This is a genomic window from Bacillus sp. WC2507, assembly GCF_052656125.1.
Map to the genome: position 1 here is coordinate 346,030 of NZ_JBQXPN010000003.1, position 57,671 is coordinate 403,700.

At 33.1% G+C, this 57,671-nt stretch carries 49 protein-coding genes and 3 pseudogenes (2 of these 52 only partly in view); 16 read left to right on the forward strand and 36 right to left on the reverse strand.

The genetic code is table 11. The features are described from left to right. On the reverse strand, window positions 1-132 hold the 5' end (the start) of the coding sequence (locus ACUN28_RS29560) for a hypothetical protein (protein ID WP_445423474.1). 771 nt of this gene lie to the left of the window's left edge; only the first 132 of its 903 coding nucleotides appear in the window; its start codon is at window positions 130-132; its stop codon lies beyond the left edge, outside the window. 628 nt (window positions 133-760) lie between these two features. Between ACUN28_RS29560 and ACUN28_RS29565 the strand changes: the two genes are divergently transcribed. Both ACUN28_RS29565 and ACUN28_RS29570 read left to right on the forward strand, forming a co-directional pair. Then, a complete protein-coding gene (locus tag ACUN28_RS29565; RefSeq protein WP_098404971.1) occupies window positions 761-2,662 on the forward strand; it encodes an S-layer homology domain-containing protein in 1,902 nt (633 codons plus the stop codon). A gap of 578 nt (window positions 2,663-3,240) precedes the next feature. Further along, on the forward strand, window positions 3,241-3,645 hold the full coding sequence (locus tag ACUN28_RS29570) for a DUF3221 domain-containing protein (protein ID WP_016089996.1): 405 nt from the start codon (window positions 3,241-3,243) through the stop codon (window positions 3,643-3,645). Between the two features lie 331 nt (window positions 3,646-3,976). On the opposite strand, the gene ACUN28_RS29575 is transcribed toward ACUN28_RS29570, so the two are convergent. Next, window positions 3,977-4,708: a M15 family metallopeptidase gene (locus ACUN28_RS29575; protein WP_016089995.1), complete on the reverse strand. Its 732-nt coding sequence runs from the start codon at window positions 4,706-4,708 to the stop codon at window positions 3,977-3,979. A 754-nt stretch (window positions 4,709-5,462) separates the two neighbouring features. Between ACUN28_RS29575 and ACUN28_RS29580 the strand changes: the two genes are divergently transcribed. Both ACUN28_RS29580 and ACUN28_RS29585 read left to right on the forward strand, forming a co-directional pair. Continuing rightward, entirely contained in the window at window positions 5,463-6,563 is a 1,101-nt protein-coding gene (locus ACUN28_RS29580; protein WP_016089994.1) for a response regulator aspartate phosphatase, read from the forward strand. After that, window positions 6,563-6,721 (forward strand): Phr family secreted Rap phosphatase inhibitor, encoded by a 159-nt coding sequence (locus ACUN28_RS29585; RefSeq protein ID WP_016089993.1) that lies wholly within the window; start codon window positions 6,563-6,565, stop codon window positions 6,719-6,721. The genes ACUN28_RS29580 and ACUN28_RS29585 overlap by 1 nt, the downstream gene beginning before the upstream one ends. A gap of 194 nt (window positions 6,722-6,915) precedes the next feature. Here ACUN28_RS29585 and ACUN28_RS29590 read toward each other — a convergent pair. Then, window positions 6,916-7,266 (reverse strand): annotated as a pseudogene (locus ACUN28_RS29590) (metallophosphoesterase); the annotation flags it as partial. A gap of 240 nt (window positions 7,267-7,506) precedes the next feature. Then, window positions 7,507-8,318: pseudogene (locus ACUN28_RS29595) on the reverse strand (Rpn family recombination-promoting nuclease/putative transposase); the annotation flags it as partial. A gap of 246 nt (window positions 8,319-8,564) precedes the next feature. Here ACUN28_RS29595 and ACUN28_RS29600 point away from each other — a divergent pair. Next, the gene (locus ACUN28_RS29600) at window positions 8,565-10,526 is read left to right on the forward strand and encodes a M6 family metalloprotease domain-containing protein (protein WP_445423475.1); all 1,962 of its coding nucleotides are present in this window, start codon (window positions 8,565-8,567) and stop codon (window positions 10,524-10,526) included. 191 nt (window positions 10,527-10,717) lie between these two features. On the opposite strand, the gene ACUN28_RS29605 is transcribed toward ACUN28_RS29600, so the two are convergent. The 7 genes from ACUN28_RS29605 to iolG form a co-directional block, all read right to left on the reverse strand. After that, window positions 10,718-11,509, reverse strand: coding sequence for a 5-deoxy-glucuronate isomerase (locus ACUN28_RS29605; protein WP_016089988.1), 792 nt, complete (start codon window positions 11,507-11,509; stop codon window positions 10,718-10,720). 105 nt (window positions 11,510-11,614) lie between these two features. After that, on the reverse strand, window positions 11,615-12,460 hold the full coding sequence (locus ACUN28_RS29610; RefSeq protein ID WP_016089987.1) for a class II fructose-bisphosphate aldolase: 846 nt from the start codon (window positions 12,458-12,460) through the stop codon (window positions 11,615-11,617). A 128-nt stretch (window positions 12,461-12,588) separates the two neighbouring features. Next, complete coding sequence (iolE, locus tag ACUN28_RS29615; RefSeq protein WP_016089986.1) at window positions 12,589-13,485, reverse strand: myo-inosose-2 dehydratase; 897 nt, start codon at window positions 13,483-13,485, stop codon at window positions 12,589-12,591. A gap of 122 nt (window positions 13,486-13,607) precedes the next feature. Further along, entirely contained in the window at window positions 13,608-15,542 is a 1,935-nt protein-coding gene (iolD, locus tag ACUN28_RS29620) for a 3D-(3,5/4)-trihydroxycyclohexane-1,2-dione acylhydrolase (decyclizing) (protein WP_016089985.1), read from the reverse strand. A gap of 154 nt (window positions 15,543-15,696) precedes the next feature. After that, a complete protein-coding gene (locus ACUN28_RS29625; RefSeq protein WP_016089984.1) occupies window positions 15,697-17,160 on the reverse strand; it encodes a CoA-acylating methylmalonate-semialdehyde dehydrogenase in 1,464 nt (487 codons plus the stop codon). Between the two features lie 78 nt (window positions 17,161-17,238). Then, window positions 17,239-18,237, reverse strand: a complete 999-nt coding sequence (gene iolC, locus ACUN28_RS29630; protein WP_016089983.1) for a 5-dehydro-2-deoxygluconokinase — start codon at window positions 18,235-18,237, stop codon at window positions 17,239-17,241. Window positions 18,238-18,335: 98 nt separating this feature from the next. Further along, on the reverse strand, window positions 18,336-19,361 hold the full coding sequence (gene iolG, locus ACUN28_RS29635; RefSeq protein ID WP_016089982.1) for an inositol 2-dehydrogenase: 1,026 nt from the start codon (window positions 19,359-19,361) through the stop codon (window positions 18,336-18,338). A 492-nt stretch (window positions 19,362-19,853) separates the two neighbouring features. On the opposite strand from iolG, the gene ACUN28_RS29640 reads away from it, so the two are divergent. Next, on the forward strand, window positions 19,854-21,134 hold the full coding sequence (locus ACUN28_RS29640) for an MFS transporter (protein WP_016089981.1): 1,281 nt from the start codon (window positions 19,854-19,856) through the stop codon (window positions 21,132-21,134). 88 nt (window positions 21,135-21,222) lie between these two features. Here the strand turns inward: ACUN28_RS29640 and ACUN28_RS29645 are convergent, their stop codons facing one another. The 4 genes from ACUN28_RS29645 to ACUN28_RS29660 all read right to left on the reverse strand — a co-directional run bounded on the left by ACUN28_RS29645 (window position 21,223) and on the right by ACUN28_RS29660 (window position 25,775). Then, window positions 21,223-22,224, reverse strand: a complete 1,002-nt coding sequence (locus ACUN28_RS29645) for a LacI family DNA-binding transcriptional regulator (RefSeq protein WP_000805151.1) — start codon at window positions 22,222-22,224, stop codon at window positions 21,223-21,225. Window positions 22,225-22,819: 595 nt separating this feature from the next. Continuing rightward, the gene (locus ACUN28_RS29650; protein ID WP_016089980.1) at window positions 22,820-23,449 is read right to left on the reverse strand and encodes a Type 1 glutamine amidotransferase-like domain-containing protein; all 630 of its coding nucleotides are present in this window, start codon (window positions 23,447-23,449) and stop codon (window positions 22,820-22,822) included. A gap of 358 nt (window positions 23,450-23,807) precedes the next feature. Continuing rightward, complete coding sequence (locus ACUN28_RS29655; protein ID WP_016089979.1) at window positions 23,808-25,358, reverse strand: serine hydrolase domain-containing protein; 1,551 nt, start codon at window positions 25,356-25,358, stop codon at window positions 23,808-23,810. 24 nt (window positions 25,359-25,382) lie between these two features. Next, window positions 25,383-25,775, reverse strand: a complete 393-nt coding sequence (locus ACUN28_RS29660; protein WP_016089978.1) for a condensation domain-containing protein — start codon at window positions 25,773-25,775, stop codon at window positions 25,383-25,385. Here ACUN28_RS29660 and ACUN28_RS29665 point away from each other — a divergent pair. Together ACUN28_RS29665 and ACUN28_RS29670 are read left to right on the forward strand one after the other, a co-directional pair. Beyond that, window positions 25,743-25,856 (forward strand): annotated as a pseudogene (locus tag ACUN28_RS29665) (zinc ribbon domain-containing protein); the annotation flags it as partial. The gene ACUN28_RS29660 and the pseudogene ACUN28_RS29665 overlap by 33 nt on opposite strands. A 385-nt stretch (window positions 25,857-26,241) precedes the next feature. Then, a complete protein-coding gene (locus ACUN28_RS29670) occupies window positions 26,242-26,538 on the forward strand; it encodes a hypothetical protein (RefSeq protein ID WP_000219733.1) in 297 nt (98 codons plus the stop codon). A gap of 331 nt (window positions 26,539-26,869) precedes the next feature. Here the strand turns inward: ACUN28_RS29670 and ACUN28_RS29675 are convergent, their stop codons facing one another. The 3 genes from ACUN28_RS29675 to ACUN28_RS29685 form a co-directional block, all read right to left on the reverse strand. Beyond that, a complete protein-coding gene (locus tag ACUN28_RS29675; RefSeq protein WP_098506046.1) occupies window positions 26,870-27,949 on the reverse strand; it encodes an RNA-guided endonuclease TnpB family protein in 1,080 nt (359 codons plus the stop codon). A gap of 5 nt (window positions 27,950-27,954) precedes the next feature. After that, window positions 27,955-28,356 carry an IS200/IS605 family transposase gene (tnpA, locus tag ACUN28_RS29680; RefSeq protein ID WP_080118243.1) on the reverse strand — a complete coding sequence of 134 codons (402 nt, stop codon included), beginning with the start codon at window positions 28,354-28,356 and terminating at the stop codon, window positions 27,955-27,957. A gap of 246 nt (window positions 28,357-28,602) precedes the next feature. Further along, window positions 28,603-28,773: a hypothetical protein gene (locus tag ACUN28_RS29685; RefSeq protein WP_016089975.1), complete on the reverse strand. Its 171-nt coding sequence runs from the start codon at window positions 28,771-28,773 to the stop codon at window positions 28,603-28,605. 467 nt (window positions 28,774-29,240) lie between these two features. Here ACUN28_RS29685 and ACUN28_RS29690 point away from each other — a divergent pair, with 467 nt between their 5' ends. Further along, window positions 29,241-29,915 (forward strand): hypothetical protein, encoded by a 675-nt coding sequence (locus tag ACUN28_RS29690; protein ID WP_016089974.1) that lies wholly within the window; start codon window positions 29,241-29,243, stop codon window positions 29,913-29,915. 173 nt (window positions 29,916-30,088) lie between these two features. Here ACUN28_RS29690 and tnpB read toward each other — a convergent pair whose 3' ends face one another. From tnpB to ACUN28_RS29710, 4 genes are all read right to left on the reverse strand, one after another. After that, window positions 30,089-31,210, reverse strand: coding sequence for an IS200/IS605 family element RNA-guided endonuclease TnpB (gene tnpB, locus ACUN28_RS29695; protein WP_445423476.1), 1,122 nt, complete (start codon window positions 31,208-31,210; stop codon window positions 30,089-30,091). 306 nt (window positions 31,211-31,516) lie between these two features. Beyond that, complete coding sequence (locus tag ACUN28_RS29700; RefSeq protein ID WP_445423477.1) at window positions 31,517-31,906, reverse strand: hypothetical protein; 390 nt, start codon at window positions 31,904-31,906, stop codon at window positions 31,517-31,519. 251 nt (window positions 31,907-32,157) lie between these two features. Then, window positions 32,158-32,571 carry a CDI toxin immunity protein gene (locus ACUN28_RS29705; RefSeq protein ID WP_445423478.1) on the reverse strand — a complete coding sequence of 138 codons (414 nt, stop codon included), beginning with the start codon at window positions 32,569-32,571 and terminating at the stop codon, window positions 32,158-32,160. 9 nt (window positions 32,572-32,580) lie between these two features. Continuing rightward, window positions 32,581-35,436, reverse strand: a complete 2,856-nt coding sequence (locus tag ACUN28_RS29710) for an S-layer protein (RefSeq protein ID WP_445423479.1) — start codon at window positions 35,434-35,436, stop codon at window positions 32,581-32,583. Window positions 35,437-35,744: 308 nt separating this feature from the next. On the opposite strand from ACUN28_RS29710, the gene ACUN28_RS29715 reads away from it, so the two are divergent. The 3 genes from ACUN28_RS29715 to ACUN28_RS29725 all read left to right on the forward strand — a co-directional run bounded on the left by ACUN28_RS29715 (window position 35,745) and on the right by ACUN28_RS29725 (window position 39,557). Next, window positions 35,745-36,671 carry an aldo/keto reductase gene (locus ACUN28_RS29715; RefSeq protein ID WP_445423480.1) on the forward strand — a complete coding sequence of 309 codons (927 nt, stop codon included), beginning with the start codon at window positions 35,745-35,747 and terminating at the stop codon, window positions 36,669-36,671. 484 nt (window positions 36,672-37,155) lie between these two features. Beyond that, window positions 37,156-38,808 carry a pyridoxal phosphate-dependent decarboxylase family protein gene (locus tag ACUN28_RS29720; protein WP_445423481.1) on the forward strand — a complete coding sequence of 551 codons (1,653 nt, stop codon included), beginning with the start codon at window positions 37,156-37,158 and terminating at the stop codon, window positions 38,806-38,808. Window positions 38,809-38,912: 104 nt separating this feature from the next. After that, on the forward strand, window positions 38,913-39,557 hold the full coding sequence (locus ACUN28_RS29725; RefSeq protein WP_445423482.1) for a hypothetical protein: 645 nt from the start codon (window positions 38,913-38,915) through the stop codon (window positions 39,555-39,557). Window positions 39,558-40,401: 844 nt separating this feature from the next. Here ACUN28_RS29725 and ACUN28_RS29730 read toward each other — a convergent pair. Together ACUN28_RS29730 and ACUN28_RS29735 are read right to left on the reverse strand one after the other, a co-directional pair. Continuing rightward, a complete protein-coding gene (locus tag ACUN28_RS29730; RefSeq protein ID WP_445423483.1) occupies window positions 40,402-40,812 on the reverse strand; it encodes a hypothetical protein in 411 nt (136 codons plus the stop codon). Window positions 40,813-40,939: 127 nt separating this feature from the next. Beyond that, window positions 40,940-41,158, reverse strand: a complete 219-nt coding sequence (locus ACUN28_RS29735) for a helix-turn-helix transcriptional regulator (protein WP_088083675.1) — start codon at window positions 41,156-41,158, stop codon at window positions 40,940-40,942. Window positions 41,159-41,304: 146 nt separating this feature from the next. Here ACUN28_RS29735 and ACUN28_RS29740 point away from each other — a divergent pair, with 146 nt between their 5' ends. Beyond that, on the forward strand, window positions 41,305-41,631 hold the full coding sequence (locus ACUN28_RS29740; protein ID WP_445423484.1) for a helix-turn-helix domain-containing protein: 327 nt from the start codon (window positions 41,305-41,307) through the stop codon (window positions 41,629-41,631). 1,119 nt (window positions 41,632-42,750) lie between these two features. Here ACUN28_RS29740 and ACUN28_RS29745 read toward each other — a convergent pair. The 5 genes from ACUN28_RS29745 to ACUN28_RS29765 all read right to left on the reverse strand — a co-directional run bounded on the left by ACUN28_RS29745 (window position 42,751) and on the right by ACUN28_RS29765 (window position 49,993). Beyond that, window positions 42,751-43,701, reverse strand: a complete 951-nt coding sequence (locus ACUN28_RS29745) for a DUF4435 domain-containing protein (RefSeq protein ID WP_445423485.1) — start codon at window positions 43,699-43,701, stop codon at window positions 42,751-42,753. Beyond that, window positions 43,679-45,085: an AAA family ATPase gene (locus tag ACUN28_RS29750; protein WP_445423486.1), complete on the reverse strand. Its 1,407-nt coding sequence runs from the start codon at window positions 45,083-45,085 to the stop codon at window positions 43,679-43,681. Before ACUN28_RS29750 ends, ACUN28_RS29745 begins: the two co-directional genes overlap by 23 nt. Before the next feature lie 1,418 nt (window positions 45,086-46,503). After that, window positions 46,504-47,907, reverse strand: coding sequence for an RES family NAD+ phosphorylase (locus ACUN28_RS29755; protein ID WP_445423487.1), 1,404 nt, complete (start codon window positions 47,905-47,907; stop codon window positions 46,504-46,506). Between the two features lie 453 nt (window positions 47,908-48,360). Continuing rightward, the gene (locus ACUN28_RS29760) at window positions 48,361-49,608 is read right to left on the reverse strand and encodes a hypothetical protein (protein ID WP_445423488.1); all 1,248 of its coding nucleotides are present in this window, start codon (window positions 49,606-49,608) and stop codon (window positions 48,361-48,363) included. Continuing rightward, a complete protein-coding gene (locus ACUN28_RS29765; protein WP_445423489.1) occupies window positions 49,598-49,993 on the reverse strand; it encodes a Pepco domain-containing protein in 396 nt (131 codons plus the stop codon). Before ACUN28_RS29765 ends, ACUN28_RS29760 begins: the two co-directional genes overlap by 11 nt. Before the next feature lie 708 nt (window positions 49,994-50,701). Between ACUN28_RS29765 and ACUN28_RS29770 the strand changes: the two genes are divergently transcribed. Together ACUN28_RS29770 and ACUN28_RS29775 are read left to right on the forward strand one after the other, a co-directional pair. After that, window positions 50,702-51,784 (forward strand): tyrosine-type recombinase/integrase, encoded by a 1,083-nt coding sequence (locus ACUN28_RS29770; RefSeq protein WP_445423490.1) that lies wholly within the window; start codon window positions 50,702-50,704, stop codon window positions 51,782-51,784. A 149-nt stretch (window positions 51,785-51,933) separates the two neighbouring features. Then, on the forward strand, window positions 51,934-52,839 hold the full coding sequence (locus ACUN28_RS29775) for a hypothetical protein (protein WP_445423491.1): 906 nt from the start codon (window positions 51,934-51,936) through the stop codon (window positions 52,837-52,839). Window positions 52,840-52,890: 51 nt separating this feature from the next. Here ACUN28_RS29775 and ACUN28_RS29780 read toward each other — a convergent pair whose 3' ends face one another. Both ACUN28_RS29780 and ACUN28_RS29785 read right to left on the reverse strand, forming a co-directional pair. After that, window positions 52,891-54,576 carry an HK97 family phage prohead protease gene (locus tag ACUN28_RS29780; protein ID WP_445423492.1) on the reverse strand — a complete coding sequence of 562 codons (1,686 nt, stop codon included), beginning with the start codon at window positions 54,574-54,576 and terminating at the stop codon, window positions 52,891-52,893. Window positions 54,577-54,767: 191 nt separating this feature from the next. After that, a complete protein-coding gene (locus ACUN28_RS29785) occupies window positions 54,768-54,974 on the reverse strand; it encodes a hypothetical protein (protein ID WP_445423493.1) in 207 nt (68 codons plus the stop codon). Between the two features lie 211 nt (window positions 54,975-55,185). On the opposite strand from ACUN28_RS29785, the gene ACUN28_RS29790 reads away from it, so the two are divergent. Continuing rightward, window positions 55,186-55,911: a UPF0489 family protein gene (locus tag ACUN28_RS29790; RefSeq protein WP_445423494.1), complete on the forward strand. Its 726-nt coding sequence runs from the start codon at window positions 55,186-55,188 to the stop codon at window positions 55,909-55,911. A 207-nt stretch (window positions 55,912-56,118) separates the two neighbouring features. Here the strand turns inward: ACUN28_RS29790 and ACUN28_RS29795 are convergent, their stop codons facing one another. The 5 genes in view from ACUN28_RS29795 to ACUN28_RS29815 are tightly spaced (at most 50 nt apart) and all read right to left on the reverse strand, a layout consistent with a single transcriptional unit that may run on beyond the window. After that, window positions 56,119-56,502: an HNH endonuclease gene (locus tag ACUN28_RS29795; protein ID WP_445423495.1), complete on the reverse strand. Its 384-nt coding sequence runs from the start codon at window positions 56,500-56,502 to the stop codon at window positions 56,119-56,121. Continuing rightward, the gene (locus tag ACUN28_RS29800) at window positions 56,499-56,858 is read right to left on the reverse strand and encodes a hypothetical protein (RefSeq protein ID WP_445423496.1); all 360 of its coding nucleotides are present in this window, start codon (window positions 56,856-56,858) and stop codon (window positions 56,499-56,501) included. Before ACUN28_RS29800 ends, ACUN28_RS29795 begins: the two co-directional genes overlap by 4 nt. After that, window positions 56,858-57,289: a hypothetical protein gene (locus tag ACUN28_RS29805; protein WP_445423497.1), complete on the reverse strand. Its 432-nt coding sequence runs from the start codon at window positions 57,287-57,289 to the stop codon at window positions 56,858-56,860. The genes ACUN28_RS29800 and ACUN28_RS29805 overlap by 1 nt, the downstream gene beginning before the upstream one ends. 50 nt (window positions 57,290-57,339) lie before the next feature. Continuing rightward, window positions 57,340-57,591, reverse strand: a complete 252-nt coding sequence (locus tag ACUN28_RS29810) for a hypothetical protein (protein ID WP_445423498.1) — start codon at window positions 57,589-57,591, stop codon at window positions 57,340-57,342. Then, on the reverse strand, window positions 57,572-57,671 hold the 3' portion of the coding sequence (locus ACUN28_RS29815) for a hypothetical protein (RefSeq protein WP_445423499.1). 83 nt of this gene lie beyond the right edge of the window; 100 of the gene's 183 nt are visible here — the last part of the coding sequence; the start codon falls outside the window, past its right edge; it ends in the stop codon at window positions 57,572-57,574. Before ACUN28_RS29815 ends, ACUN28_RS29810 begins: the two co-directional genes overlap by 20 nt.

Genomic DNA, 57,671 nt, shown 5'->3' on the forward strand with positions numbered 1-57,671 from the left:
TATTACTTTCCCCTCAACTGTAGTGTTGAACTCTTGTACAGCTGCACTTGCTGTTATTGAATCTAATCCTGGTATGTTGCTTCCTGTAAATGCTGCAATTCCTAATGCACCAGCTAAAATGACTTTCTTCATATGCTAAAACATCTCCAATCATATCTATTCACTAAATGATTTTAATTATCAATTAGCATGTAATCATTATAGTTACAACTTTTAAGGAACGTCAATAAAAATATCCTTACACTTTTGTAAGTTAATAAGATTAATAATATAGAAAGGAAATTTTTCACGAAGTAAATTTTTTATGTTTATTATTGAATAAAAATAAATTACTAGTAAATAATGCTAAATATCCCTCTTTTATTTAATCTAGACAGCCCTCTCATTACATAGGATTTAAAACAAATTTATTCATCCTTATAGTTATTATAATGAGTAATTATTCACCTTATATAATAATTACTAACTTCATTATTAACATGGTTATCTTACAAAAATGTAATTCTTTTTCAATTGACACTCGTACATACGAGTAACTATACTAGTTACACACGCTTGGTGAATATATCAAATAGTCCCTTACTACAAGTGTATGTCTGTGAATTCTTTTCGAAATAATATTTTGAATCAACCATATATTATTTATCTGTAATATGGTGATAATACCAACCCAATCTATTAAACTAGGTCATATCACTTATGAGTTTAACTATAAATGATAGATTTACCAAGCTGTAATAATTTTTAGGAGTGTTACATTTTGAAATACAAATTAATTGCTACAGGAATTCTTGCTGGAAGTCTACTTTCCTACTCAACTAGTGCATTTGCAAATACTCACAAATTCCCAGATGTTCCTGCATGGGCTGACAAATCTGTTAATTATTTAGTTGATAAAAAAGTATTAAGTGGATATCCAGATGGCACTTTTGGTTCAAGTGATTCATTAGATCGAGCTGCTGCTGCAACCATTATGACAAAAGCTCTAGATATACAAGTTGACTTTGATGCAAAACCATCCTTTATAGATTCTCAAAATCATTGGGCAACCCCTTATATTGCTGCTGCTGAAAAGGCAGGAATCATTAAAGGTGAAGGAAATGGAATATTCAATCCCTCTGGAAAAGTTACTCGTGCCGCTATGGCAGCAATGCTAGTAAATGCATATAAGTTACAAGATATTACAAATAATAATGGACAAATTACGTTTCATGATTTAAAAGGACATTGGGGTGAAAAACATGCAAACATTTTAATACAAACGGAAATTTCTAAGGGTACTGAAGATGGAAATAACTGGTCCCCTAATAGACCGATTACTCGTGCAGAGGCTGCACAATTTCTTGCAAAATCTGATCAAATCCACCACCAAACAAAACAAGTAGAAAATACTGTAGTTGGAGTAATAAATGATGCAGACCCTTATTATGTGACTGTTACATATAAAGATGCTAATGGAAATAATCAAGAAGTTACTATAGACTTCCCGAATGGTAGCAACTCTAACTTTAAAAACGGGGACAAAGTTAAAGTTGCTAACAAAGATCAATGGAAACATCAAATAATCTATGGACAAACTGTATTTTACACTGATGTAAGTTCTATTTCTAAAGTAAATGAAGAATCTAACAAACAACAACAAAACCATGTAGTTGGGGTAATCAATGATGCAGATCCTTATTATGTGACTGTTGCATATAAAGATGCTAATGGAAATAATCAAGAAGTTACTATAGACTTCCCGAATGGTAGTAACTCTAACTTTAAAAACGGGGACAAAGTTAAAGTCGCTAACAAAAATCAATGGAAACATCAAATAATCTATGGACAAACTGTATTTTACACTGATGTAAGTTCTATTTCTAAAATAAATGAAGAATCTAACAAACAACAAGAAAACCATGTAGTTGGGGTAATCAATGATTCAGATTCTTATTATGTGACTGTTGCATATAAAGATGCTAATGGCAATAGTCAAGAAGTTACTATAGACTTCCCGAATGGTAGCAACTCTAACTTTAAAAACGGGGACAAAGTTAAAGTAACTAACAAAAATCAATGGAAACATCAAAAAATCTATGGACAAACTGTATTTTACACTGATGTAAGTTCTATTTCTAAAATAAATGAAGAATCTAACAAACAACAAGAAAACCATGTAATGACTAAAGACAAAGAACAAAGTCTCTTAGGACAACTAAAAAAACGTTCTGGTACAGTGACAAAAAAATCCGAAGATAGCCTAGACATTTCAAGTGAAAATCAAACCATTCGTGCCCATGTTAATCCCAAAGTACTACCAAACATTCAGATAGGTGATACAGTAAATGTTTATGCTCAAGCATTTGAAATGGCCCCTATTCTTCTAAAGGACTTACCTTTCGAGGCAAGAAACGCGATTATTCAAAAAGGAAATGAACAAAATATTTTAGAGAATCAATACAAAAAAATCACAGGAAATGTTACAGGAAAATCTGATAATTCAATCTTAGTTTCAAGTAACAACATAACTTATGAAGTTGATACTTCAACCGAAGTATTACAAGATATTGTAATCGGTGATACGGTGAACGTTTATGCTGCATCTTTTGAGTTTAGCCCTATTTTACTTGCTGGTGTTCCTGTGAAAGCTATTTCTCCTATTGTTGAAAAAACAAACTAATGTTCAACATTCTATAAATTTGTTGGCTTCATTTGAAAAGAACTCCTAAGTAACATAGGAGTTCTTTTTATGAAGTTATATATTTTATCATGCTCGGAAGACCTAGTATATTAATCGTAATTTACTATCTATCCAACAGTAACTATCTTATTTTTATTTCTATAAGTTTTTATCAAGAAACAGAGCTTTATTTCCCCATCTTTCTTTGAACTCCCCCATTCTCACTTCTAAATAAAGTGAACGCGTGTAATTCAACTGTTTTAAAAAAATCAAATTTCACTCCTCAAGGCACCTTCTAATTTTACAAAAGACGAAAAAAGAAGAGGGGTTTCCCCTCTTCACCAATAAAATCAAACATATTTACAATTAAGGAAGGGTATACATTCATCAGGGGATGAATGTACTAATAATATTTCACCTAGTGAATTATAACACGAATCCATTTCCATTAATAGATAATTTTAACATTTATGGATTATGTGTGACAGAACTGTTAAACATCTTAATATTAAAAGGTTTTATATGATAGAACTAGAAAATGGCAAGTGTAGGGATAAAATATAAGGGGGATATGTATTATGTTTACAAAAAAACAAAAATTAGTAACAACCGTAACAGCTTTAACATTAGGATGTGGATTTACTTTCGGATTAACACCGGCATTTGCAGATTCTAATAAGGCGTCTGTAAGCACTACACCTATTCATTCTACTCATAAACAAGAACAAGATCCTTTTACTGGATATGTCATTTCAGTAGAAAACAATTATTTAGTGGTTGCTTCTACATCTACAAAAGATGAAGCTCTCGCTTACCAAAATGATTGGTGGGAGTTAGTAAATCAAAATAAGATTTTAAGGGTTCCTATTTCAGATGGTGAAAATTACACTATAGGTGAACAGTTAAATGTTTATTCTGCTGCATGGACCAAATCTTTACCACCAATTGCTGTAATGCCTAAAATTGAAAGAGTAATTCAATAGATTGTGCTAAAAATAACAGGGCATTATTCTAATTAGAATGATGCCCTGTTATTTAGTAAAAAACCTAATACGTAATATTTTTATCCTTTTTCATTGCTCTCTGATTTCCATCATATATTAACCTAATACTTATCATTCTGCACCTGACGCAAGATCCTACATCTCACATTACTGTAAAGATATTACTCGCCATCTTTCATCTCTAAAATAGTAGTCTCGTTTACAATTCCATGGCATACCCTTTAAAAGCATTATGAACTACCTTATTTTATACCCCTATCTTTTACAATCTTACTGCTATCGCTAGCCAATTTAATTCTCCAGTTCGATTTTACAGATTCATATATTCTTCTAAAGTCAATTTTTTCTTATATATACTTTCAGCAATATCCCCTACATAGCGAATATGCCACGGTTCATAAGCGTATCCAGTAATACTCTCTTTACCTTTTGGATAACGGATGATAAATCCTGCACGATGCGCATTTTCTTTCAGCCATTTTCCTTCTTTCGTATTCGCAAAGGTTAGCTCTAGTTCATTATTTGCACTTTTAGAAGAAACATCCATCGTTAATCCAGTTTGATGTTCACTATGTCCGGGTTTTGCCGAGAAGCGATCCGTATGCTCTTGTCCTTTTCTATTCACGTTGTTTGCATACAGGTTTTTTTGATAATCATAGGAGCGAAACCCCGAAACAGCATTTAACTTGATTCCTTCTTTCTTTGCTAAATCAAATAACTTTTCTAGTGCTTCTGCTGCCTCTTTACGAAGGTAACTCTTTTCTAACGTCCCACTGAATGAGAATGGTACATTTGGTACAACTAAATCCTCCGGTTTATAGTCTTCGGGCAATCCATATTCCTTATTAACTACAGCCTGTATACTAGCAAAAGAGCTTGCTATGTTGTTTGAAGTTCCATTTTGTTCTTTATTTATGGAGTTTTCACGAGTTTCATAGTTTGTCTTTTTTGGTTCTTTACCAATAGATTGATTGGTGTAAAGGATAAAGATACCTAGTATCACAATCATACAAGTAAAAATCCCTACTAATTTAATTCTCATTATTCATTTCCTTCCTGCCACTCTTAATGTTTCTCATTCATAATACTACAACCATATCAAATTCATATTAATTCGAAGTGAACTTTTGTTCTTAACATATTACTTAACAGGAAGACAGCATATCCTCCTATTCGTTTGACACACTATAGATGCTAACACGTAGAAAGCAATTCTATTCCTACACACGGAAAAATATTCTAAAAATTTGTATAATAAGATTAGAAGTGTAGCATTCTATTATAGAAAGGTCTTGGTATGATGCTAGGTATTCATGTAAAAAAAACAAAAGAAGAGTTAATTATTTCATGGCAATTGGCGAAGATTACGATTCTATAATCACGTATTTCATTTTTTCATATGTATTAATCATTCGTAAATAGACACTATATAATCCTTTTCCCACTAATTCTATTATTGTAATTCACTTTATTAATTTTGAATTCAACTTCATCTTTTTTATAAAGTAGAAGTTTCGTTTGATACATCTGTATACTCTCATTATGATAATTACTTAGCGGAAGTATAAACCTACGCTCCCTCTCATAAGAAGTATTTAATAGAAAGCAGTTAAAAAAACAAAAAATACATTAACGAAACTTATCCTATCTTACCTATACTTTTTCAAATATAAAAGCATGGACAATAAATAAAATCAGAATATTCTGTATATTAATGAAAAAAATCGAGATTAAATTTAATTTATCGAATTCCTGTTATTATCAGAATAAGCCTTTACAGAGAAATGGGGGATATTATGACTGTTCAAGAAAAAAGTAATAAACAATTGATTGAATTATTACAAGAATGGTATGAAGAAATTCGTTTATATCATGTAGTAGAAGCAAAACAAACATATCTAAAAGTAAAAGAAAGTTTAAAAGAAATAGAAACAGACCAATATGTATCATTCTATTATTCCCTACTGAATTTTAGATATAAAGTTTTGGTAGATGGAATGAATATTACAAGAGATTCTTTTAATCAAATAGAAAAACTACCAAATATTAAAGATGAATTTTCATTTTTAGCTTACTATTATTATTTCTTTAAGGCAATCCACTCTACAATTATAGCAAATTATACTGAGGCAAAAACACACTATGAAAAGGCGGAAGAACTTTTAAAAGATATACCTGATGAAATAGAAAAAGCTGAGTTTGAGTATAGATTTTCAACATACTGTTATCAATCTTATCAACCATTTGAAGCGATTCAACATGCAGTTAAAGCCAAAGAAATATACTTGAATCATGTAGGCTATAAAATTAATATTGCTTTATGCGACAATGTATATGGACTGGCTTGTATAGATCTAAGAGAATTTGAAAGAGCGGAAGAATGTCTCAATATGGTTATTGATGTTTTTAAGAAGTATGATGAAGAACAATTATTATTACGAGTACGATACAATTTAGGCTGGTTATATAATATTCAAGATTTATATCCATTGGCGATTAGACAGAGTTCTGAAATTATAAATACCATACCGAACCATTTTAAAGCATTATTTGTCTTAGCAAGAGCATATTATAAGTTAGAAGGCGTTGAAACAGCAAGATCATATATCGAGCAAGGAATGAAATATACAAGTGAATCAGGAAATGAGGAATATAAACATCGTTTCGCAGTTTTAAATGAACTAATCACAGAAATGCCTAGAATTAAACTAGAAAAAGTAGTTACTGATGCCATTTCTTATTTTGAAAAAGAGGAAATGTGGGATTGTGTAAAAGAATATGCAGAGATTTTAGCACTGCAATTTTACGAGGCAAATAATCATGTTAAAGCGAGTAAGTATTTCTATATTAGCAATAATGCTGATAAGAAACATTTAAGAAAAGGAGCGTTAAAGTAATGAAAAAAATAAAAAAATTGTTATTCAGTACGATAATAGTAAGTACATTAGCATGTAGCATGATTAGTTTAAATGTATCACAACACTCTTCTTTTAATGGTGGAGATACGCCAGCACCAACAAAACTGAGTGTCTCTGGTGGAGCATCTATTAATTAACGTAATCCAGTTTTCTCACTTAAAAAAACAGAAAATTCATACTATAAATGCAAAAAAGTTGAATAAAATGGATAAAATATTGCACTCCCAGTCCGGAACAGATTTGTTTCGGACTATTCACGTTACTATAATTGTGCGTAGGGTGATAGACTAAAAGTAGACAAGATTTTCTATACATAAAAAAAAGCATCCTATCCCATTGCAGTCATCGCTACCATCATTGGCGATTGTGGCTGATCATTGAATAACTCTACTGAGTTTCCTTGAATTGTATCCCCAGCATCTACTAATATGGTATTGGGATTTTCCTGACGCACCTTCTTTATAACCGTATAAAGCTGCGTTAAACTTCCACTCGTATTTGCACCATCAAACGCATAATCCCAGGGCATAAATCTACCATGAATATCGGCAGTACCTAACAGTGTAATATTAACATCAGATTCCTCAGCTTTTGAGATAGATGGTTTGACTGTGACTGCTGTTCCAAGAAGTATAAGAATAACAAAATAACATAAATAGTTCTTCCATTTCATTTTTTGCATAATAATAATATTTCTCCCCTTTTTGTACTGTCATAAAGTTGCTTGAGCTTTAAAAATGTAACTTATTATTCGGAAAATTTTAACTACAAAAAGTAATTTTTGAGGTGGTTCTGCATAAAAAACAAAAAATGATATAGAAAAAGCACTGCCGAATTGTTCAGCAATGCTTTTCTATTAAACGTACTATATCAATGAGTGTCTATTTTCTTTTATTCATGAGTACTATAGGTTCATATATGTTCACTTTAATTTCAAGATACGTTCTATTTCCTCTACACTCAACTTACTTGCTTTTGCAATAGTTTCAAGCGGTACATCTATTTCATGCATCCCTCGAATTATTTGTTTCTTCCCTTGCTCAATGCCTTTTTCCATGCCTTCTTGTTCAGCATGCGCTAGCTTAGCTTGTTCATCTAAAAGCAATTTTTCTCGGGCTTCATAAGCTGTTCGGAAAGAAGAATCATGGCTCATATTTTCCCATTTATTAATTGCTTTTTGTAAAATTGGATCTTGTTTCATCGCAATCTCCTCCAATGCAATGTTTGAGTTAAATGTTCATCTTCATGCGCTGGTAGTAATAACATCCAACGAACAAACGTATTTTCCCAAGGGTTTACTTTTTCTTCAAGCCATTGTTTTACCAATTTTGGTATCTCTACAAAATGGATTTTAATGTCGTCACTTAATAGTTTTTGCATTTTTGTATTCCATAATTGTCCAATGGTATGAAATGCATCATCCTGAGAAAATAAAATAAAGTCTAGTAAGTTAATGGTAATTGTTTTCCGAAGGGAACGATATGGCATCCCTTCTTGCATTTGGGATGTATAAAGTTTACTCCAATAATATAAAGATCGCTTCACCATATCATGTGTATTTCGAAGCTGAATTTCGATATTTACCTGCGTCCCATTATCTAAAGTTGCTAATAGGTCTAAAATTGATAACTTATCATCTTCATAAGATTTATGGAGATGTGGGTCATCTAGTTGTAGCGATGTAATAGGTGCCTCTAAAGATTCCTCTAAAATTGCATTTAAGAAACCAGTTAAATATATTCTAAAAAGCACACTTTTTGACAGAACTCCACATGTAACTTTCATCAATCCTGTTTTATTGAATAATCTTGAGAAAACATTAATCTCATAAAAAATTAACATTTTTTCAATTTCCTGTAATTATAATTAAAGGTATTCTGTTAGTGTTATACAGGTGTATCTATCGATCTATTCCATGTATGAATCTAGTCTGGCTATTAACAGAATACTCCATATATCAATAGAAAAGGGGGAAGGTTTATGCAAAGAATTTTTAAATTCCTGTTCATATCCGTTTTTTCTTTAATTTGTGTTTTGTATGTTGAAACGAACGCTTTTGCGGCACCAGCATACGATGGAGTTGTCAACATGAAGCAGCCGTCAGGCGAATCTTTTGAGGGCACGTTACATGGTGATGAATGGTTCCATTGGGTAAGTACAAAGGATGGTGACGTACTTTTACAAGATCAGAAGGGATATTGGAATTACGCTGAGCTTACATCAGATGAACTGAAATCGACGGGGAAAAAATTTAAAATTGATAAGAAGCCTTCGATGGCGGTAAATGAGAACAATTTGAACAAATGGATAAAGAAATACAACCCTCAAGCTAAGAAAAAACAGGAGTACATGAATAAATTACAAAAAGAAGCACCAAAAAATATTGATGGAACTGTCACTCCACTTTTAGGAACTAAAAAATTGCTTGTTTTGTTAATTGGGTTTACAGATGTTGATATTGCATATAACGATAACGATTGGAGTAATAAATTCTTTTCTACAAATCAAAAATCAGTAAAGAATTACTATAATGAAGTAAGTAATGGAAAAGTACAAATCACTCCAGCTTCCGAAACATATGGTACGCAAAATGATGGGGTAGTTAAAATAAAATTAGACTACGCTCATCCGAGTACATCGGGAAAAAGCATGGGAACGGTTATAACAGATGCATTGACTAAAGCTGATTCCCAAGTGAATTTTGCTAGTCTTGATACTAATAATGATCAAATCATTGACTCCAAAGATGGTTTCTACATTGTAACTGTTATTGCTGGTAATGAACAGGCTAGTGGTGGTCCACTTCCAAATATTTGGGCACATCAGTCATATGCTCCTAATACAAATCACGATGGTGTTACAGTATCAGGCATGTATACAGCGCAGGGTGAAAAACAATATGGTCATATGGCGACAATTGGTATACCTGCTCATGAGTTAGGTCATTCTTTTGGTCTTCCGGATCTATATGGCGACAATAACCGTGTGGGTAGTTTAAGTATAATGGGGAATGGAGCTTGGAATAGTCTTCCTGGGGAAGAGTATGGAACTACGCCAGATCATATGGATGCTTGGTCCAAGGTAAAACTAGGCTTTGTAACGCCAAATGTAGTAAATACCAGCAACAATTTTACTCTAAATGCAATCCCAAATAACTATAATGTGTTAAAGATTCCTTTAAAGGATAATACGTATTTTTTAGTTGAGAATCGTGCAAAGGTTGGGTATGATGCGAGCTTACCAACTAATTCTGGTGGTATTGCGGTTTGGCATATTGATGAATCCATGAATAATAATTCTAGTGATCCTCATCCTTTCATTGATATAGAACAATCCATCAGTGAATACCAAGATCCTTTCTATTACACGAATCAAAATCATGCTGCTACCTTTGGTCCAGACACCAATCCGAATAGTAATACCTACACGGGAGAAAAATCAGGCGTAACAATTACAACTACAAGTACAAGTAATTCTGCAATGAATGTAGCAGTCACAACAAAAGAAACTAGTTTAATTCCGCAAACAAACTGGACACTAAAATATGTAGATAGCTATAATTGGTACAATTTAGGTACGTATGCCTTCGATGGAAACAAAGACACACTTTGGCATACAAACTGGAGCCCCATAGCTCCTATGCCGCACGAGATTCAAATTGATTTAGGTGCAAACTATAATCTCTCCAAATTCAGCTACTTGCCAAGGCAAGACGGCCAAATAAATGGAACGATTAAGGACTATGAGTTTTACGTCAGTAGTGATGGAGTGAACTGGGGAACAGCTGTATCCATAGGTGCTTTTGCAAATAATACTAATTTGAAAGAAGTCAACTTTGCGAACAAGACAGGTCGTTATATTAGACTACGTGCATTAAGCGAGGTAAACAATAATCCATGGACAAGTGCGGCTGAAATCAATGTATTTGGAGTGGCTCAATAATATATTTTGTAAGTGTATAACGCTACTTAAAAAGGTTATCATCCGCTGAGAGTTTCGCTCGGCATTTGATAACCTTTTTATTCTATATATTTAAAACTGAAACCTGTTAGGGATTATTGCGTATACAAATCTTTCAATCACCTACGATTCAGCTTTTCAAAATTTTTTTGCACCAGAACCTCTATTTTCATCTATTCTTTTTCTGGCCAAATTTTCGCATTTGGTTCTAATAACCACTTGTGGTCTTCCTCCATGATACGATCATTCCATGGATTATTCTCAAGATGTCGAATCATCCAACAAAAATACATGGCATATCCAGGCGCCGTTGCTTGTGGATGGTCTAGTTCACCTGGAATTGTAATAAAACTATTATGTACAACGCGATAAGCATCCTCACCAACCATTGCACATCCAAATCCCTGTGGCTTGTTAAAGCGATAATAATATACCTCCGGTTGATTATGGTGATGAGGTGGATAACTGGACCATCGCCCTGGATAAGAAATAACTTCTCCTACTACCATATTAGAATATACTGCATTATTATAGTCAAAAATCGTACGAATGACACGCTGCGCCGTTCCCTCCCATACTCCTTCTCCAGCTACAACACTTTGACACTCATTTGGAGTATATAACTTAGAAGCAAATTCTTGATCATTATCCGTTTTTTGAACAAGCACTTCACTATCTGAAAGAGCAGTAATTGTAACCTTCACATTTTTAGATACATGTAAGCACCAAGGGTTTTCTTCAAACACAGACTGTCTTTGAATAACTTGTTCCATTCCTTCCCACTCTAAACGTATTGCCCCTTCCAGTAAAAGAACCGCTGTTTCATTCTTATTATCAAATAGCAACTCTTCTTTCCCATTAGACATCTTATATATGCCTATATCCATTAACATATCACTGCCTTGACCGTTCATTTCTGTTAATATATTATATCCTTCATTTAATTCACCCAATTTTCCTAACATGGCTTTCTCCCCCTTTTATTTAATGGTTACTCAATCATTCTCTACTTTTGTCAGCTAACTACATTCCAAGTTTCATCTAACTATTACTGAAGAAAGCTTTTCTATTTATACTCTGTTTTCACTTCCGAATATTTGCATATGACTTTTAACATTTTCGTATGCAGCCTCAATAACGTCCTGGTGATACATAAAGTAATCTGAATACGGATTATTTAGGACTGTATTGTTAACAGCAGTAATTACATTCTGAAATGTGGCTGTTGCTACATTAATTTTTCGAACACCATGTTGAATACATTGCTTGAAATCCTCTGGACTAATGCCAGAACCGCCATGTAAAACGAGTGGGATATGGACTACTTTTTTAATCTCTTGTAGGCGGTCTAATCGTAAATTAGGATCTCCATTGTACATACCATGCGCATTTCCAATTGCAACAGCTAACGCATCTACGTCTGTTTCTTCTGCAAATCGTTTTGCTTCTGTAGTGCTTGTCAGCAACATTTCAATATCTTCTGATCCGTCCTCACTACCACCAACTCTGCCAATCTCAGCTTCTACCGTCGCACCGTACTGTTTCGCAAGTTCTACAATTTCTTTTGTCTTTTGGATATTCTCTTCTAACGGATAGTGAGAGCCATCAAACATAACCGAGCTAAAACCAATCTCTAACGTCTCTTTAATCTTTTCAAACGTCATCCCGTGATCAAAGTGAACTGCTACTGGAACAGTTGCTTTTTTCGCTGCAGCTACCATCAACGGACCAATCATATGAATTGGAGAATGATTCAAACGAACTTCTGCAATTTGTAGAATAAGCGGCGAACTTAACTCTTCAGCTGCTTTGATAGCTCCCATGACCATTTCCATATTAGCGACGCTAAAAGCCCCAACCCCATAATTCTCTTGATTTGCTTTTGTTAAAATATCTTTCATTTGAACTAATGGCATTACATATTCACCTATTTCAAAATTATTTATTAACTGCAGAACCAACCATCTCGTCTTTTTACTCCTTTTGTAAGAAGACCTGTTGATTGTCCAATCATTAACTTAAAGATAGTCTCGAAATGTGAAAATTACAGACCTGCTTTTTCTTGTATAAATTTTCGGGCTTTTAATGCGTATTCAAAAGGATTCGCTAAAGCTGGGTCTTGCTCTGCTTCTACCACAAACCACCCTTGATAATCAGAGTTTGCAAGGATAGTAAACACTTCATCAAATCCAATTACGCCATCCCCAGGGACTGTAAATGCCCCATTCTTCACTGCCTGTAAGAAGCTTAATCCGTTTTCCTTTACAGCTTCTACTACTTCTTGACGAATATCTTTTAAATGTACGTGTTTAATCCGAGGTAAATATTTCTTCAAAATATAAAGAGGCTCTTCTCCTGAAAAAACAAGATGACCTGTATCAAAAAGCAGAGATACAAGCGCTGGATCAGTCATGTCCATTAACTTTTCAATTTCTGCCGTTGTTTGAACACCCGTACCCATATGATGATGGTATACAATATGGAGTCCCTTTTCCTGAGCTAATTTACCGAGGTGATGTAATCCATCCGCAAGCTTATCCCACTCTTCTTCTGTAAAAACAGGCTTATTTTTAAATAGTGGTACATTCATTAAACCTTGAATACTATGCCCTTGCTCTGAAACAACGATGACTTTTGCACCCATGTCATGCAAGAAATCCCTATGCTTAATAAATTCTTCTACCGTCTCTTCAAGCGGCTTCGTTGTTAAAAGCGTACTAAACCATGCACTAGCAATCTCCAAGTTTCGTAATTCCAAAGATTTTTTTAATACAACTGTATTTCTCGGATATTTATTCCCTACTTCACTTCCATTAAATCCAGCTAGTGCCATCTCACTAATACATTGTTCAAACGTATTTTCTGCCCCTAGCTCCGGCATATCATCATTTGTCCAAGCAATTGGTGCAATTCCAAGCTTAATTGTATTCTCTTTAAACATCCCCTTGTCTCTCCTCTTTACAAAATGTGATAGAATTTCGTCATATTCTCTTATCTGTTCATTAAAAGGAGAGCTTCTTAAACAATATGCATGTAGATAAAAAGCTCTCTTTGTGCCCTAATCTAATAAGATCTTGCCTGTTGCAAGTTACTTACTTTACTCTCATACGCAGCTTGTATACTTTGACTTTTAGATACTTCCGCAACACCTACATGCCACCATGACTCGTATCCATTTGTCATTGTTTTTGGTAATACTTTAATATCAATTAATGTAGAAACTGTTTGTTTTTTCGCATCTATAAGCGCTTCTCGTAATTGTTCTAGTGATGTAACATGATATGTTTTCACACCATATCCAGCTGCGCTAGCTGCAAAATCAATTTTCATAATTGCCCCGTCTAATTTACGAGTTTCCTGGTTTCGGTAGCGAAACTCTGTTCCAAAGCTCCCCATTCCATTGCCCATTTGTAAGTTATTAATGCAGCCAAATCCGGAGTTATCAAACAATAAGACGTTAATTTTTTTGTTTTCTTGAAGACTTGTGACAAGCTCAGAATGAAGCATCTGGTAACTACCATCCCCTACCATTGCATATACTTCTTTCGATGGTTCAGCTAGCTTTGCACCAAGTGCGCCCGCAACCTCATAACCCATGCAAGAGTATCCATACTCCATGTGATATGTATTCGGTTTTCTTGATGTCCACATTCTTTGTAAATCACCTGGAAGACTTCCTGCCGCTCCAACGATAATTGCATCTTCATCGAGTAATGTATTGATTTGTCCAATGACTGCGGTCTGTGTTAATTGTGTACCAAGTGCATCTACATACTCATTTAAATTTTCATCGAAATGACCTTCGACTTCTGGTGTGAAATCTTGACCTGTAAAGCGAATATTATGTAGACGTGATAATTCTGTTTCCCAAGCCTCTTTTGCATCAGCAATTTCTACTGTATAACTAGATCGATAATCAATTTCTTGCAGTTCATCTATTAGAGCAAGAAGTGCTTCTTTCGCGTCCGCTATAATCTTTAATGCATCCAGCTTATTCGCATGGAATTCTGAAATGTTGATGTTTAAAAACTCAACTTCTTCATTTTGAAATAATTGTTTCGATGCCGTTGTAAAATCAGTAAATCTCGTCCCGATGCCAATAACAAGATCCGCTTCCTTTGCAATTATATTAGCGGCTATATTTCCCGTTACCCCAATGCCGCCTAGATTATAGGGATGACTACTTTCAATCGCACTTTTTCCGGCTTGTGTTTCTCCAAATGGAATGTGGAATGTTTCAACAAACTGTTTTAACTCTTCTGCCGCTTCTGCGTATCTTACACCGCCACCGCAAATCATAACTGGCTTTTTCTTTCTCTTAATGATTTCCACTGCATCCGCTAAGCTGGCTTTTGTAGGTAGACGACGTTCAATACGGTGAACACGCTTTTGGAAGAAGTAACTTGGAAAATCCCATGCTTCTCCTTGGACATCTTGTGGTAAACAAATGGTTACAGCTCCTGTATCTGCCGGATTCGTTAAAACACGCATCGCTTGAATCATAGCGGTCATCAATTGTTCAGGACGATTTATCCTGTCCCAGTACTTACTTACTGCACGAAAAGCATCATTCGTAGAAATAGATAAGTCATGTGTTTGTTCAATTTGTTGAAGAACAGGATCAGGTTGTCTCGTTGCAAATACATCTCCTGGAAGTAATAAAACGGGAATATTATTTGCAGAAGCTGTTGCTGCAGAGGTAATCATATTTGCTGATCCAGGACCAACAGAAGAAGTACATGCCATAATTTGTTTTCTGTGTTTTTGTTTTGCAAAAGCCATCGCAGCATTTGCCATTCCTTGTTCATTTCTCCCTTGATATACCTCTAATTCCCCTGCGTCTTCTTCTAAAGCTTGACCTAGGCCTACTACATTTCCATGACCAAAAATCGTAAAGATTCCCTTAATAAACTTTTGTTGCTTTCCATCAAACTCTACGTATTGCTGATTTAAAAATTTTACCAATGCTTGTGCCGTCGTCATTCTAACCGTTTGCATATGATTTGCTCCTTTCTATCTCTATCAGTCATTCTGCATATGAAAAAGGAGTATTAGGAATGTGATAGACTCCTAATACTTCCTTCTTATCTTTTACTACTTCCCTTACTTTTGCTTACAAGCAACTAGACAGATTCTACTTTTCACTTAAAGATTACTTTTCCCAACGAGAGGTAAGCATTTTCTTTCTTGTATAAAACTCAACGCCGTCAGTACCATTCGCATGAAGATCACCATAGAAAGAGTCTTTCCAGCCAGAGAACGGGAAGAATGCCATTGGCGCCGGAACCCCAACATTCACACCTAACATACCTGATTCAATTGTTTCACGGAATTGACGTACACTTGCCCCGCTATCTGTATAAATGCAAGCTCCATTTGCAAAACGAGACTCATTGGCAATTTCAATCGCTTCATCCAATGATTTCACACGAACTATAGATAAAACAGGAGCAAAAATCTCATCTTGCCAGATTTTCATTTCTTTTGTAACATGGTCAAAAATTGTTGGCCCAACGAAGTAACCAGCTCCTTTTACAGCTGTATCTTCGCGTCCATCACGAACTAACGTAGCGCCCTGTTCTACACCTGAATCGATGTAACCAATTGTGCGCTCTTTATGGTTATCACGAATAACTGGTCCTAAAAATACATCTTCATCAAGACCATTGCCGATGACAATTTTATTTGCTTCTTCTACTAGTCTTCCAACTAATTGATCTGCAATTTCTTCTTCTACTGTTACAACAGAAGCAGCCATACAACGCTCACCAGCTGAACCGAATGCAGCACTAATAATTTGCTTTGTTGCTAATTCAAGATTCGCATCATTTAATACAATCGAATGGTTCTTCGCACCCGCTAATGCTTGCACGCGTTTTAAGTTTTCTGTTCCTTTTTTGTATACATATTCTGCGACAGGCTGAGAACCTACAAATGAAATTGCCTTCACTAATTTATGTTCCAATAGACCGTTTACTACGTCGTGAGCACCATTCACGATATTTAATACACCTTTTGGTAAACCTGCTTCTTCAGCTAATTCTGCTAATCTTGCTGCTAGAAGTGGTGTACGCTCTGAAGGTTTTAATACAAATGTATTACCACAAGCAATTGCAAGTGGGAACATCCAGCATGGAACCATCATTGGGAAGTTAAAAGGTGTAATGCCGCCTATAACACCAATTGGGTAACGATACATACCAGACTCAATACCTGTTGCAATATCAGGTAGCTGTTTTCCCATCATTAATGTAGGAGCACCCGCTGCAAACTCCACGCACTCAATACCACGAAGAACTTCACCGTAAGCCTCGTTATAGCTTTTTCCGTTTTCAATCGTAATTAGTTTCGCTAACTCTTCCCAGTTATCTACTAGTAACTGTTGATATTTAAATAGAATACGAGCGCGTTTTGGTACAGCAGTTTTAGACCAAGATTTGAACGCTTCATTTGCTGCTAATACAGCTTGTTCAACATCTACTTTTGTTGAAAGTGGTACTTGAGCGATTACTTCTCCTGTTGCAGGATTATATACAGCTTCCATCTTAGTTGAAATGGATTCTACCCATTCGCCGCCAATGTAGTTTTTTACAATTTGTGCTGTTTGTACTGTCATATTCATTCTCTCCCTTTTATGTAATGTAGAAGCGTCCAATAGGATACGCCCTTACTTGATTATTAATTTATGAAGTTTTTATACCAATTCTTCAGCCGTTTCCATGAATGCAGAAATCTCTGCTTTTGTTGGCATTGCATCAGAACAGCTATGTTTAGAAATAACGATTGAAGCAGAAGCACCACCTAATCGCATCGCTTGAGGAATCTCAAGCCCTTGCATTAGGCCATAAATAAACGCAGAAGCATACGAGTCGCCAGCGCCAAACGTCTTTAACACCTTTGTTTTAAAGATACCGCCGCGGTGAGATTGACCGTCTCTCGTATAAGCGATTGAACCATCCCCGCCGTGTTTAATTACAACGATTTTCGCATGATGAGAAAACCATCTTTCAGCCGTAACTTGGTCATTAGATTGTTCGTAGTTTAATAGTTTTTCCATCATATCGAATTCTTCACGCGTTCCAATAATGACATCAGATTTTTCAGCTGCTAGATTGTAATACACAGCCGTTTCAGCTTCTGACTGCCATGTATAAGGGCGGTAATCCACATCAAAAAATACAACTACATCATGCTTACGCGCATATTCTAGCGCTAAAAATACCGCCTCGCGAGAAGGACTTTTCGCTAAAGCTGTTCCTGAAATTAAAAGTGCTTTTGATTGTTTAATATGGTCCTCAGATACCTCTGTTGGATCCAGGTTTAAGTCTGCGACATTGTCGCGGTACATTAAAATACTGCAATCTTCAGGGCTTTTAATTTCTGTAAATGCTAGACCTGTCACTGCACCTGTACGGTCGATACATATCTGATTTGTATTAATATTGTTATCCTGTAGATACCCTGTAATAAAACGGCCCATTTGATCATCAGACACTTTACCGATAAATCCTGTCTGTAAGCCAAGACGTGCCGCACCAATCGCAATATTCGCAGGAGATCCTCCCACATATTTAGTAAACGTTCTTGTTTCTTCCATAGGACGTTGTGTTTCATTGGCATTTAAATCAACGCATAAACGTCCAACTGCAATTAGGTCTAATGGACAATCTTCTTTAAAAATAAGTGGATTCATTATTACTACCTCCCATGCTTTATGAATGAATGATAAGGTTCATATTTTTTAAACCTACTATTCATTACTCTTTATCTATCTAGAAGTAAGCGCTCTCTTTATTGATTTAATGCAGGCTGTTTATGTTCAATTTGTACAGGTTTTCCTGTTAGTAAGGATTCCTTCGCAGCCTTCGCAATTCGCTCTGCTTGTAATCCATCATTACCACTGCAAATAACAGCTTGTCCTTCTATAATTGATTTTGTAAATTGTGTTACTTCCTCAATGTAAGCTTGCGTGTAGCGCTCTAAGAAGAAATAAAGCGGCTTATCTTTTACAATACCTTCTGTTTTTGACACTTGAACTGTTGTCGGGCAGCAATTATCCGCAGCAACCGCTCCTTTTTCACCAAACACTTCAACACGCTGATCATATCCATAAACAGCTTGGCGGCTATTATCAATTACTCCTAAAGCTCCATTTTCGAATTTTAATGTGACAATTGCTGTATCAACATCATTTACTTCTTGAATGGATGGATCAATTAATGTTGTTCCATATGCAAATACTTCAACGACTTCACTATTCATCACATAGCGAGCCATATCAAAATCATGAATCATCATATCCATAAACAATCCGCCTGAAGACCGAACATATTCTATACTTGGCGGTTGTGGATCGCGTGACGTAATTTTTAAGATATGCGGCTGCCCCACTTCACCTTGTTGAATCAGATCATAAACTTTCCTGAAGTTAGGATCAAAACGACGATTAAAACCTACTTGAAGTGATACTCCCTGTTCTTTTACCACTTCTAATGCTTCTAATGTTTCTTCTACTGAGAAACTAACAGGCTTTTCACAGAAAATATGTTTTTTCGCAAGAGCTGCTTCTTTAATAATTTGTGCATGTGTATTTGTTGGTGAACAAATAAAAACAGCATCAATTTCTGGATCTGTTAATAAATCCTGATAGTTTGTAGTCAGAGTGGAAATTCCTTTATCTTGAGCCCACTTTTCTAGATGACTAATTACTACATCTGAAACCGCTTTAATTTTTACTTGTGGCATAAGCTGCAAATTATCAACATGTAGTTTCCCAATTCGTCCAGCACCAATAATCCCAATTTTTAAAACGTTCATATGATTTCTCCCTCTATATTAAAATTTAAGAAACGAAATGAAAGTCTATAGGGTTTAGCGTATTAAATCAGTTAAGCGCTTTCCCTATTTTTCTCCATTATACACACTTGATTCTAAATTGAAAACATTTTTATTTTTTTGAATACTTCTCTTTTCATCCGAATTTTAAATTCCCTCAATAAACGTATTACATAAAAATAAAAAATAATAATTAGAAATAAATCATCTAAAAAGCTACAAATATAATCTTTTAAAATACTGATATAACAAAGAAAACCAGGCCTTTTAAATAGTAACCCCCATCTATAAGGTATTTCTTTCTTCTCATACTCACTATTATTTTATTGTCCAATAAGTAAATAGAATGACTCTATAAAAGAAAGTTGTAAATTGTCAAAAAATTTAATTGACGACCTCATAATGTAAGCGTATACTTTTTTTATCAAAAAGAATTAAGCGCTTAACCAAAAATAACTTATCGGTGGTGGGAGAATGAACGCTATTAGTTCAAACAAAACATTTATGGACAAGATTGGGATCCCTTCTAATTTAACTTGGGGATACATAGGGATTATCGTTTTTATGATTGGGGACGGGTTAGAACAGGGATGGTTATCCCCTTATCTCGTTGAAAAAGGATTAACGCTAGAACACGCTGCTTTCCTGTTTACTATTTACGGTATTACTGTATCTGCTTCTTCTTGGTTTTCTGGGGTATTTGTACAAATGTGGGGACCAAGAAAAGTCATGACATTTGGTTTAGTATCATTCATTTTAGGCTCAATCGGGTTCATAGGTATAGGAATTCAACATATGAATTATCCCGTAATATTAATTTGCTATGCCCTACGAGGGTTCGGTTATCCTTTATTTGCTTATTCTTTCCTAGTTTGGGTATCTTACAGTACGCCTCAGCAAATGCTTTCAAGAGCAGTTGGCTGGTTCTGGTTCGTCTTCCAGCTAGGGCTTAGTGTTATAGGAGCCTTTTATTCTAGTTATATGGTTCCGAAAATCGGGGAAATTGCTACTTTATGGAGTGCTTTAATTTTTGTTGTCGTCGGTGGATTATTCTCAATTGTTATGAATAAGGATAAATTTAAAGTACAAACCGTAAGCGCTAACAAATCAAGTGAATTACTAAAAGGCATTACCATCGCATTTGAAAATCCTAAAGTTGGTATAGGCGGTATTGTAAAAATTATAAACTCGGCCGCTCAGTTTGGATTTGTTGTTTTCCTACCTACCTATATGATGAAATATAATTTTACGATGACTGAATGGCTTCAAATTTGGGGTACTCTATTCTTTGTAAATATGGTGTTTAATATTATTTTTGGTATTGTTGGAGACAAGTTTGGTTGGGTAAATACAATTAAATGGTTCGGAGGAGTCGGTTGCGGTATTGTAACTCTTGCACTCTATTATGTACCACAAATGGTAGGACATAATTATTGGGCAATATTATTTGTTGCCTGTTGCTACGGAGCAACACTTGCCGGGTATGTACCTCTTACCGCATTAGTCCCATCTTTATCTCCTGAAAATAAAGGAGCTGCAATGTCTGTCTTAAATTTAGGTTCAGGATTATCAGCATTCGTTGGGCCATTAGTAGTAACTGTTTTCATCGGTCCATTAGGTGTTGGCGGCGTGATGTGGATCTTTGCTGGTTTGTATTTCTTTGGTGCATTTTTAACTCATTTCCTTACTATTCCAAAGGAAAATGAGATGAAGCAGGATTTAAATACGAAAAACGGTGAGCAATTCTCTGTATAAATCCCATATATAAAAGAAGGTCATCCTAACTATACTTAGTTACGATGACCTTCTTTTGTTACATTCAAATAGGCTTATAAAAAATCTATCATGTAATATCCTTTACTGAGGATCGCTCTACTAACTGAGGAATAATTGTGATTTTTTGCTTAGCATGCTCCTTCATTTCCATCGTTTTTAGCAGTTGTTCAAACGTACAGGCTGCCATTTGTTTAATTGGCTGCTCAATTGTTGTTAACCCTGGATCTGCAATCTCAGCATAGATTGTATTATCAAATCCGATTATTGATAAATCTTCCGGAATTGAAAGTCCTTGTTTTCTTGCTTCATTCATAAGGCATATAGCAATCAAATCTGTACAAGCAAAAACGGCTGTAGGCCTGTTAGGCAAATGAAGTAATTCTTTACTTGCACGTTTGCTATCTTCCACTGTCGAATAGCAGCTAATGATAGCCTCATCATCTAACGAAATCCCTGAATCCGTAAGAGCTTGTTTGAAACCATTCAATCTCCCTAAGCTACTTTTTCTATCCTTCTCCATCATAATCGTTAAAGATGTATGGCCTTTCTGCGTTAAATAACTTCCAGCTAGATACCCTCCCCTCATATCATCAGTTGTCACAACATGAGTCGTGATGGAAGGATGATCTACAGTGAATAATACAAGTGGCAAATCTCGATTTACGATTTTTTTTACAAGTTTATAATCATTTAGCTCCGTTGCAATAATGATGCCATCTACTTGCTTTTTAAATAATAGATCAATGTATTCGTGTTCACGTTTTGTTTGATGGTCTGTACTACATAAAATGAGTGTATACCCGGATTCTCGTGCACTATTTTCAAACGCTCTTGCTACTTCTGCAAAAAAAGGGTTTGAGATATCTGGGACAAGTACCCCAATCGTATATGTTTTTTTACCTGTTAACGCTGCTGCTACACTACTTGGCTGGTAATCTAATTCATCCATTACCTGATTTACTTTGTTTATTGTTTTTTCACTAATACGCCCAGTTTGATTAATTACCTTGGATACAGTCGCTATTGATACACCTGCTTTTTCCGCAACATCATAAATTGTTGGTTTCACTTTAATTATCCCTTCTTAATCATCTTTTTCTATATTTTATCATAAAAATATTTTGCTTCTTGGTACACAGGAGGAATTTTTTAATGAATTTACCCCGGAAGAATTCTCCTTCCTCAAGCGTGTGAAGGGCGATAGCCAAACGGTAGGGGGAGATGAATTTCAGTTTGGCATAGCAAAAAACTTTTGATATACTAGCTATCTGAAGTTCTTTGATAGCTTGATATAGGAGGTTTCAGGAAGAAAATAGAGTACGAAAACCAAGCTATTCGGTAACTGCTTAAAATATCAACCGTATACAGAGAGCGTCCCAGCGTTGAACATCTAAATGTAACGCTCAGGGAGTCGAAAGGTTTCTTTCATCGTGGAGCTGAGAAGCTCCCAATTCAAGCTTTGCTAAGTAGCAAGTAGTTCACTAATATCTCTAATAATTACATTCATAAAAATAAAGAAGAGTCCTGTATTAACAGGACTCTTCTTCTATAGTTTCAACATAATTGTTCCTCAATTTATAAGCATAAAGGAGATGGTTTTATACATGATTCCTTAGAAGAAACCGAAAAGAGTTTCTTCTTTGTTAATATAAATTGAAACTAAATTAGATTTTCAAAATATCTCCAATCAATTTAATCTCTTCTCCATCAATAACTATCCCATCACCATCTTTACAAGCATAAATCTTCCTACTTTTCAAGTTAGAATAATCTTTTAATAAATCTAAATATTTCTCACTTTGTTCCTCGCTCCAATGAGGCATAAAATCAAAATCTACAATACCTAGGGACTTTCTATCCTCTAGTCCTATAATATCCTCGTCTAAAAATTGGGCTGTATCAATACTTTTAGTTGTTATTATACTACCAGCACTAACACCAATCAAAACTCCACCATTTTTCAAATATGATTTTAATGAATGCAATAAATTTCTTTTTCTTAAGGAATATAAAAAGCGGAATGTATTTCCACCAGAAAGATGTATTCCATCATAATTAAATATGTCATTAACCTTTCTTTCATCGTATTCTTTGTCTAAATCAAAATATTTCACATTATTAATTCCTAAATATCTATAGTATTTAACTACATAATTAAAATATTTTCCTGTTACATCTGAAGATGCTCGAAGATATGCTATTGAAGGATTTTCTTTATTTAACAACCTTAATAGTTCATAATCCAATTTTCTATCTTCTTGTACTTGATCACTGTATAATACTATTTTTCTCATTAAACTCCCCCCTATTTTCTAGTTAATAAATTATCAATTTTTCTGAATTTTTCTACCTTTCTCACACAAAAAATAATACCAATTTCTTTATAATCTTTCATATAATGGACTGAATTCTTCCCTTTTCAATTTCTTCAAACTTGCTATAAGAAGATCTCGGTATTTTTTCGAAATTTTCATTCTTTTTGAATATACTATTTCATTGGTTAACTCTATTAATTTCCCCCTCATAACCTTTTGCCCATAGACATAAAGAATAATTCCTAAAACGAAATACATTAACAGCTTAATCTTTAACGCATTATTACTTGTTACAGCCAGATTAATAGTTAATATTATAAGCGCATTACCAAAACCACTAATAACGCTTTATAGATAACAAAAATATTCCCTTATCGCTTTCTTTTTTGAAAAAGCTTATAAATACTAAGTATATATACACTAACCATACACTAGTAAATACAAAATAAAGTGCAACTTCAATACTATTAGGAAGCCATACAAAAACAAATTCCCATGATACTCCTCTATACAGGATATATGGAATTAAAAATATACAGTAACTTATTCCCAGCATGAACAGAAAAGAAAAAACAAGCTTTAACAAACTCTTTTTTCCATTTGTATTTAAATACCTTTGTTTATTTAATATTGCTTTTAATGCTTTTAATGTAAAAAATAATATGCTTAAAACTATTAAAATTGAAATGCATATAATTACACTAGCTATTGTATCTGCGCCTTTATTTAAATCTATTATATTTTTATTGTAAGTGCCCGCTTCTAAAATCTTATTAATACCTTGACCTATAAGTTCTACATATTGTGAGTTCGTATTACTTAGTACTGCAACCCCGACTTTATCCTTAGGATTAAATACTATAAATGAAGAATAGTTAGGATTATTCCCGGCATGTGAAATTTGATTTTCACCCTTTGGATAAATGAACCAACCACTAGCATAGAATGATCCATCACTTAATGGTCTAACTGTACGATTGGCCTCTTGAGATTTTCCAACTATGTCTTTATCAAATCTCAAATCATTTAAAGTGCCCAGCTGAATCTTAAGCCACTTAGCCATATCTTGAGCACTGGAGATAATATACCCAGCCGGCTTATTCCCTCTATACACAGGCGCATCATACACATCATTTTTTAAGAATTCGAGTTTATACCCTTTAGCGATATATTCATTAACAATCTCATTTTTATAAAGATAAGTATTATGTAAACCCAATGGCTTTAAGACATTTTCTTCAATATAGCCTTCATAAGATTTCCCTGTCACTTTTTCAATAACCAACCCTAAAACATCATAATTTATAGTTGCATACTGGAAATCCTTACCTGGTTCACTATCTAATTCTATATTAATTAAGGTTTTAACTGTTTCTTCAAGTGCATTATCTTCATTAGAAACTGGTATCTTATCTATCGTTTTAAAAGGTATACCACTTGTTTGATGTAATAATTGTTCTATAGTTATTGAAGCTTCCTTACCTTTATATTTAACTTTTAACCATGGTATATATTTAGTTACTTCATCTTCAAGTTTAATTTGTCCACTTTTTTCTAAATTAAAAATTCCCAAAGCAGTAAATGCTTTACTATTAGATCCTATTTCAAACAGGGATTTTGAAGTAACTGACTTTTTAGCATCTATATCTGAATATCCAAATCCTCTTTGATAAACAGTCTTATCACCTTTAACTAAGGTAACTGCTAGTCCTGGAACCTTACCTTTATCCATATTTTCTTCTATAAACTTTTCTATTTTTAGTTTTGTATCATTTGTTAATAAATTTATCTGCTCAACCTCATTGTCTAATGCATATCCCTTAAGTGGTAATACAACTATACTGAGAAAAACACTAAGTATAACTAACAAGTCTCTTAATTTTTTCATAATAATATACCCCTTGCGTAAATTCTAATTAAACAATGCATCTAAATCTTCTTGTGAAATTTCTACAGCATCAAAATCCGATGGAGTGAACTCCTTGAAATCCTTTTCTATGCACTTATCTAAAATTAGCTTCAAAGTATTCACATAACTTTCAATAAACTTTTGGATCGTTTCATCTTTAAATTTATTTTTACTGTAGATAATATTTATCTTTAGTGCACCATTTACCACCATAGCCTCTATATCCATTAGTGCTGTCAATAAATTATTCTTGTCACTATCTAACGCAAATTCAATGTTGTTTAGATTTAATTGATTCTTATCAATTATATTGTCAAAATCTCCAAGATAATTGAATCTTATATACTTGACTTCTTGTTCTGTAAATGGGACTGTCCTTCTTGTCGTACACACCATGATAGGGATATTAACGCAAGTATCAATATAAAGAATGAAGCAATAAGGCTTCTAACCGCAAGGACTGCGGGGGTAGCTTAATCAATTAGAGTTCGATAGAACTCTTTACTTAGGAATCCCCCACTTTCACTTCTAAACGAAGTGAAAGTGGGGGTAGTTCAAAGCTGCCTTTCTTGTATGAATTATAAATTTTTACACATACTATTTACGGAATGCTTGAATCATTGTCATTGAAAATGTTCAGCACTTCCGCTCCTTAAGAGAACAGTCTACGCAGCTGTTCTCTTTCCTATTTCCTTTTTCACACATATAATATGACAAGTATTATTAACTCCGCTACAATCAATAGCATTGCAACATCCTCAACGTTTCCTCAACAATTTCACAATATTTTTCATGGACAACAGCACACTTTCTCAACAGTTTTAATATCTTAATATTAAATACTGAAAGGAGATGTTGAAAAATGACTTGGTTCATTATTTTAGGATTTATGCTTATTTTAATAATAAGCGGTTTTCATGCACATAGTATTCATATCATTTTCAAAATAGGTTCAGATACAAAAGCTGTGCCAAGTTGGTCTTTCGTTAATAAAATAAACTTCCAAACATTAAAAGAATTAATAAAAGGACTAAATAAGGATAAACTTAAAATCCTTACAATAGGAGAACTTGTTATTCCTTTAAGTTTCTTTAATAGATTATTTAGCAAAACATTAATTTTTCTATTCCTATTCTTTTACTCTCAATACTTAAACTAACGTAATATGAGATGAGTTAAAGAATAACACTCACTGAGCGTAGCAAGCCAACAATCGATCGCCTATGATGAACTGGGCCTGAAGAATTAAACAAAAGATTAAGCGGCTGTTTGAATGTGAGTCCGGTATTGTACTGGACTCATTCCTTTTTAGTGTACTTTGATTTTTTTGCGATTTTGACACTCCCACGGCTAAAGCCGCAAGTCCTACACCTTACGGTGTAACGGATGGGATTCTTGAATGACTAAGCATTCGCAGTCCATTTCTGTTTTGAACAGCCTTCAAGATGAGGGTGCGCCATCACCCCTCCTAAGACAGACCATATAGGTTCTTAGGCTGATTGACTATTACCGCCAACCACAGTTGCGTAGCGAATATTCATCGCCCCAACGATATCACGATGTTTCTCAAATCCACATTGGCACTTGTATTTTCTGTCTTGCGCCTTGTTCTTTTCAGAACATTTCGGACATGTTTGACTTGTATAAGAAGGGTTCACATATTCGAACTTTATGCCAACTAATGTTGCTTTGTACTCGATGAATTGTGCTAAACGATGGAATGACCAAGTGTGTAGATTTTTTTCGTTTTTACGGCTTGTTCGTGCCGTCTGTCTAATGTTCGTTAGTTGCTCTAATCGAATGACAGAAATATTATTATCCGTTGCAAAATCAACGATTTCACGACTTACTTTGTGGTCTTGGTCTTGCATCCATCTTTGTTCTTTATCATCAAGTTGACGAAGGGCATTTAGTTTCTTAGCTTCTCCTAACTTCTTGCGAACACTGCGAAACTTACGTTTCATAAATTTGTTTTGCCTACCGTTCCCGAAGAAACGAACTTTATCATCATCTGTGATGACTACCGCAGGAACTTTAAGACCTAAGTCTACTCCTAAAATCTTTGTTCCCGTTTTTTCGTTTGTAGGAATCGTGACAGATATTTGAGCAATCCATTTAGCAGATTTCTTCGTGATACGGAGTGTACCTAACTTGTGCTTCAACAATTCGAAATTGCGATTATATTTGTCGTTTAATAAAGCGCGAACCTTTAAACGAGTTGACTTTCCGTTTACCATAAACGGAATTGAAATGTGCGTGAAGTCAAATGAATAGTTTTGGTTATTCCATACACAAACAGGTCTTTTTAGAATCGGAACGATTTTGTATTTACTCTTTTTCACCTTTGTAGAAAATACACTTTTCGCATCTTTAATTGCTTGATTTTTCACCGCACTTGGGATATTAGCCTCAATATCCTTTGTACTTTTCTTCGTGCTTTTCTTTGCTTCAACCATTTCAGATACAAGGGCATTAATGACTTTTATATACTCGTGGCTACTTTGTTCCAATAGCATGATTTGTTGTTTTGTTGGAAGCAATTTAACTTTAACTGTGATGGTTTGTGGCACAAGTTTCACCCCCTCGTTTTTTGATTTTCAACATAATGTTTTATTGTCTCACTTGATACATTTCCAGCAGTAGAAACAAAATAAGAACGCGTCCATAGGCTCGGCAAGTGTTGAAGATGAGGAAACTCTTCTCTCAAACGTTTTGATGTCACTCCTTTAATTTTTGCCATTGTATCAGCAGGACTAAGTGTTGGTGGTGTATTTAAGAACAAGTGAACGTGGTCTTTGTCGCATTCCATTGCAACAATAGAAATATCCCATTCTCCGCATATTTCTTGAACCAACTCTTTGAAACGTTCTTCTACTTTTGTATTAAGAAAAATCTTTCTTCTGTATCGTGGGCAAAACACAAAATGATAGTTAATTAATGACACGGTTGTTTTGGTTCTTCTATAATCATTCATCACGTTTGCATTGTATCAGTTAGATTATAAAACTGCAACGCAAAAGATGAAAAAATAAAAGATACCGACATTTTGGATACTTAGAGTGCCACAAACCTTGCGGTTTTTAGTAGCACTCCTTATCCAACCTCACTTTCATCCCATGCCTAAAGGCGAGGGGCTTTCTCGTTCGGGAAAGGCTGTAATGACCTCTATAATTATCTAGTACTATCTTAATATGTTATATACTTTCAAATTTTGTAAGATAAATTACTCTTGCTTTGTTTTGTTCTGTAATTCCATCTCTTTTTGAAGGAAGACCTTTAACTTTTTTAAGTAATCGATTTCCATACATAAACATTCATTTTCATCTTTTAATGCCTCTATATCCTCTTCAATAGCTGCATTATCTAACTTCGATCTTGTATTTGTAATTCCCATAGTTGGATCCCCCTTTCTTCTTTTAAATAGGAAATCCATGTCTTATAAATCATATATTTCCTTTCATCTACGAACTATTTCAATGAATTCCTTAAGAAAAACGATTCATTTATTTCCTTTATTTTTAATCTATTTCTAAATATTTCAGATCTATCCATTGAAAAAACTATATTCATTCCATATTTCTCTCTCATAAATGAATCGTAGTACATACTACCCCCAACACACTTATAGGGTTTTATATTTTTTAACAAAATCTTCTTACATTTAAATAGACATTCTACTTTATTCTGTCAACTCCATCTATATTGATAAATATGAAAAATCGAATTTATTTGACATTTCAATGACTTATAACAGGAAAATATATACATTAAATGAAACCTGATATATCTTTAATTTGTAAGTTGTAGTTAGTTGGCCAACTTTCCATACAATTTAATAATTTAAAATATGGGGGATCGAACATGAATCAAGTATTAAGGAAAAGTAAGAAAAAAATGATGTATCTAGTTGGTTCACTTCTAATTTCTCTATCAATGTTTTCAACTACTAGTTTTGCAGCTACAGAAGGTGCTGTAAAAAGTGTTACAAATAGTACCTATACTGGGATTGCAGCTGATATAAATCTACCAAAATCAGTTGTTGTTAAAGATGGATATGTGAATTGGTATTTAGGTATTGGAGCATCTAAAGTTGAGGGTGGTATTTCCAAAACACCAAATGGATATAAAGTATTTCTAAATTCAGGATATAATGAATCAGGTCAAAACAGTAAGTATTGGAACACGCAGTATGATGCATCAATTAAAGATGGTGACCGAGTAAACCTTAAACTCGTTAATAACGGAAATGGTACGGTTACTATGTATGTAAATGGAAGCCCCAGATATGCAAATCAGCCTGTATATGGCTCATTTTCTCAATATGAACCAGTAAAAATGGTTCAGGGGGTTGAAGATACTGGACGTAATTCCTTTAGCCAAGCTAGCTTTTCAAACGTACTTCTAAGAACAGATACATCTGGGGCTACCTACAAAAGTTGGAACAGTTCAATTTCTTCCTCATTTTCAAGGCACGGTACTTATGGTAACAATTTCACAGTTTATTCTCAAGTACCATTAAGCGCAAGTTTACGTTAAGAATGTTTTTGAAATAATAATGTTTTGTGAAAAAAAGTAGTTGCACTTGCAGCTACCTTTTTTATATAGAATACATTGTAATAGATATTCGCGCCAACTTGAACTACCCCCACTTTCACTTCGTTTAGAAGTGAGGGATTCCTAAGTAAAGAGTTCTATCGAACTCTAATTGATTAGGCTAACCCCGCAGTCCCTGCGGTTAGAAGTCTTATTGCTTCATTCTTTATATTGATACTTGCGTTAATATCCCTATCATGGTGTGTACGACAAGAAGGACAGTCCCATTTACGTAGGTTTAGATTTTTAACGTCTTTGTTTTGATATCCACAACAAGAGCATAATTGGCTGGAAGCAAATGTTTTCGATACGACAATGACTTGTTTGCCATACCATTTTGCTTTATATTCCAACATGGTTCGAAACTGTGACCAAGATACTTCACTAATTGCTTTTGCTAACTTACGATTTTTTAACATATTTGATACTTGCAAATCCTCTATACCGATCACATCGTGGTTTTTGATGATTTCAGTTGAGATTTTGTCTAAGTAATCTTTTCTAGCATTTGATATGTATTCATGAATTCTAGCTACTTTTACTCGTTGTTTATTCCAACGAGAAGATCCTTTCATTCTTCTAGAAAGGACACGCTGTGCTTTCGCCAACTTATCTTCTAATGATCGGAAAAACTTCGGATTTTCATAGGGTTTTCCATCTGACAAAATAGCGAAATCTTTTAGTCCTACATCTATTCCTATGTAAGAATGTGTTTTCGGAAGTTCTTGTACTTCTGTTTCAACTAATAGTGACACAAAATATCTACCAGAAGGGTTTCGTCTAACTGTAGCATTTACAATACGTCCCGTTATTTCACGACTTTTGGCAAATCGAACAAGACCTAGTTTTGGCAATTTTATTTTGTTTCCTACAACGGCAATGTTTTCATTTGTTTGTTTTGTGATATAAGATTGTACGTTATTCTTCTTGGATTTGAAACGCGGGGCACTATTTTGTTTTTTGAAAAATCGTGTATACGCATCCGCAAGGTTGCGAACAGACGACTGAATCGCAATACTATCCACTTCTTTGAGCCAAACAAACTCTTTCTTCATGGCAGGAAGTTTGGCAGAGCATGTACCATATGTTAAACCTTTTCCAGTTTTTTTATATGCGTGATCCCATAGGGATAGTAAATGATTGAATACAAAGCGAGAACAACCTATCGTTTTATTAATTAGAATTGCTTGTGCATGATTTGGATAGATACGAAACTTAAAGGCTTTATTAATTATCATTTGATTCACCTCCATTTCGGTATATGAATATCATACACCAAACGTACATTTGGTGGATAGTGAAGTAACACTTTATGTATGTCAAACAATTAAGATGGCTTCCTGCCATCACTTGTTCGAAGCCAATTCATCTCCCACCTACTCACTTCGCGTTCCTTGAGGAAGGAGTCTTCTTGGCTAAAATGATAAATGACATCTTTCAACTTTTCCAAAAATAAGCTGTTTATTTAAATATTATGTACAAAAAAACGTAGAAATTTTTAATTTCTACGTTTTTTATAGGCTAATCAATTCATTCACTTACTATTATAATTCCTCAAATTCATCAATTTCAGCTTTACGCTTTAGAAATAATTCCATATCCTTATTCTCTCTTTCTATTAAACCAAGAGCATGTGTATCATCCAAGGCTAACTCTTTATATCCCCATATATAATCTATAGTTGTATCTTTGACATGTCTGTGTTCTGCACAATACCATTCTATAGGTTGTAGCGCATCAGATATCTTAAATAATTCTGCTGGATACCATGATGGCATATTTTCACGTTCTCCTAAGATTAAATATGTTAATTCACCACTTTGTAACTTACATATGCCATAAACAATATATTCCTTCTTAATAACTAAGTTAAATATTTCCTCGGTTGCCTTTGTTAGATGATCTCCAATGTTGTACAAACAAGTTACTTTCATAATAATCGCCCCTTATTTATTTTTTATCTCTAAATTTAAAATCATCAAATTCACCACTTTTTATATTTTTAACATATTATATTTACACACCATTTACACTATAGGCCATTTTGACCTATCCACCTTCATTAGGCCATCTAGAATCTATCATAGTTATCCTTATTTCCTGATACTCTATGGTGGTTAAATTTTCACTTAACAATAAACAAACGTAGGAATCAATGATCCTACGTTTGTTTATTAAAATCTATTTATTTAATAATATTTTTTACGTCTCCAATACGTATATCACCATCATGATGATACTCAATAACAAACCCCATATCTGGTGAAAATATCCAGGTATCAAAACTAACAGCTGTAACATCATATATTACTTTTAAAACTTGATGTAAATTTGTTTTAATTACTGGTACTCTAGCATTATCCCAAATAATATATACTGTCTGAGAATATGTTCCAAAACAGTTCTGTAGATAAAATTTTATTTCATCCTCATTATATAAATCACCATAGTTTTCAATGTTGGACCAATCTACTCTCCCCCATTGTGTAATAGGAAATGCATTTTCAAAACTATTTACTATCATTTTTCTTTGAGTATTTTCTAAAATTTCAATGTCTTCACCTAATGCTTCAATACACTCTTCCAACAATGTTGCCATTTTATTACCTCATTTATTTAGATATTTTAATAATGATTTAAATGTTTCTTCGTTTCCTTCAAAAGGAATTGCATATTTAATTGCTTTATCTTTTTTTCCATTTCTAAAATCTTCTACATTTATATGCATCCCTTTACTAGGGTCATAATCTAATCGCCATCTTGCCTTATGATCAGCTGTCTCTCTGCCAACAATTTTACCATAACCAGCGCTTTTTTCCATTGTTCCTATAAATGGTTGTGAATCTGCCCCAAAATCCCCCAATAAGCTCATTGCTTTATTTCTTGCTTGTTCATATGTTTGAACCTTATCAAGAACAATCTCTCCTGAACGACCACCTTTAGCAGCTGCTTCTAGTGCCTTTCCTTTCTTTTCAAGATCGCCAATCTTCCCTACAAATTTACCAACAACTCGTGTTGTACCACCAGATACGACGGCCAATGTTCCCCATGCATAATCGTCTGGACCATATTTTTGACCTGTTACTAAGTCTTCACCTTTGATAAGTTGTCCAATTTCTTTTCCTGTACCAATTATTGGTGTAATACCCAATACGAATGATAAATCTCCATCATTCGCACGATTATAAATACGAGATGGATCTCCACCCAAATCATACAATGCACTACTTAAATCAATATTACCAATATTTCTAGCTGCAGCAGATACATCAATTTTATGACTTGCTATTTTATTAGCAGAGTCCATAAATATATTTGCAAGATCTATTCCCATATTGAAATCTGTGAAGAATCCTGGGACTTTCGCATCTAACGCTTGTAAATCTTGTGCAATGACTGGAACGTTTTTTCGTGTTACTTGAACAAGTTCCTCCATCCCAGGTTTCGCCTCATCTATTGAATGTTTCAAGCGAATCGAACTATTTACAACTGGTCCTAAATCTTTTACTACACCTGAAAGTCCTTCAGCCAACTTACGATGATTTTCCTCAATTTGACGAAGTCCATTATTAATCTCATTTTGTGTTTCAAGAGCTTTACCTGCAACCACATCTAAAGCTTGATAGTAACCAGCATAGACTTCAATAAGTGATTCATAATATTGAAAAATAGATACATATACATCAGCACTAAATTCCATCCACTCTTTTCCGTACGCTAGAGCATCTTTCCCTGTATTTCCAAGCAGTTTAAATAGCTCTTTTCTTTGAGTAACCGTTAAATTTTTAATATCACCTTTCATTGCATTCACTAATTCTTGCAATTTATCATGTGATTCTTTCATCACTTGCATTTTATACTGTGCATCTTGCTTTGCATTGTTTATATTCCTGGAAATACTTTCCCAGTCCTCTGCAGCATCTAACAAACCTTGTTCGGATTCTTCTAAAATTTTGATTGTGTTATTTATGACTGGTTCGTCACTTTTTAAATAATCTAATACACCTTCAAATATCTTTACTTTTCCATCAAGCAAAGTAAGTGGACTTTTAGCTTCCTGATCGAAAATAATCGCATCATGAATACGTACATATCCTTTTTCTCCTTGATAATTCACTTCATACCAAGAACCGACTTTCCCGGTTACTTCTATCACTTCACTATTATTCACACGTTTTGCACGCAATACTTTTCTTAAATCTGGCTCTGGATATACTTTTTTAACAAGGGATTCTAATGTAACCCACCCTTTAATCATTTCTCCGTCTTGATTAAAGGAGAATTTCTTATCTTTATATGTAAAATCTCCTGTTTGTAATGCACCTGAAGGCTGTAGTAAGTACCAACTAAACTCTTGCTTCATCCAACCATTTTTTGACTCATGAGAAGCATCAAAATAATATGGTTTTCCATCAACATTTGTAAAACCTGATTGTACATTACCTAGTGGACTAAAGTAATAGATTTTCCCATCAATATGTTGGATTCCGGTCTGTACTACGCCATCGGTTCCCAAATAATAATCTGATCCATTTGTATGTACCCATCCCGTTTGCATAAACCCATCGGTAGCAAAATAATAACGTTTTCCATCAATCGCTTGGAAACCAGTTATTCTTTGCCCGTCTTTTTTATAATACGTCCATTTTCCTTCTTCTTGTACCCACCCTTGTTTATTATCTAAATAAAGTGCTTCTTTTAATTGATCAATCCATTTTAATCCATTCGCAAGAAGAGCTAAATCACTATCTAGTTGTTTATCAAATTTCTTTTGAATATTGGGTGGAAAGTATTTTTCAGGATCTTTATGATACTCAGTTATAATAAAATGAGACAAATTCGTTGCTTCCTTTGTTACATCCCATGAATGAACTGGGGATTCACCAATTACAACAGATTCAAATATCCGAACATAACCAACTTCTCCTTGATATTTTACCTGATACCATAAGCCCTGCTTTGAAATAACTTCTAAGACATCCCCATCCTTTACAGATTTAGATTTTAATAGAAATTTTGTTTCTGGCTTTGGATAGATTCTTTTAACAGCAGAACGAAGAGTAACCCATCCCTTTTCCATATCTCCGTACTTATTTATTTCAAATGGTTTTCCTTGATAGGTAAATGTTCCTGTCACATACTTTCCATCTTTTAAATAGCTCCATGAGGTTGCAGAAAAACTCCATCCGGTCTTTAGTTTACCAGGTTCACTATAATATAAAGTGTCTTTCCCTGCCTGCTTTTTCCCTTCAACTAGCCTTCCATCTTTAAAAAAGGAGTACTCTATTCCATCTAAAGTAATGTTATCTCTTTGCTTACTTCCATCTTTTTGATAATAGTACCAATTCTCATTTTCTTTGACCCAGCCTACTTTATTTAAAACTTCGGCTGCTTCTGTAAATGTTGGTGCATAGGTAGAAAATAATAAAAATAATGATACTATAAGTCCTATGACTTTCTTCATACTCGCATCTCCTTAACAATTTATTAAAAACTTTTTAATTATATATTAGATTTTATTACTATAAAAATAATAAATACGGATATGCATAATTGCATATCCGTATTCTCAATAGGAAGTACTTTATTAAAAAGCAATCTTTTCCTTAATATTCTTAGTCTAAGAAACTCTCAATAACACTTATCAAAAATACTTATAGAAAGAGGGATAAATAATCCTAATTTATTCCCGAAAACAAATTCAAGAATATACCAACTGGTCACTATGTATATTTCTAATAATATAAATTGAATAGGAGGAGTCCGTACATAATGGAATATAGATTATTAGGTAACACGGGATTAATAGTTTCAGAGATAGGATTTGGTTCTTGGGCGATTGGTGGAGATGAATGGGGAGTAGTAAAAGATAATGAATCCATTGATGCAATCAATAAAGCAATTGACCTAGGGGTTAATTTTATTGACACTGCTGACGTTTATGGATTAGGTCATAGTGAAAAATTAGTTGCAAAGGCTATACATAAACGTAGGCAGGATATCATTCTTTCTACAAAAGGTGGATTAATTGGTCATCATTATGATCCCAATCAACCAGCCGTTTATGGAGATCCTCAAAAGATCATTGATGCGTTTGATGCTAGTTTACTGCGGCTTAAAACGGATTATATAGATGTGTACTTTTGTCATATTTGGTGGGATAAACCTGAAGAAACAGAAGCCTTTCTACAAACTTTCCAAACCTTAAAAAAATCTGGCAAAGTGAGAGCCGTTGGCGTTACTACTAATGATTTAGATTATATTAAACATTTTAATCAGAATGATGATTTAGATGTTGTACAATTCGATTATAGTATTTTAAATAAAGAACCTGAAAAAGACATCCTTCCTTATATTGAAAAACATAATTTAGGTGCTGTGATAAGAGGTCCACTAAAGATGGGAATTTTAACTGGGAAATTTAATCATGAAACTCAATTTCCAGACGATGATTTAAGAAAAGATTGGCCAAAAGAAAAGTGGTTTAAAGATAGCTTAAACAAAGTAGAGAAATTAGGTTCACTTGTACGATCAAATCGAAGTCTAGCCCAAATTGCCTTACGTTATGTTTTAAGCCACCCAGCCGTTTCAGTTGCGATTCCTGGTGCAAAAAATTCTACTCAGGTTGAAGAAAATTCTTCACACTTAACTCGTCCATTATTATTAAATAATGAAATTGAATTCATTAAAAAACTTTGATCCAATAATTATTCTTCCATAAAAATTCATGCTAATTTTACTATCAAATCCATACCACTACTTCTTCTCCACTAGATCATATCTTTAACACTTCCACCTTATTTTTTATCTTTTCCTAACAATATCTACAGTCTATAAGGTAGTTGAGCCCTTATATTCAACTATCTTATAATAGTTCTACATTATATTAAAATATCTACCACACTAGTTCAATACATGTTAGGACAACATATAAATTAAATAAACAATTAATTCAGATATATTTTTAGAAACTTCATTATCTCACAATTACTTTTTTTAAAATAAATCAAAAAATTTTTCTTTACTTTAAATTCCATAGTTCATATAATTTTCTATGGAATTACATTTTTTTCTAAATAGCTCCTCATTTCTAAGGATTCAAAAGGGCAATTACAAATTATTATACCCTTATGTTTAACCAAGTAAAATAAAAATCCAGTTTTTTACAAGGAGAAGTGACTGCATGCAAGATATTTTAAAATTATTTCCGAGCGTTGACGGAAATGAAGAAAAACAACAACTTTTATTAGAATTTATGCAGAAAATAATTAAAAGTCTTGACCAATTAAAAAATGAAGAGCGAGCTACTTTAGGTAAATGTGAGGAAAAATCAGAAGGATACTACAATGGCTTAATTCACCAAAGTCATATTCCACTAGCTGGAATCACTATGTCTGAGGTTATAGAAGAGCTAAACCAATTTATGAATGGACATCCTTATCCAAATAAATATTACTTGTCTAACGCTGTACCACTACCAAGTATACCTTCACTATTAGGTGTACTAACCATGGCACTTTTAAATGGTAATGGTGTTTGGGATGTATATGGTCCAGGGGCAGCAGAAGCAGAAGTAAAAGTTGTATCCATGCTTTCAAAACTAATAGGTTATAACCCACATAATAGCGGTGGTTATACAACATGGGGTGGACAAGGTTGTGTATTTTCGAGCTTACGTTTAGCAATTTCTAAACAATTCCCATTAGCAAAAGAACATGGTGCTCCACAAAATGTTTATTGCTTTGCTTCTGAAAATGCACATTATAGTTTATTAAAGTCAGCTGAAGCAACTGGCATAGGGTCGAATCACTTAATAAAAGTAAAAACTGATCCCTATACAAATTCTATGGATATAGATGATTTAGAGGCTAAAATGATACAAGTTATTAAAAATGGAGGTATCCCCCTTTATATTCTAGCTACTATGGGGTCAACAGATACATTTACCATTGATGATATAAAAAAAATTAAAGAGAGCGCTGAAACAATACAAAAAAAATATAAAGTAAAACCTATTTATATCCATGCCGATTCTGCAATGGGCGGATTTTATAGTTTCTTTAATAATTATAGTTTTGAAGAAAATTTACTCTCATTCGAACCTAATGTGAAAAATGCCTTACAATACGTACAAGATAAAATGCAATATATGCCCCTTGCAGACAGTGTATGTTTTGATTTTCATAAATTAGGCCAAACACCTTATGCTTCAAGTATTTTAATCGTCAAAAATCATACTGATTTACAATTGATGGACATTGAACAAGATGATACACCTTATCTTGGTAATAGATCATATGGGAGTTATCATACAGGCTATACCTTAGAATGTTCACGAGCTGGTAGCGCTATTCCCATGTATATCAATCTATTAGCCTTTGGAATTGAAGGATATCAAAAATTATTAGCAAATTATATTCGTGTAAATCTATTATTTAGAGAGAAGTTACGTAAGGCTCTACCTCAAGTAGCAATCACAAATGATTTTACATATGGACCAATTACAACTTTCCGTTTCTATATGAATGGAGATGGCCAAGAGAATTGGGAAAAAGAACGAATAGGTCTTGCAACAAAAGAAGAGATTGAGGATACAAACCGATTAAATATAGAACTATTTAATTATCTAGGAAAAAATCGCGATCAAGTATTTTTTGGTGATACAACTCGTTCTTGTGTAGTAGATGTATTAAACAGTAGCGATAGAAATCCGATTTCCACATTAAAATTCTTTTCTATCTCTCCATATACAACTGTTGAATGTTTAGATGATATCGTATCATTTCTTTATAAACATATTTCGATTGCTAATAAACAGATTTATTCATATGTTTAATAACCACATTTGTTAGCGCTTTAATAGTTAAATTTAACTAAATTAAATAAAAATCTTTATTCTTTTAATTACTATTAACTATATCAGGAAAAGAGGAAAAACATATGAATATAGAGCTACTAGATACACACCACGTGAAAGATGCAGCACATTTACTTGCACATTCTTTTGTGAATAACGAACCTCTTGTAAGCAGTTTACAAATTCCCTTTGCTCCTTTTCACAAAATGTGCGAAGAAATGATGAAACAAGCTGTATCTCAAGCTATGTCATTTGTAGCAATAGAAAATTTTCAAATTGTTGGAGTTCTCTTAACAAAAAAATTAACCCAGCCACTAATAGATACAGAGAAAGCGATTGAACTATGCCCGCAAATGGAACCTATTTTTCAACTTTTAGATACATTAGAGACAGAATCTATTGAGTTTTCTCATTTAGATAAAGAAAAATTGGTCTATCTAGATATGGGCGCTTGTCATCCAGATTGGATGGGAAGTGGTATAGTCACTACCCTTCTTTCACATGCCATTCAAGAAATAAGTAAAAGAGATTATGATTTTATTGCTGCTTGTACAAATAAAATTTCTCAAAAAATCCTTAAAAAACTGTATACGACCTTGGAAATGAATGAAATAGTGTATAGTAAATTTCTTTATAAGGAAGCATACCCATTTGCTAACACAACAACTTCCTTAGCAGCTCAATTACTATATATACCTCAATCCCAATTCGTCATCAAGGCCATATAGATTTGTGAAGAAGACTAGCTGTACTTTTGTGCAGCTGCTTTTTTATATAGAGTAAATTAGTAATAGATATTCTTACTTAAGTGACACCTCTCACACTTTAACTTCTTCGAATTCAATAACTACTTTCTCAGCATGCCTTATTTCTCTGCTTAACCTACCTAAAGATCCCCTTCTATTTATTTCAACATGTTTCATCATGTTTTAATTTCATACGCTCCATTATTTCATCTATACAAGTAACTTAAATACTTTTCCCTATTTTAATGTCTAAGCTTTTACTTTTTAAGTAACGAGTGATACATAGATTCCCACTCTTAAACACTTTAAAACATATTACCTGATACCCCCTTAATATTCCCTATAATACTGACGGTTACCATTCTCTTTCATTTCATCTATCTATTCATATTACATATGCTATAGCCATCTAATCTCCCTTAAAGAATCCGATTTAAAATTCCTGATAAAAGGAAACAACCGTGTCATATTTAGCATTTAAGAAAAAAGAGTGAGGATTACTGGATTCCCCTTTCTTCTCTTCCTTTTAAGAAGCTCTTTTAAGTCTAATTCTATTGTATTCATGCTAAATAACATGTCCACTAATCATTAACAATCTGTATAACTGTATAAAGACTTTACCAAATTACTAAAGGAATCCCCTTTCCCCTATCGAATTATTTGTAGAGGAAAGGAGAGGAATACATGAAAATTCTAGGATTAGATCCTCGCGCATTAGCGACTTTAGGTGCACTTGAATACACCAACCGTCGTAATAAATTAATCGAAGACTCGGAGAATAACATATACGAGTGTAAAGAAATAAAAGAAATACTTCAATCACTCCCTAAAGAGAAGCAGATTGAGGTTCTTGAGAATCAAGCTTACTTTGAAGCAGTGGCAAAGATGATTGAACAAAACAATTTAATTCTTTTAGAACAGATGAAAGCTCTACAGCTAATTCAGAAATAACAAACTTATGATTGATTAATTCTACATATGCTTCCATATATAATGTCTCTTTATCTATACTACCAGCCTCTGTTTGTGCAGGGGTTTTTGTTATGCGTTGATTCATATTTTGGATTTGAATGGTTTCATTCACATGTATCAATAGATCTTCTAATAAACCTGGTGTAAATTCTAATTCCTGCTTTTCAATTTCCTCTGTGACGGCACTTATAAATTCCCATAGTACTTTTGCGCCTAGTAGTTCTGCTAATCGTTTTTCACGCATTTCAAATGTTTTCATATTCATGCAAATACACCCCTATAATTTATATATAATGATAAAAACATTATCTTTTTATGTAAAATTTCCTAATACATTTTCAAAGTTTACATTTCTAAAAAATCACTACATCACCTTAAAAGTCTAACATCATTCAACACACTTCGTGTTGTTCTGGATCAAAAAAAATTGTTTGGACTGTAACACCATAGAAATTCGCTAATTTTATTTTTATATTATCTCGTGGGATTCTCTGTCCATTTTCATACATCTGCAATGTACTAATACTGATCCCCACTGCTTTTGCCACCTCTTCTCTAGATCTTCCATTTCTTAAGTTAATTAGATTTTCAGCTACTCTTTCATAATTCATGCATTCTCACCCCTAAAGCCACATTTCGTGTTGTTAATTAATAATATAAACCGCACAAAACGTGTTGTCAATAGATTTCAATTATTAATTTTTAAAAATTTTAATATATTAACACATATTGTGTTAATATATTATCAGGTGATAGAATGAAAACTTTTGGAAATATAATTCGTGATTTAAGAAAACAAAAAGGAATTACACAAAAAGAACTGGCTCAATCGCTTCAACTAAGTGAAAGTACAATTGGTATGTATGAACGTAATGAACGTCAACCTGATTACAATACCTTAATACGTATAGCAGATTACTTTAAAGTATCTACTGATTTTCTTCTAGGAAGAGCTTTTGATGCCGAAGGGAAAAGAAATGATTCAGAACTAGATCAATGGTTAAATGATATAAAGTTTGCACCATACCAAAAGCGTGAAGAATTAAAACGGTTTTGGAATTTTATAATGCAGGAAGAAAAATAATAAATTAAACCTCAACTGATAGGGTGGAGGTCGTGAGTTCAGGCCTATCCTGGGTTATAAAATACATTATTAGATGGTATTGAAACCAAGAATAACCTTATTAAAATTAATGATATTGTATGCCTTAATATCAATCAAATAATTAAACAATTTATTGAATCGCTCTGTAAACAGATCCCTTTAGATAAAATAAGTCAGTAACCTATACTAAAATGGCGGGATTTCTAGATGTGTGAAACTCGCCTATATCTTAACTTAATTATCTATGCATTACAATACACTTACATTATCTCCGTATCACTCCAACTATCATCACCCAAAATCAACCTTTAAACACAGTTCTAATGTTGTATTTTGTAAATTCACAACCTGCTTTTCGGTTAGATTTACCCATTCCTTACTGTTCAAGTCTTCGCTAAAATACAATGCGCATAATTCTTTATCGGCCGGCGGTACATGTGTTTCAAAATAACTTCATTGCTTACTCTCAAACTTAACTTCTTTATCATATTAATTCATCATATTTAAGAACGGACATTACGTCTGGTATAAACAATTATCCTCTTTTAGAATGTATTAAGCGTAGGTTTCTTGTATAAATTATTTAACTTTCTATTCCACTTTCAAAATATAGATTTCTAGAATTTCTACCCAAATATGCTAAGGTTTTTATAGAAATTCATTCCTGAATATCAGAAGGCAACAAATACAATTAAAAATCCAATTCCTATAATCTTATAAAATACCTTTTACTTCCTATTATTTAAAAAATCTTCTTTTTTCATTATATAATTATTTCATGAAGTGAAGAACTTTACTAAGAAATTTAAATTTTTTAATTCTTATATAAAAAAACTAAAAAGACCGCTATTTCAGCGGCCCCCTCCGATTATTAAGAAACAATTCTTAAATGTATAATCTTTATAAACTTTCAATAGTTCCTCAGTATTACACTTCCTATACACTATATACTTATAACAGCCTATGTGTTAGACATATCCATTCACTTTTTTAACGAAATTAAAATTTTTTATCCTAGTTCAGTATAAACAAATCAGCAACTTGAGCGAGCCAAATTTTCACTATGCATTACATACTACATCTGAATAACACCCAAATTTATACAGCTACACCAGATTCTAACCAAATTCTATTAATATAGTTATATAAACAATCAGTAGTAGTAGCATCACTTGAAAATTGGGCTACTACATCATATACATTTAAATTCACCTTTTTCTTTTCTGGGAAATGTTGTGGAGTTGGTTTACATAAATCTTCTCTAATTAGATCTAAGAATTTTCTTAGAAACTGTATTTCGAACTTTCCTCTAAACAACTGTTGGTAATTCGAACCTTCTATCTGATTTAACTTCTTTTTAATGTCCTCATTAGTAACTTTATGTGCATGCGGAAATTTTACATCAAATATTTCTAAAGTATATTTCGGCAAAACAGCACTCATTTTAATGGATACATAATCTTCAATTTTTACATTTTTTAAATTTAATTTACTAATTTTACCTTGTTTAGCTAAATCATTTTGACACATAATCCAGGCATTTAATAATTTTATAGACTCATGGAATTCGCTTTGCCTTTTTTTATACAATTTAAGAGCAAATACATAATTCCCTGTATCTTCATCAAGTTTAAACGTGCTACGTAAGATGTTCTTTAACGAATCTTCAGTTGTATAAAAATTCTCAACTGAATGAAATGGAGTTTCATAAATTGAATGGTTGTTTTGTAGCTCATCGAAATCTCTATCCACAAAAAACATAAATTTCCCTTCTTTATACTCACTCTTCGACTTTATCCATTCATATGTTTCAAGTACTTTACGTTTTCCTCCACATGGTATAAAGATTGGCTCTTTATTAGAGCATCCCATCTTCACCCTTATTTTATAATATTTTTCGTCTTCTCCTTCAACAATGCAAAATGGTGAAGTTTTATTTTTAAAAAACTTAGACATTATTCTATGTTTCCCTACTACATTTTCAACTTTTTTTCCTCTCATTAATTCTAATCTATCTACTACCCCATCACTGTTGGCACTCATTTTCATCGACCTCTTCAATACAAGACTCTATACTTTGTGCGTAATTTTCTAAACTATTATTATATACAAACGGTGAATGCGTTACCGCTAATAAAAAAGTGCACATTCCAGAATCTACAATATCAGGCAGTAACCTCTCTTGCCATTCTATTGATAATGATAATTCTGGCTCATCAAATAAAACGATAAATTGATTATCAGATGCGGTTAAAAAGATCCGTGTAAATAATGAAACAATTTGTTTCTCGCCAGAGGATAAGTTCTGTAGTTGTATATCATCTCCTGATTGTTTATCTACAATTGAAATTTCCACACTACTCTCATTATACTTAACTTCTTTATTAACTAAATATTTATTACAAACCTGATAAAACTTCTTGATTGCTTCCTCCTTCTTTCGATTTGATTCATAGATATCAATTAGTTGCGAAAGGAAAAAAATTAAAGGATCATACTTTTGATTGGTATCATGAAAAAGTTCATTATCCTTTATTAGCTTTTTAATCTTATCCTTATTATAAGTGGTAAGGTTTTTCCCCACTCTATCTAATACTATATCTAATGTTTCAGCTTCTTTTACTTTGTCTTTCATCACTTGAGTAACCTTATTACTATGCACTAAATGTGTTATCATTTCACCTGTCACGCGTGAGTAACCTTTTAATGCGGAATCTTTTATTTCTTCCGCAATTTCATTAAATACTTCTTGAACATCATCCATACCAAACTTTATCAGTTCACTATCTTCAATTTCGTTTACCTCTTCATCAAATATATCTAACTCTAATTCAAATCCAAGTTTTTTTAAATCTTCTTCAATTCTTCTATATGTAGGAAAATATAGTACTTCTTGTTTTATATTCATATCGATACTTTTTTCAAAATTTTCTATCGAATCAAAATTGTCTTTGGTATCATCGTAATCATGGTTGTTCAATACATCCTTTAATACTGATCTTGGAACCTTCCCTATATTTTCTAAGAAAAATACTAACTCAGGCAATGATCTATTTTCTCGGTATATCATATTTCTAAATCTAATAAATTGTTTACGGTTCAGACTTACATCAGCTAATTTTAGCAATTCATTATATGTACTACTTGTAATTCTTTCTCCAAATAAACTATTTACTATCGTATTTCGACTTAATATAACTTTTTCTCCAGTAATGTACTCTATCTCGATCTTTTCAAACTCAAATTCGTGCAATTTTTTAAACTTTTTACGAATACTATAATATAAAATATTAAGAATCGTTGTTTTTCCTATACCATTTTCCCCGACAAAGATTTTAACTTTATCACTAAAGTTAATTTTCACATTGCTTCTTCCAAAAAGTTTATCAATTTTAAAGGTTTTTATACTAAAAGAATTTTGAAATTCCATCATACCCCCTACTACCTCCTTCTTAAATCTCATTTATCATTATACCACTCTATACTATTAATAATATAAAAGTTTCTCAAAGGGCATATATACTAGCTAACAAGTTTGACAAATAGGACAGCCCTGCTGTGCGCAAGGCTTTTTCTCTTATAAAAGTTTTATATAAAAAGATGTAACATGATACCAACACGGCATGACCAAATTATATCCATTGCATCATATAACAGGCAATGACATGCACACACAGACAGACACACTTAGCGCAAAGCATGACAAGGACAAGCACAGGCAAGACAGTGAGAGACAAGTGAAAGTATGACATATACCACATCCGCATACAAGGTACGTGTATAGAAATAAGACTAACAAGGCAAGACAGGACACACCATGTACGAGCCGTCTTGTTGTACATTATGAGGTCTATTCCCCTTAGGTTTCAGTGTTTTTTATCAATTTGATGTAAGTCTCTTGAGTTGAATAAAATACTTATTTTCTCAAATATGCCATAAGTGTCTCTCAGTCATCTCAAAAGACATATAGAGAGGTTCTTTGGTTCTACAAATAAAAACCACATCAATCTAACATCTTAGCGTTGTGAGCCTTATATGACCTTGTATGAATCCCCCCCTTTAAAGGTCGTTGAAGTAACTTACATCCTTGAAGTCCATCGCAATCCCCCGCACCTTTTCGCCAAACCTTTCAAGACATTTTTGCAGCAAATCAAACCACTACACCGAGCCAAACCATCAAAGGAAAACAAGGACAACAGCTGTGAGAAAATGAAATGTCCCACAACTAAGCTTATGTGACCAAAAGGAGAGGGGATAGTTTACAATAATAGACCAACAGGCAATGCCGACCACCGAACGCACACTACCAAACGTAGCCCTGACTTCAAATTTAGAGTCTCTATTTGTCACGATTTTTAATATGTATCATTTTTGGGGTAGTATATAATTATATTTACTGTCAGACTCGTCTGTTAGTAAATTAGCAATAATGTATGTATTCGTATACCCAATAAACCAGATGTTTAAAACTACAAGCTACTAATTATTATCAAATGCAAAAATAACACATATTAAAATTTGCGAGAACTAACTTGTTATAAGAAACACCTACATTTTCATCTGAAGACACTAAGCAAAAACTTTCAATGACCATCATTATAAGGTGCTTAAGATACCCATCCAGAGTATAGATACATCGGACAGTCTTGTGTCGAACCATTACGCCGCTCTAATAGATTGTTGATAAATTGATATACAAATTTCTAAATAAACTAACTTTTATGTGTCATATATAATCTGAAATTATACACACTCAATTAACTAAACACACAGACTATTACTTATATACGAGTGATTACAAATGTTTAAAAGTTAACCTTTTAAAATTTGTTAACTTCTTCTCAACTAATTTTAGACTTTTTGCAAATTCACCATATCATATTTGATATCATTTTCCATTTCCATGGTTTTAAACCAATTTGTTTCAAAATCGAAAAAAACATAATTTAAAATACCTGGTTCAGCTACACTAGAAAATTTAATACCAGAGATTCGATGGTACTTTACACACTGAGCTATAAAATTGGGCAAAATGTATTCATGCCCAATTTGAGTTTTCTTCCGAAAACTACAATATTTAACAAGAGGAGACTCTAGATTGGAGAAATCTAGTAATTTAACCTTTTGTATGAGTTTCCAGTGTATAATTTCATATCGATAATTCGCGTTATCAGAAGCAATTTCTTTTAATGCCACTTCTCTACTTTCACAGGTATATAATTCACCTTGTCCATTAACATTAAACCTTCCATGTCCAGCAAGTCCATAAGGTGCTTCAAACATTTCTAATTCAGTGAATGGGGCCTCCCTATCAATTGGATTCCTCTGTCTTACTCTAAATAGGCTTAAATCCTCAAACTCACTAAACTCCATTAATTTAATTTCATCAAAAATTCTTCTTCCCACTTCATGCTCTAAACCAAGCATCGGATACTTTATCAAGTGGTTATAAAAAGAAATAACGTCACTAACATCTATGTCTGTAATCATATCTGTGATTGCCAGCGTAGAAGGAATATCCTTTACAGGTATTGATTCATTAGTTATCTTATTTTCTATTAAATATTCTAAATCATTCTCTTCCTCCTGATAATCTTGAGTAATTACATAGTCCTCTTTAGATATCTTATTGAATATATATCTTGAATCATCATCATCGTTTGTCAAAGACATTTCTTTGATAACTGGCTTGGCAAGTACCCAATTAGAACTAACAGACGGTATTTTCAACTGCGATGCTATACTTAGCGCTTTTAATGTCTCTTCTGGTATCTTCAACTGCGATGCTACACTTAACGTTTTTAATGTCTCTTCTGGTATCTTCAACTGCGATGCTACACTTAACGTTTTTAATACATTTTCTGGTATCTTTAATTGTGATGCTACGCTTAACGTTTTTAATGTCTCTTCTGGTATCTTCAACTGCGATGCTACGCTTAACGTTTTTAATACATTTTCTGGTATCTTTAATTGTGATGCTACGCTTAACGTTTTTAATGTCTCTTCTGGTATCTTCAACTGCGATGCTACGCTTAACGTTTTTAATACATTTTCTGGTATCTTTAATTGTGATGCTACGCTTAACGTTTTTAATGTCTCTTCTGGTATCTTCAACTGCGATGCTACGCTTAACGTTTTTAATACATTTTCTGGTATCTTTAATTGTGATGCTACGCTTAACGTTTTTAATGTATTTTTTTGCGAGTCCTCAATCTTCTTATTCTCTTTTATTTTGGGTTCTTTATTTTTGTCCAATTCTATTTCCCCTTATATAATAAATATAGAGATCTAAAGGTACCTATGTAATATCCCATAATATATCTTCTCATAAATTTATGTTACCACCAATGAAAATTAGTCTCAATAAAAGCAGTGTTCTCTTAATTAATAACCAATTTTAGTTATCCTTATCATATCCACATCCCTACTATATACTAAACTTATTGAAATAAGGGGTAGTCCGTAAAAAACTTCATATCTTTTCCCAAAAAAAATTAGCAATAGAAATTAAGCACCTTAAACTATTTTTACCACTATATTTAGTCTAATATCATAACTTTATTGGTATTAGAGAAACATTTGTTTTTTATCAAAATCTATGGAAACTCAAACTTTGCTATTATCAAGACTAATATATTTATTAATAAGTATACTTATCTACCCTTTTCCTAACATATGGATACTATTTCAGATAGAATGATTCTTTTACTAACAACCAAGATATTTTAAAAATGCACCTCTTATTGGCTCCTTCTGTTCAGCAAAGTATCTGATTAGCAATTTCCACTGTTGCAACGACTTAACATCCAATTTTCCCTCATTAAATTTTCTTTCATCAAATGCCGCATTAGCGATATTAGCTATTTCCTCCAAAACAATTTCTGGAAACCCTTTATTTAGTATAAAAGACGCATTTGTACAAAATCTAATATAATCAGGAACAATCCCTGTTGTGCATTCATCCAGGAGCTTTTCAAGGTCTTCTATTACCTGTCTCGCCTTATTTTCATAGTATTTTTCATTTTCTAAAGAAAGCTTATTAAGAAGCTTAACTACATTTTCAAACACTTCATTTATACTTGAAGAAAGTGTAGTTAACTCTGCATAAGTATCATCATCTAATAATTCTCTTATACAGCTCCTCAGTGAACTTAATCGCTGTTCAGCAGTAGGATGAGTTGTCTCAAATACTACTCCTACTAACTCTAGTCCCCTGAATACTTGGATGGCTAATTCTATACCTGAATATACTACATCAGCCGATAGATTTGATTGTTTGGCCTCTGGAGCAAATAGGAGTATTAATAATGCTAGCTTATCCGCCTCAAATTCTTCATCATAAGGAGATAATTGCAGATATTCTTCTATCCCCATTTTCCTACCAATGTCTATTAGTATATGACCGATTTCATGACAAACAAAAAAAGATTCGGCTTCCTTAGAAAGAATATTCGCTATTTCCATTTGATATTTACTTAATTTATAATCTGGGCCAAATGCAAATCCATACGTTTTCTGTGTCCACCAAAACACCTCAGCTATAACCTGACACATATCCATAAAACTCACTTCAGGCTTTTGGTTCTCTGGAACAACGGAAGTACATAATGAACGTACAACTCTATATATATAATCTCTCATACCAGAATTAAATATTACTGCATACCCTGTCTCAATAATTTCTAGTCGAGCATTAGGTTCCCGTATATCAACCTCACCTATAGCAACCTTTCCTGTATTAAACAACTCCAAAATATTTGAATTTAACCGCGGCTTAATGTAATCAAATAAAAGCTTCCCCCAATCGTTATCTAGATTCTCTCTGTCAGATGTTTGTTCAATTGTCCCCAAAATGTCACTATTAGTTAATAACTCACCATCAAAATAGTACTGTGTATCATTTTGTCCTTGAAGACATTTTATGTATTCTTTTGGGCTTATTGAACTATTTTTCATTCCCTTGTCCTCTCTCACGTCTCTTCAACTTTATCTTTATACCTGCTTGAGCACCCGCAGTTAACTTACCAAGTAATTCTATACCTCCGCTTGCATTAATTCCTAAAGTTAGCTCAAACTCATCCAAGAAAAAGTCCCCGATTTTTTCTGGCTGCTCAGATAAAATATTTTCAAAACTTCCTAAAAATGAATTTAAGTTATTAGAAAGTACTTCTGTACTTACTTCTGTTACTTTTGCTCCAATATTACTTGCATTCTGTCCAAACTTTGGCAAAGCATTTTTTATTTGTCTTTCACTATCCACTGTTCTTACTAATATTGAACCTTCCTTATGTCCCATAAATTCGCTATTATTCTCTACATCAACCGTAACTTTATTATTCATTTTTCTCATCCCTCTCTGATATACCTTATATAACACTACAATACCATTTTATAACAAATATCACTTCACGACTAAACACTTTTAATTATTTAAGTAGTTAAAAACATTCTACCTTAACGATGATAAAATTCAGAAAAAAAATCACACAGAAGTTACGTGATTTATATCGTCTTATATACAATGAATTTCTAGGTGTATAAAAAAATAGATTCACTCCCTATACACATAAGATATTTATACAAATAATTCTAATATCATAATTATACAAAAAATCAAAAAGAACCCGCTTCTTAGTCAACATCATGTTTTTATTTCTTTTGATTTACAGATTCTTATAAAACAAAAGTTTTAATCAAATTAGTATATTTTTTAATAACAAAGTAAGTATCTTCCCCATATATAGACAGCTAAGGACATAAATTTTGTGGTCACCAATGGTCACAAAACTTACAATAACCATTGCTTTTTTATAGAATTTCATTTATATAAAACCGTAAAAATGCCTTTAAATCAACGTTTCCCCGTAGCTCAGCAGGGAGAGCGCCACCTTGACAGGGTTTATAGACGGATTATCAATTATGACTTTAAAAAACGTTGATATATGTATACTGTCAAACCTAAAAAATTAACATTAGGTTCCACTCAAATATTGATTGAAACCCAACACTCCGTTAAATCTGAAATTCAGAATACAAGGAGTGTTTTTTATTGTCTTTAGGATACTTTAACGAAAAAGAAAAAGTGCAAAAACGACAACCACATAAACGAAAAGCTGAAAGAATTACAAAGAAAAATGCAGTTGAACGATTATACGAAAGGTTTCTCGAGGTTAAAGTTAAACAGAACCTGCGACCAAAATCTTTAAATCAATTCGTTCTTATGTTCAACAGTATTAAAGCCTTTCATAACGAGAAAAGTACGAAAGTATTTTATCTGTCAGATATTACAACAAACTTTATTTCTGATTGGGTTGGTTGGCTGAAGAACGAATATGTACGTTATGATGGACATGCTTATATGCCCAAATCATCCCAAACTGTTGGTCTTTCAGATGAAACAATTGCCACAAGGATAAAACGGCTAAAAACGTTTATAAATTGGTGTCTAAAAGAGGATTTAATAAAACAAGACCCTTTTATTAAGTTTGAAGGTTTCCGTAAAGATAGTAAGGAAATTGATATCCTCACAAAAGATGAATTGAATCGTTTACTAAAAATAGCAAAATCATATTCTAATAAAAGTTACAAACATTTTCGAGATTATGTATTATTGCACCTTCTCATTGACGGAATGTTTCGTATAACCGAAGCTTTGTTATTAAGCACATTAGACATTGACCATGCAAATAAAACTACTATTATACGTTCCAACAATGCTAAAAGCCGAAAAGCTCGTGTAGTTCCGTTATCTAATAAAACTTATCGTCTACTTATACAATTATTAGAAGAAAATGAAGCATTTGAAGGTGAAGTCGATGATTTAATTTTCTTGTCATTAAGTGGACGTATGCTAAGTAAAAACAACGTACTACGTGATATGCGGAAGTACGCTGTTGAAGCTGGTATTACAAAACGTTTTTATTTGCATTTAATACGCCACTCAGCTGCTACTCATTATCTTTCCACAGGTGATATTGAATCCTTAAGAAAAATCCTGGGACATAGTGACTTAAGAATGGTGCTCCATTATGCACATATGGCTGATAACACCGTTCAAGAAAAACATGCAAAGAGTGGATTTTTTGGTTCAGACAATATAATAAGTAGAAAACGGAATAATAAACGAAATTAAAAAATAATGTTCATTATCTTAATTGATAATGAACATTATTTTTTAATCAAGCAATTTATATCATTCGTATTTACAAATTGCTATCTAGTTTTCAAAAAAAATATTATAATTTAAAATACAAATATATTAGAAAATCGAGGTATGCAGGTATGGCTATAGGATGGGAACACGTCTTAACTTTTGTTGGAGCATTTGTTTCAGCTGGAACTGGACAATATGTATCTCACAAATTAACTTTAAATCGAGAAGATGAAAAATACCAAAAGGAGCGATATCGAAACTTTTATGCTCCCTTGGCTTATAAAATAACCAATTATGTAATGGCAGAAGCAAAAAAACTCGAAAAAATGATGATAAATGGAAAAGCAATTCCAAGATTTAAAGAAGGTGTTGTCGCTTCAGCCAGTCTAGAGATTTCTCCTCTTCCTGATTCTGATGCTATTTTTGACAAAATCTTAGCCCTTTTAGAAGAAAAATTACAGTATGCCAATTTCCAATTTATTGAAATGTATGAAAGGAATAAAATGAAGGAGATTCAAAGTAAAAATATCCCAGATGATGGGTTAACTGATTTAAAATGGAAAATTAGATTAACTGAAAATTTACTTGTATGTGAAAACTTTTTAACGGAATACTTAAGTTTTAGTGAAAAAGTTTTCGTATTACCTGAAGAAACGAAAAATGAAATTTATCAAGTTCTAACATCAATAAAATTATACAACTTGATGAATGAATTTAAGTTCCATGGAACTGCCAATTTATTATTTTCATGCACGGGTAATTATAGAGGTGTATTTTTTGATTTTCCTGACATGCACCAGAAAATTGATGAAGTAAAACAAGAAGTTAATTCAAAAATAAAATTAATGATAAAAAGTACAGGAAAAGATGATATTTTTTGCTATGAAGAATTAATAGCTTTGGCTCATTCTATCCAAAATCATATCAACGAACATAAAAATCATTGGCATGTTTTTAGATATTCTTCAGCATTAGAAGATGCAATAAATGGGGATACATTAAATAAAAAACAACTAATTGAACAAAACAGATAGTTTTTTTATTTTATCTGTTTTGTTCAGTATTATTCTTGTAAAATATGAATTTTACACTGTTTTCACATCAAGACGAGCGAAACAATCTTTATTCATTACTTTTCCGCCAATATGAACATCCATTGAATGAACCACAGAACCTTTGAGGGCTTTTTCTGTGTTTCTTGTTACTTGTAATTTAAATGAAGTTCGGTCAATAATTGCTTTATTTCCGTAAATGTCTGTTCCTAAATGTGGCTTAGGTCCCATTGAAATAAGCGTTTTATAACCGCTATACAAACTTCCAAAAATGATTTGTTTGGTGTTAGCATTATCATTGACTAGCATAGGAAATCCAATTAGGTGGTACAGCTTTTTCCCACTAAATTCATCAATAGTAAACTCTAAATGGTCTTTAAATTCTAAGTTCGTTAGAATTTGATTGAATAAATCCGTGTGCATAATAAATACAGCATCTTCACGATATTCTTGATTCGTTTTTCCAATTAACATTAACACATCTTTTAAAGAAATTTTACCAACTTCAGCGGTAGAAATAATGTTTGATACAGATGAATCAGCATTTAAACTTTCCATGTTACCAAAACCATTAAACATTGCAGCATTTACCCCATCTTCATTTCTAGCTCGCAGTTTCTCTTCACTCGTTTTTTCTTGGTCTTCACGAGACGATTTTTCCAATAACAATTCAGAAACTTCTATACCAGTTCCCATACGAGCTGTTTTGATTGTTACTTTTTTGGCACTGTAATCATCTAAATTGATGGTTTGCATTTCTTTGACGGAAATGTCTTTATTATAATTTTCGGCATCCTCAAGTAAAACATCTAATTCTCCGCCTTCTTGAATGATGATATTTGTACGTGACACAATTGAATGTTTTCCATTCATTTTTTTCGCTTGTTCTCGAATTAAATCAGTTTTTACTGTGCCCCATCCAGGCTGAGCACCAGTAATAATAGCACGCTCTTCTTTTGTTTCCGTTTCCTGTGCTACAGAACTTTTAGTAACAGGCAATTGTGCTTGTAAGCTTCTGTTTTCACTTTTTAACTTTTCGATTCTTTCTTTTGACGGAACATCCCCGTCTAAATCTACTAATCTTTGCAGACCTTTAATAATGAAATTATTGACTTCAATTTGTTCTTCAGCAGTCAATTCTCTTTTTTCTTCTACCATTGTTTTGTCCTCCGTATCGTTTTCTTCAGGAATATTAACATCTTCAACAACCTCGATTGAACGAGCTTGAATTTTTGATTGAATGTAAGCGGGATTTCTTACAGCTGATACTTCAGCTAACAAAATATCAGAAATACTACGTTGATATGTTCCATCAGATAGCTTTTTCCAACTATCTTTTAACACTTGCATACCAAAAGACATGTTCTGAATGATTCCATCTTTGATTAACGTGTGATAGTCACGACCCCAGCTAGTATCGCTGATTGTTGCTTCCATGTATAAGCCATTTTCATCTTCGCGCAGACTCAACGAACCATTTCGTGTAGAAGATAATATTTTGGCATTTTCATGTTCCGCTAAGAAATGAATTTCATTTCCGTTTTGAATTGCTTTACGAAATGCGCCAGGTAAAATACGTTCAACAAATTTTTTCTGTTTACCTAGAGTTTGACTCCATTGATTTGTCTTGTTTACATAGCCTGAAACTTTAAGTTGACCTTGCTCATTTTTATTTAATTCGAACTCATTAAATCTGAGCTCCATTTTATTGATTGTCATAATAAAAACTCCTTCTTGGATTTGTATGAAATAAAAAACAGCCACTTTAACAGGTGACTGTTGAATGTTTGGAGATTGTGACCTGAAATAAATCAGGCCACATAGGAAAAATTAGATTCACGTTCCAATTATGCTCAAACGGTACTGTTTGTATCGAAACTCATGAATATATATTAAGCCATAAAATGGCTTTAATTTTGTTCTTTCCAATGGTGCTTAACACAGCTAATCGTAACTGGTTCTTTGCCCCATTCTTTTAAAACTTCATTTAATAATTTCAGTGTTTCACGTTTTGAACGTTTTTCACTTTGAAAGTGTTCAACAACAGCTTTTTTCACCATGACTTCAGCTTGTTTTGAATCTCCCAACTCATTTAATATATTAATTAATTTGGACATTTTATTTACTCCATTCGATGTTTATTTAGGAGACGTTCAACATCTCTTTTACGTCTTCTAAGTATATATACGGTGCTCAATAGAAAGTTAAGATATTTTTGCAATTTTTTTGTTTTTATTTATATTAATAGCTCTGAAACTAATGATTGCTTATGTTAAATTATTTATATGAACACCAAAATGAACCTAACCAGAAAGTAGGGACCATAATATGATTCCAGAAGATTTCAGAAGTTGCTTTCCTGAAAAAAATATTTTTATATCTTGCGAACACAATTGGGCATTTGCAGCTTGGGAGATGCATAAAAGAGCAGGGAAATTAAAGCCTAATGCCATATTAATTCATGTAGATGCTCATTTAGATGATGTTCCAGATGGATTAGATGTCGAAGGTTTACACGACATGAAGAATTCCGATGATTTATTTAATATCACAGAAAATTTAAAAATAGATAATTTCATATGGCCAGCAGTTGGAACAGGTACAATTGATAAAGTTATTTATATTTCCCAACAAAACTATGGTGAAGAACCATTCGATTTCGAGGGTTGGAATTTGGACTTCCCCCATTTAAAATCAGTAAAAGATATTCTTGATGCCAACAAATATGTTGGCCTGAGATATTGGAACATTGAAGAATTTATTGCTAATAAAGATTCTGCCGCAGTTACAACAATCACAGAAAATAAAGAACTAATTCTTGATTTAGATTTGGATTATTTTAATGAAAATGATAATGATTTAAGTAAAGATAATTTAATGGATGAACAAAAAATAATAGATAACTTAACAACTTTAAGAGATTTATATCCTTGGAGTTTAATTACTGTCGCACTATCTCCTATTTACTGTGGTGGCGAAGATAACGCAACATATTTATTAAGCTTATTCTTTAAAGTATTTGGTCTAAACCCTAAGGATGCTATGAGCTGGTAATAATATATATAACAGGAATGACATTGTTTGTTATTCCTGTTTTCAAAAAAATCCATGTAGTATATATACGCTAGCCATATAAAAGTAAAGTTTGACCAAAAAATCCCAATAGGTACCTCTGGTGTTAACTGAGCCTCACCTGTTCTACTGCTCCTCTCATCTATTTTCTTTTTCGATGCCTGGGGCTAGTTATATATATTTTTATTTTTACAAAATCAATTCATTTTCATCTGGAACATTGCATTTAAAATCTAATTCCTCACGAGTACCAATTTGTAAATTACATGTTTTACATAATGTAATTAAATTAGTATCTTCAAACATTAATTCTGGATATTTACTACGTGGTTTAATGTGGTGAACCTCAAGTTTTTCGCTGTTGATAATATTGTATTTGATTAAACAGCGCTGACAGACAACTCCATCTCGATGAATTATGACAATTCTTTTTTTCTTCCAACGAGTACTTTTCAGGAGCTTATCTGTTTCATTTAACTTCTTATTAGTTCTTTTCCTTTTCATACAACTACATGTGGCATTATAATCTACACGCTTCCCACAACCACCACATATTTTTGTATGTCTGCTCATGCGACAACACCACACTGTCGCATAAGCTTTTTAACTTTCAATTCATGTCTTACATGATTGATTGTTAATGTAATAGCACACATATCTGAAGCTGTATTCTTGAAGTTATGTAACATACGGTATTGGCTTTTAACTTCAAGCATCGTTGCAAACAGTGTGTTACGTTGTAATGCAATATTATCTTGTAGTACCAATAAAATAAGCTGATAACCCTTGAGCACCATTTCGGTGTCCAATTGCATCAGCTTTGAATTAGTATTAATTGCAATTAATAGCTCTTCCATATGTTCAAATCCGTCAGTGTTAAGTGCTAAATTTAATATCTCGTTTTTGTATTCAGTCATTAAAGCGTCCATTATAAAGTACCTCCATTATTAACAATAACATCAGCTCGTTGAATAATATCTTGCCAAATCGCAATTTCTTCGAGAATTTGTTTATGTGCAAGTTCATCTTGTTTATCGTAAGCTGATTGAGCTTCTATACCAAGTAGAACAAGAACCACACGAGATAAGTTGAAATGACGTGCACTGTGTAATGTTTCATTGAGTTTAGCGATATATCTACTTACCAGTTCCTTGTTATTGCTATCTGATTGCAACAATACCTTTTTAACAGTTTTAAACTCTTTCATCATGAAATGATATGAACGATTGGTAGAATCATATGTGATATCTCGTCTTGATGTTGCAAATTGTTTATCTGCCACAATGTCAATTATTAATAAGGCATTTTTAATGATATGCTCCTGTTCAGTTTGTTGTTGAGCAAATGTACTTTTTCTCATATTATCTATCTCCCTGTATTCTTAGTTTGTTTCATTTCAGTATGTCTGTTTCAACCCATACGGTTTTTAATTATATTTACTGCACCTTGTAATGTTTTGCGTTGTGTAGTGGTGTTCTGAATAGCATTACATATAATTACGTAAGCTCCATCAATAGTTGCACATTCAATCAACCTTCCGTCATGTTCATGCGTGATAACCAATTTGGTGTCATTGGCCTCATGAATGTAGCTTCTTTTATTTAAAACAAATGCCAGCTCTTGAATCATTTGTTGTTCCTTACTAACCCCGAATCCGTGCATAATATAATTCCTCCATTTTGATTTTTGCTTGTTTCTTTGTTTGTGCTGTAATTAATGCTGTTCCACTTCTTAAACCTTCT

Bases quoted from the DNA above. Each gene is read 5' to 3' on its own strand.
- ACUN28_RS29570 (WP_016089996.1), top strand. From the start codon at position 3,241: ATGTTTACAAAAAAACAAAAATTAGTAACAACCGTAACAGCTTTAACA.
- ACUN28_RS29575 (WP_016089995.1), bottom strand. From the start codon at position 4,708: ATGAGAATTAAATTAGTAGGGATTTTTACTTGTATGATTGTGATACTA.
- ACUN28_RS29580 (WP_016089994.1), top strand. From the start codon at position 5,463: ATGACTGTTCAAGAAAAAAGTAATAAACAATTGATTGAATTATTACAA.
- ACUN28_RS29585 (WP_016089993.1), top strand. From the start codon at position 6,563: ATGAAAAAAATAAAAAAATTGTTATTCAGTACGATAATAGTAAGTACA.
- ACUN28_RS29600 (WP_445423475.1), top strand. From the start codon at position 8,565: ATGCAAAGAATTTTTAAATTCCTGTTCATATCCGTTTTTTCTTTAATT.
- ACUN28_RS29605 (WP_016089988.1), bottom strand. From the start codon at position 11,509: ATGTTAGGAAAATTGGGTGAATTAAATGAAGGATATAATATATTAACA.
- ACUN28_RS29610 (WP_016089987.1), bottom strand. From the start codon at position 12,460: ATGCCATTAGTTCAAATGAAAGATATTTTAACAAAAGCAAATCAAGAG.
- iolE (WP_016089986.1), bottom strand. From the start codon at position 13,485: ATGTTTAAAGAGAATACAATTAAGCTTGGAATTGCACCAATTGCTTGG.
- iolD (WP_016089985.1), bottom strand. From the start codon at position 15,542: ATGCAAACGGTTAGAATGACGACGGCACAAGCATTGGTAAAATTTTTA.
- ACUN28_RS29625 (WP_016089984.1), bottom strand. From the start codon at position 17,160: ATGACAGTACAAACAGCACAAATTGTAAAAAACTACATTGGCGGCGAA.
- iolC (WP_016089983.1), bottom strand. From the start codon at position 18,237: ATGAATCCACTTATTTTTAAAGAAGATTGTCCATTAGACCTAATTGCA.
- iolG (WP_016089982.1), bottom strand. From the start codon at position 19,361: ATGAACGTTTTAAAAATTGGGATTATTGGTGCTGGACGAATTGGGAAA.
- ACUN28_RS29640 (WP_016089981.1), top strand. From the start codon at position 19,854: ATGAACGCTATTAGTTCAAACAAAACATTTATGGACAAGATTGGGATC.
- ACUN28_RS29650 (WP_016089980.1), bottom strand. From the start codon at position 23,449: ATGAGAAAAATAGTATTATACAGTGATCAAGTACAAGAAGATAGAAAA.
- ACUN28_RS29655 (WP_016089979.1), bottom strand. From the start codon at position 25,358: ATGAAAAAATTAAGAGACTTGTTAGTTATACTTAGTGTTTTTCTCAGT.
- ACUN28_RS29660 (WP_016089978.1), bottom strand. From the start codon at position 25,775: ATGGTGTGTACGACAAGAAGGACAGTCCCATTTACAGAACAAGAAGTC.
- ACUN28_RS29670 (WP_000219733.1), top strand. From the start codon at position 26,242: ATGACTTGGTTCATTATTTTAGGATTTATGCTTATTTTAATAATAAGC.
- ACUN28_RS29685 (WP_016089975.1), bottom strand. From the start codon at position 28,773: ATGGGAATTACAAATACAAGATCGAAGTTAGATAATGCAGCTATTGAA.
- ACUN28_RS29690 (WP_016089974.1), top strand. From the start codon at position 29,241: ATGAATCAAGTATTAAGGAAAAGTAAGAAAAAAATGATGTATCTAGTT.
- tnpB (WP_445423476.1), bottom strand. From the start codon at position 31,210: ATGATAATTAATAAAGCCTTTAAGTTTCGTATCTATCCAAATCATGCA.
- ACUN28_RS29700 (WP_445423477.1), bottom strand. From the start codon at position 31,906: ATGAAAGTAACTTGTTTGTACAACATTGGAGATCATCTAACAAAGGCA.
- ACUN28_RS29705 (WP_445423478.1), bottom strand. From the start codon at position 32,571: ATGGCAACATTGTTGGAAGAGTGTATTGAAGCATTAGGTGAAGACATT.
- ACUN28_RS29710 (WP_445423479.1), bottom strand. From the start codon at position 35,436: ATGAAGAAAGTCATAGGACTTATAGTATCATTATTTTTATTATTTTCT.
- ACUN28_RS29715 (WP_445423480.1), top strand. From the start codon at position 35,745: ATGGAATATAGATTATTAGGTAACACGGGATTAATAGTTTCAGAGATA.
- ACUN28_RS29720 (WP_445423481.1), top strand. From the start codon at position 37,156: ATGCAAGATATTTTAAAATTATTTCCGAGCGTTGACGGAAATGAAGAA.
- ACUN28_RS29725 (WP_445423482.1), top strand. From the start codon at position 38,913: ATGAATATAGAGCTACTAGATACACACCACGTGAAAGATGCAGCACAT.
- ACUN28_RS29730 (WP_445423483.1), bottom strand. From the start codon at position 40,812: ATGAATATGAAAACATTTGAAATGCGTGAAAAACGATTAGCAGAACTA.
- ACUN28_RS29735 (WP_088083675.1), bottom strand. From the start codon at position 41,158: ATGAATTATGAAAGAGTAGCTGAAAATCTAATTAACTTAAGAAATGGA.
- ACUN28_RS29740 (WP_445423484.1), top strand. From the start codon at position 41,305: ATGAAAACTTTTGGAAATATAATTCGTGATTTAAGAAAACAAAAAGGA.
- ACUN28_RS29745 (WP_445423485.1), bottom strand. From the start codon at position 43,701: ATGAAAATGAGTGCCAACAGTGATGGGGTAGTAGATAGATTAGAATTA.
- ACUN28_RS29750 (WP_445423486.1), bottom strand. From the start codon at position 45,085: ATGATGGAATTTCAAAATTCTTTTAGTATAAAAACCTTTAAAATTGAT.
- ACUN28_RS29760 (WP_445423488.1), bottom strand. From the start codon at position 49,608: ATGAAAAATAGTTCAATAAGCCCAAAAGAATACATAAAATGTCTTCAA.
- ACUN28_RS29765 (WP_445423489.1), bottom strand. From the start codon at position 49,993: ATGAATAATAAAGTTACGGTTGATGTAGAGAATAATAGCGAATTTATG.
- ACUN28_RS29775 (WP_445423491.1), top strand. From the start codon at position 51,934: ATGGCTATAGGATGGGAACACGTCTTAACTTTTGTTGGAGCATTTGTT.
- ACUN28_RS29780 (WP_445423492.1), bottom strand. From the start codon at position 54,576: ATGACAATCAATAAAATGGAGCTCAGATTTAATGAGTTCGAATTAAAT.
- ACUN28_RS29785 (WP_445423493.1), bottom strand. From the start codon at position 54,974: ATGTCCAAATTAATTAATATATTAAATGAGTTGGGAGATTCAAAACAA.
- ACUN28_RS29790 (WP_445423494.1), top strand. From the start codon at position 55,186: ATGATTCCAGAAGATTTCAGAAGTTGCTTTCCTGAAAAAAATATTTTT.
- ACUN28_RS29795 (WP_445423495.1), bottom strand. From the start codon at position 56,502: ATGAGCAGACATACAAAAATATGTGGTGGTTGTGGGAAGCGTGTAGAT.
- ACUN28_RS29800 (WP_445423496.1), bottom strand. From the start codon at position 56,858: ATGGACGCTTTAATGACTGAATACAAAAACGAGATATTAAATTTAGCA.
- ACUN28_RS29805 (WP_445423497.1), bottom strand. From the start codon at position 57,289: ATGAGAAAAAGTACATTTGCTCAACAACAAACTGAACAGGAGCATATC.
- ACUN28_RS29810 (WP_445423498.1), bottom strand. From the start codon at position 57,591: ATGCACGGATTCGGGGTTAGTAAGGAACAACAAATGATTCAAGAGCTG.